The sequence below is a fragment of the Agrococcus beijingensis genome, from assembly GCF_030758955.1.
Classification (GTDB): domain Bacteria; phylum Actinomycetota; class Actinomycetes; order Actinomycetales; family Microbacteriaceae; genus Agrococcus; species Agrococcus beijingensis.
In genome coordinates, this window is the sequence record NZ_CP132360.1 from 359,086 (window position 1) to 414,885 (window position 55,800).

Consider the following 55,800-nt stretch of genomic DNA (forward strand, 5'->3'; position numbering starts at 1 on the left):
CACGATCGCCGACGTGCCGGGTCTCATCGAGGGCGCCAGCGAGGGCAAGGGCCTGGGGCTCGAGTTCCTGCGGCACGTCGAGCGCTGCTCTGCCCTCCTGCACGTCATCGACTGCGCCACGCTCGAGCCGGGCCGCGACCCGGTGAGCGACCTGAAGGTCATCCTCGGCGAGCTCGCCGCCTACCCGGTGCCCGAGGGCCAGACGCCCCTGCTCGAGCGCCAGCAGCTCGTCGCGCTCAACAAGATCGACGTGCCCGAGGCGGCAGAGCTGGCCGACTTCGTGCGCCCGGAGCTCGAGGCGATGGGCTATCGCGTGTTCGAGATCTCGACCGTCGCCCACAGGGGCCTGCGCGAGCTGTCGTTCGCGCTGGCCGACATCGTCGAGGCCGACCGGCTGGCGAAGTCGGCTGAGCCGGTCGGCGAGCGCATCGTGCTGCGCCCGCGGGCGATCGACGACCAGGGCTTCAAGGTCAAGGTCGAGGGCTCGCACGCCGGCCCCATCTACCGCATCCTGGGCGCGAAGCCCGAGCGCTGGGTCGCGCAGACCGACTTCCGCAACGACGAGGCCGTCGGCTACCTCGCCGATCGCCTCGCGAAGCTCGGCACCGAGGATGCGCTGCTCAAGGCCGGCGCGGTCGCGGGCGCGACCGTCGTGATCGGTCCGGGCGCCGGCATCGTCTTCGACTGGGAGCCGACGATCGCGTCGGCCGCCGAGCTGGTCGGCAACCGCGGCACCGATCCGCGCCTCGACCGCAACGACCGGCGCACGACCACCGAGCGCCGCGAGGAGTACAAGCGCCTCATGGACGGCAAGCAGGCCGCGCGCGACGACCTCAAGGTCGAGCGCGACGCCGGCGTCTGGACCGACGACGAGGGGTTCGAGGTCCAGCGCTGGGACGACGAGGGATGACGAGCCTCGACCTCGCCGCCGGCGAGCGGGTCGTCGTCAAGGTCGGCTCGTCGTCGATCTCGGGCGAGCGGCGCGGCCAGATCGAGCCGCTGGTCGACGGTCTGGCGCGGCTGCACCGCGCCGGCGAGGTGATCCTCGTCTCCTCCGGCGCCATCTCCACCGGCATGCCCTACCTGGGCCTCGACGCCCGACCGGTCGACCTGCCCATGCAGCAGGCTGCCGCTGCGGTCGGACAGAACGTGCTGATGAACCGCTACCAGCGCAGCCTCTCGCGGCATGAGCTGGTGGCCGCGCAGATCCTGCTGACCGCCTCCGACATGGAGATGGATTCGCACCGGGTCAACGCGAAGAACGCGCTCGAGCGGCTGCTCGAGCTGCGCATGCTGCCGATCGTCAACGAGAACGACACGGTCGCCACGCACGAGATCCGCTTCGGCGACAACGACCGGCTCGCCGCGCTCGTCGCCCGGCTGGTGGGCGCCGACCGGCTCATCCTGCTCTCCGACATCGAGGCGCTGCGCACGGCACCGCCCGACGAGCCCGGCTCCGAGCCGATCGGGCGGGTCGCCTACGGGGATCCCCTCGAGGGCGTGCGCCTCGGCGCGAGCGGATCCCACATCGGCTCCGGCGGCGCGATGACCAAGGTCGACGCCGCCCGCCTCGCCGCCGACGCCGGCGTGCGGGTGACCGTGACGGCCACGCCGCTGCTCGACCGGCTCGTCTCGGGGGAGCGGCTCGGCACCGAGTTCGAGCCGAACCCCTCGCCGTAGCGCTGACGTGGCGGCGCTCCGGTCGTTGACGGCCGCCGACGCGGATGCGGCGGTCGCGCTATGGGAGGCCGCGGGGCTCACGCGGCCATGGAACCCGCCGCACACCGACTTCGACCGCGCGATCGCCGGCCCCGACTCGGCGGTGCTCGGCCTGCTCGACGCCGACGGCATGGTCGGCACGGTCATGGTCGGCCACGACGGCCATCGTGGCTGGATGTACTACCTCGCCGTCGCGCCGGAGTGCCGTAGGGAGGGTCTGGGCCGGATGCTCGTCGAGGCTGCGGAGGCGTGGATCGGCGAGCGCGGCATCGTCAAGGCGCAGCTGATGGTGCGCGCCGACAACGCCGACGCGGCCGGCTTCTACCGGGCGCTCGGCTACCAGCTGCAGGACGCCGCCGTGCTGGGCCGCAGGCTCGACGGCGCCGCCCGCCCGACTGGCTGACGCGACCCACCGCATCCGCCCAGGATCACGATCCGTCCTGTGCCGTCGTGACGCGACCAGCGCATCCGTCGCGGCCTAGGATCGAGGCATGGCCGATGACTTCGAGACGCTGCTGACCGAGTCGAAGCGCGCCTCGCGCGCCCTCGGCATCGCGCCTGCAGAGCGCCGCCACGCGGCCATCGAGGCGATCGCCGACGCGATCGAGGCGTCGGCCGATCGGATCCTGGAGGCCAACGCGGAGGACCTCGAGCGCGGTCGCGCCGCGGGTCTCGCGAGCGGCCTGCTCGACCGGTTGCTGCTCGACTCCGGCCGCATCACCGGATTGGCCGCCGCCGCTCGCGCGCTCGCCGCGCTGCCCGACCCGGTCGGCGAGCACCTGCGCGAGCGCACCCTGCCGAACGGCCTCGAGCTCACCGAGGTGCGCGTGCCGTTCGGCGTGATCGGCGTCATCTACGAGGCCCGCCCCAACGTGACCGTCGACCTCGCGTGCATCGCGCTCGGCTCCGGCAACGCGGTGGTGCTGCGCGGCGGCTCGGCGGCCGAGCGCACCAACGCCGTGCTCGTCGACGCCATGCAGGCGGCCATCGACGGGGCCGGCCTGCCGCGCGCCGCCGTGCAGACGATCGACCGTTTCGGCCGAGACGGCGCGGGCCGCCTCATGCGCGCGCGGGGGCTCGTCGACCTGCTCGTGCCGCGCGGCAGTGCCGCGCTCATCGAGCGGGTCGTCACCGAGTCGACCGTGCCCGTGATCGAGACCGGCGCCGGCGTCGTGCACGCCTTCGTCGACCGCGACGCGAGCCTGCCGATGGCGCTCGAGATCATCCTGAACGCCAAGACGCAGCGCACGAGCGTCTGCAACGCGCTCGAGACGGTGCTCGTGCACCGCGACATCGCCGACGCGGCCGTGCCAGCGCTCGCCGAGGCCCTGCGCGGCGCCGGCGTCACGATCCACGCCGACGGCCCGCTGCCGGGCGTCTCGGCCACCGAGCCGCTCGGCGAGGGCGGCTGGTCGACCGAGCACCTGTCGATGGATGTCGCCATCGGCGTGGTCGACGACCTCGACGCCGCGATCAACCACGTCAACACCTACGGCACGCACCACACCGACACGATCGTGACGGGTGACGCCGATGCGGCTGCGCGATTCCTCGCCGAGGTGGACTCCGCGGTCGTCATGCACAACGCATCCACCCGCTTCACCGACGGCGGCGAGTTCGGCTTCGGCGCCGAGGTCGGCATCTCGACGCAGAAGTCGCACGCGCGCGGCCCCATGGGCCTGCCGGAGCTGACGAGCACCAAGTGGATCGTGCGAGGCACGGGCCAGGTGCGCGCCTGACCTCCGCCCGCCGCGCTAGGCTGGAGTCGGATCGGAGGCACCCATGACCCACCTGCTCGTTGCTGCCGCAGAGGCCGGCGCGGCCGGCGAAGAGTTCGCGCCGTACATCGCCGGCGCCATCACGGCCGCCGTCTTCATCTTCGCCGCCGTCGTGCTGCGCTCCTTCCGCGACGTGGCACACCGCTCCACCAGGGGTGGCGACGCGCACGGGTCCGATCACGCCTGATCGCCCGGCGGTGCCGGCACGTCCGCGTCGCCTGGGCATCATGGGCGGCACGTTCGACCCGATCCATCACGGCCACCTGGTGGCCGCGAGCGAGGTCGCGCACCACTTCCAGCTCGACGAGGTCGTGTTCGTGCCGACCGGTCAGCCGTACCAGAAGCGCAAGGTGTCGCCCGGCGAGCACCGCTACCTGATGACCGTTGTCGCGACGGCGTCGAACCCGAGCTTCCGGGTCAGCCGCGTCGACATCGACCGCGACGGCCCGACGTACACGATCGACACGCTGCGCGACGTGCACCGGCTGCATCCCGACGCCGACCTCTTCTTCATCACGGGGGCGGATGCGTTCACCTCGATCGTGGAGTGGAAGGACGCGCAGGAGCTCTGGGACCTCGCGCACTTCGTGGCCGTCACCCGGCCGGGACATGAGCTCAACGTGTCGGGATTCCCGAAGGAGCGCGTCTCACTGCTGGAGATCCCCGCACTTGCGATATCCTCGACCGATTGCCGTGCGCGCGTTCGCGCCGGCTACCCGGTCTGGTATCTCGTGCCAGACGGAGTTGTCCAATACATCAGCAAGCACGACTTGTACCGGAGACTGACAGCATGACCGATGCGAACGAAGGGCGCCCCCTCACGCGGCGGCAGCTTCGCGAGCTGGAGCGCGCTGCAGAGCTGGCCCGCACCGGCGGGCTGCCGTCGGCGCCCGAGGCAGAGGCCGACGCCGAGCGCCTGATCGACGAGCCCGTGCACGAGGGTCGTCATTCGACGCCCAGCGTGCCTGCGGCTCCCGCCGACATCCAGCAGAGCGAGCCCGCCGCTGCGCCGGCCGACGAGGCGCCCAAGCCCACTGGCCGCTTCTTCGGCCGCAAGAAGCAGCGCGGCGACGCCCCGGCTCCCGAGCCCGCCATCGAGCTCACCGAGACCGTCGCGATGGATCGCGTCGAGCTCGACCAGGCCATGGGCCTCGACGTCATCGAGGCCGAGGTGACCACGCCCGACGAGCCCAGGGCCTCGGTGCCTGCGCCGTGGTCGGCGCGCCGCTCGACCGTGCAGGTCGATGACGTGCAGGGCCTCGACACCGTCAGCGATGACGAGATCGACAGCCTCGAGATCGACGAGGTCGTCGTCACGCAGCCGCGCGTCTCCGCGCACCGCGTCGCCGAGGCGACGCCGGCAGAGCTCGAGGATCGCCGCAGGGCGCTCGAGGCCGAGGAGGAGTCCGCGCCGACCGGCCCCAGCCGTGCCTCCGGTCGCCTGCCCGTGATCGTCAACGTCGTCTCCGACACGTCCGAGCACCACATCGCCGACCTGCGCGACCGCGGTGTCGCCGGCAGCGGCGGCTCGTCGTCGTCGTCGTTCACGGCGAACGCGCTCGTGCTGCCCGCCGGCACCGACAACCCCGACTTCCAGCTCGAGGGCGACGACGGACTGCTCGTCACCGGCTCGATCGACGTGCCCGAGGGCTTCGCGTCCTCCGGCCGCGGCAGCGCCTCGATCGACGGCAGCGACGTCGACTCCGACGTCGCCGACGGCGAGGTCTCGACCCCCGAGACGGCGCCCGTGCGGGCTTCGAAGGCCGTCTCGTCCTATGCCAATGCGCGCGTGCAGATCGCACCGCAGAAGCAGCGCACCAACTTCATGCCCGTCGCGATCGGCGCGGGTGCTGGCGTGTTCGTCGCCGGCGTCGCCGGCGTGATCATCTGGGCACTGACGAGCGGCGCGCTCTGAACACCGGAGGTGCGCGATGAGCGCCGATGCCCGAGCCATAGCGCTCGCACGAACCGCAGCGCTGGCTGCCGACAAGGCGCTGGCCACCGACCAGGTGGCGCTCGACGTCTCGGGGCAGCTGCCGTTGACCGACGTCTTCCTGATCGCCACCGGCCGCAACGAGCGGCAGGTCAGCGCGATCGCGCGCGAGATCGAGGATGCCCTGATCGTCGACGGCGCGAAGCCGGTGCGCCGTGAGGGCCGCGCCGACGGCCGCTGGGTGCTGCTGGACTTCAACGACATCGTCGTGCACATCTTCCACGAGGAGGAGCGCACCTACTACCAGCTCGAGCGGCTCTGGCGCGATGCCGCGGTCGTCGACCTGCAGCTGCCCGAGGCGCCCGCGCCGGCGCAAGCCGAGTAGGCCGCACCGCCACCCGAAGCCCCCGCGAATGCGGGGGCTTCGTCGCGTCCGGCACCCCCGCGCTCGCGCGGCCCAGTCGCCTGACTGGCGCCGTGCGTGCCTGACTGGCGCCTCGCGTGCCTGAGTGGCGCCTCGCGCACTTGAGTGGCGCCTCGCGTGCCTGAGTGGCGGCTTGCGCACTTGAGTGGCGCCATGCGTGCCTGAGTGGCGCCGTGCGTGCCTGAGTGGCGCCTCGCGCACTTGAGTGGCGCCGTGCGTGCCTGAGTGGCGGCTTGCGACGCCTGCGCTCGTCCGATGATCCGACTTGCTGGCATCCGTTCGTGTCCGTGCTCTGCTCGCCGTCGGCGTCAGCTGAACTGAGGAGACGGAGGCGAAGGGCTGCCACTTGCTCGCCGGAGCCGCCAGTCAGGCGCCGGAGCCGCCAGTCAGATGCGGGAGCCGCCAGTCAGATGCGGGAGGCGCCAGTCAGATGCGGGAGGCGCCAGTCAGATGCCGGAGCCGCCACTCGGCCGGGGGAGCGAGCGCTCCGTTGCAGGAGGCGGCGGCAGCGCAAAGCCCCCGCCGTGGCGGGGGCTTCGCTGCGCACGCCGCAGCTGCGCGGCGCGGGTCAGGCCGCGGCGGGCGTCAGCGTGATCGTGTTCGCCCAGGGGTCCTCGAAGCGGAGGCCGCGTCCGTCGTCGGCGACCGTGACGCCCGCGGACGCGAGGCGCTCGCGTGCCGCACCGAGCGCATCCGCATCGGGCACCTGGATCTCGACCCGACCGAGGCCGAGGGTGTCGGCGCGGCGGCCGGCGCCGCGCGAGTTCCAGACGTTCATGGCCATGTGGTGGTGGTAGCCGCCGGCGCTGACGAACAGCGCCGCGCTGCCGAGCTGGGTGGTCTGCTCGAAGCCGAGCGCGTCGACGTAGAACGACTTCGCGGTGGCGACGTCGCCGACCTGCAGGTGCACGTGGCCGATCTTCGCGTCGACGGGAGCCGTGGAGGAGATGCCGAACGAGCCGCGGTCGAGGTGCTCGTTGACGAAGCGGTTCGGGTCGATGAACTCGGTGGTCATGTAGACCTGGCCGTCCTGCCACACCCACTGGTCGCGGGGCCGGTCGACGTAGAGCTCGACGCCGTTGCCGTCGGGGTCGGCGAAGTAGAAGGCCTCGGAGACGTGGTGGTCGCCGGTGCCGGCGAACTGGATGTTGGGGATCTGCGTCATGCGCACGACGGCGGCGGCGAGCGCCGCATAGGTCGGGTAGAGCACCGCGGTGTGGAAGAGCCCGGCGTCGGCGGGGTTCGGGCCGCGCAGGTCGGGGGCCTCCTCGAGCACCAGGATCGTGCGGCCGCCCACGCCCAGCTCGACGACACCGGGTCGCTCGGCGACGTGCTCGAGGCCGACGCCGGCGGTGTACCAGTGCACGAGCCGCGCGAGCTTCGCGGTCTTGAGCATGACGGGGCCCATGCCGGTCTCGGCGGGCAGCAGATCGATCGTGGTGTTCATCAGTTCCTCCAGGGAATGGAACGCGCCCGCGAGGCTGGCATTCCGGGATCAGTGGCCGAGATCGCGCTCGAGCACCGGCGCCATGCGGAAGGGGATGAGCTCGCCCATCGACAGCCACGTCTCGGTGCGCTCCACGCCGTCGCAGGCGAGCACGAGCTTGTTGACGCGGTAGAGGTCCTCGGCATCGCGGCACACGGCGCGCACGAGCACGTCGGCCTGGCCCGAGAGGCCGAAGGCCTGCACCACCTCGGGGATCTGCCGCAGCTGCTCGACCACCTGGTCGATGCGCGGCTGGTCGACGTGCGTCGCCATGAACACGGTGAGGGGGTACCCGAGCGCTGCGGCGTGGAACCTGCGGTCGAAGCCCTGCAGCGCATCCGACGCCTCGAGCGCCGCGACGCGGGTCTGCACCGTGTTGCGGGCGAGCCCCAGCTGCTCGGCGATCGCGGCGTTCGTGATCCGCGGATGCCGTGTGAGCTCGAGCAGGATCCTCCGGTCGGTGTCATCCACGATGCGCATGGTGCGCAATCTAGCGCAGGGTGCGCCCACAGGGAATGGGCGTGCCGCGCAGGGCGCGTGTCGCTGATTGCGCGTTCTGCGTTCCGGCGATAGCGTCGACCCACGATCTGCGCGCACACCCGCGCGCTGATCCGACCGGCGCCCACGAAGCGCTTCGAACAAGGAGGTTCGATCGTGTCGATCACTGTCCCCGCCCCGCGACCCGAGCTCGCGGTGGGCCTCGACTGCCCCCTTCGCGTACTCGACCTCGATGGCTCCCGCCTGCCCGAGCCGCTGCTCGACGGGCACCTCGGCGACATCGACGAGCACGCCCTCACGAACCTCTACGTCGACATGGTGCGCGTGCGCCGGCTCGACGTCGAGGCCTTCGCCCTCACCCGCCAGGGCCACCTGGTGCTGTGGCCGCCGCTGCTGGGCCAGGAGGCCGCGCAGGTCGGTCCCGCCCGCGCGCTCGGCGACGACGACTGGGTGTTCGGCTCCTACCGCGAGCACGGCTTCGCGCTGCTGCGGGGCGCCGACATGGGCGAGTTCGCCCGCATCTGGAAGGCCTACGCCCACAGCGGCTGGGACCCCCAGGAGATCAAGATGGCGCCGTCGCAGATCATCATCGGCGCGCAGACGCTGCACGGCGTCGGCTACGCGATGGCGGCGAAGATGGATGGCGCGGCCGAGGTCGCGCTCACCTGCTTCGGCGACGGCGCGACCAGCGAGGGCGACGTCAGCGAGGCGATGGTGTGGGCGTCGGCCTTCCAGGCGCCCGTGGTCTTCCTCTGCCAGAACAACCAGTACGCCATCTCGGAGCCCGTCGCGGTGCAGTCGGGCGTGCCGCTGGCGCTGCGCCCTACCGGCTTCGGCATCCCCTCGATGCGCGTCGACGGCAACGACGTGCTCGCGATGCACGCGGCCGCCCGCATCGCGTTCGAGCGCGCCCGCTCCGGCGGCGGCCCGACCTTCATCGAGGCCGTCACCTACCGCCGCGGCCCGCACACGACCACCGACGACCCGAAGCGCTACCGCGACAAGGCCGAGGAGGAGCAGTGGCTCGCGAAGGACCCGATCGACCGGGTCGAGCGGGCGCTCGAGCGCATGGGCGCCAACATGGAGGCCGTGCGCGCCGAGGCGAAGATCCGCGCCGACCAGCTCGCCAAGGAGTTCCGCGCCGCCGCCGAGCACGCCGTGCCGCCGACCGCCGAGGCGATCTTCGACCACGTCTACGCGCAGCCGAGCCCGCGCCTCGAGCGTCAGCGCCTCGAGCACCGCGCCTTCACCAGCAGCATCGAGGCCAAGGCATGACCCCGCAGACCGCCCAGAACGCGAACACCGAGACCCTGACGCTCGCGAAGGCGGTCAACGCCGCCCTCGCCGACTCGCTCGAGGGCGACGACCGCGTGCTGCTCATGGGCGAGGACATCGGCAAGCTCGGCGGCGTCTTCCGCGTCACCGACGGCCTGCAGGATCGCTTCGGCCCGCAGCGCGTGATCGACTCGCCGCTGGCGGAGTCGGCCATCATCGGCACCGCGATCGGCATGAGCTACCGCGGCTTCCGGGTGGTCGCCGAGATCCAGTTCGACGGCTTCATCTACCCGGCGTTCGACCAGATCGTCGCGCAGGTGGCGAAGCTGCGCTACCGCTCGCAGGGTCGCGTCAGCATGCCGCTGACGATCCGCGTGCCCTTCGGCGGCGCGATCGGCTCGGTCGAGCACCACTCCGAGTCGCCGGAGTCGTACTTCGCGCACACCGCGGGCCTCCGCGTCGTCACCGCCTCGACGCCGCAGGAGGCCTACTCGACCCTGCGCGCCGCCATCCAGAGCGACGATCCGGTGCTGTTCTTCGAGCCGAAGGGCAAGTACTACACGAAGGGCGAGGTCGACCGGTCGATCGTGCGCGACCTCGAGACCGCCAACGTGGTCGCGTCGGGCCGCGACGTGACGATCGCCGCCTACGGGCCGACCGTCGACACGGCCCTGCGCGCCGCGATCGCCGCCGCCGACGAGGGCATCGAGATCGAGGTGATCGACCTGCGCTCCATCTCGCCGCTCGACGTCGACACCGTGGTCGAGTCGGTGCGCCGCACCGGCCGCCTCATCGTCACGCACGAGGCCCCGGCCGAGTCGTCGGTCTCGAGCGAGCTCATCGCCTCGGTCGCCGAGCGCGCCTTCCAGCACCTCGAGGCCGCGCCCGAGCGGGTCACCGGCTACGACAGCCCCTACCCGCCGTCGGCCGTCGAGCACGACTACCTGCCCAGCATCGACCGGCTGCTCGACGCCGTCGACCGCACCCTCGGCCGTCGCAACTCGCGCACCGGCCTCGACTACAGCGCCGTCACCCCCGCAACTGTCACCACAGGAGCCGCACGATGAAGACCTTCCTGCTGCCCGACCTGGGCGAGGGGCTCACCGAGAGCGAGGTGGTCGCCTGGCGCGTCGCCGAGGGCGACACCGTCGAGCTGAACCAGCCGCTCGCCGACATCGAGACCGCCAAGGCCGTCGTCGAGCTGCCGAGCCCCTACGAGGGCACCATCGCCAAGCTGCACGCCGCCGAGGGCGAGACCGTCAACGTGGGCGCGCCGCTGATCGACTTCGACCTGGCCGGCGACCAGGCGGCACCGGCCCAGCAGCAGTCCGCGCCCGCCCAGCAGTCGGCGCCCGCGCCGACGCAGACGACGGCGGATGCGCCCGGTCCGGTCGGGCAGGAGCCCGACGTCGTGACCGCGCCCGCCCAGGCGGCCGCCGCAGCGGCCGGCGAGACCAGCGTCGCCGCCGCGGCGGAGGCCGCCAGCTCCGACGACAAGCCCGAGAAGGTGTCGGTGCTCGTCGGCCACATCACCGTGCACGGCGGCAAGCCGACGCGCGCGAAGCGCACCTGGGACGTCGAGCCGTTCGATCGCGCTGCGCTCGAGCGCAGCGAGCAGCGAGGCCCGAACCGCGCCATGCCGCCGGTGCGCAAGCTCGCGAAGGAGCGCGGCATCGACCTGCAGTCGGTGCGCCCGAGCGGCGCGGATGGCCTCGTCACGCGCGCCGACCTCGAGAGCGCCGGGACGGCATCCGCCCCCTCTGTCCAGGAGCCGAAGCCCGCCTCGACGCGCGAGAAGGTCACGGGCCTGCGCAAGCACACGGCCGCCGCGATGAGCCAGTCGGCGCTGACGGTGCCGCACGCGGCCACCTTCCACCAGGTCGACGTCACCGAGACGCTGGCGCTGGCGAAGCGCGGCGACGCGTCGTTCCTGGCGCTCGCCAGCCGGGCGATCCTGCTCGCGGCGAAGCGCTGGCCCGACGTGACCTCGTCGTTCCACGCCGACACGAACGAGCTCGAGCGGTTCGCGCACGTCAACCTCGGCATCGCCGTCTCGACCGACCGCGGCCTGGTGGTCGCCTCAGTCGACCGGGCCGAGACGATGGATGCCGTCGAGCTGACCGCCCAGATCAAGGATCGCGCCGTGCGCGCCCGCGAGGGCAAGCTGTCGATGGAGGAGCTCACCTCGTCGAACATCACCATCTCGAACGTGGGCGTCTTCGGCGTCGACGGGGGCATCCCGATCCTCAACCCGGGGGAGTCGGCGATCATCGCGCTCGGCGCGATCCGCAGCCTGCCGTGGAACCACCGGGGCGAGATCGTGCTGCGCGACCTCTGCACCGTGACCATCTCGTTCGACCACCGGGTGCTCGACGGCCGCGAGGCGGCGGGCTTCCTGGCCGACATCGCCGCGGTGCTCGAGCAGCCCGCCCTGGCGCTGGCCCGCTGACGTGGCACGGTAGGGGCATGCATCCACTCACCAGCCGCGTCGACCCGGCCTCCGACGCGGCCAAGGTCAACCGCGCCGCGATGACCGCGCTCGTCGACGAGCTGCGCGAGCGGCTCGGCCGCGTCGCGCTCGGCGGCCCCGAGGCGTCGCGCGAGCGGCACGTCGCGCGCGGCAAGCTGCTCGCCCGCGACCGCATCGACGCGCTGCTCGACCCAGGCAGCCCGTTCCTCGAGGTCGCGCCGCTGGCCGCCTGGGAGGTCTACGGCAACGACGGCCACGACGCGCCCAGCGCCGGCATCGTCACGGGCATCGGGCTGGTGCACGGGCGCTGCGTGATGGTGATCGCCAACGACGCGACCGTCAAGGGCGGCACCTACTACCCGCTGACGGTCAAGAAGCACCTGCGCGCGCAGCAGATCGCGCGCGAGAACCGGCTGCCCTGCATCGCGCTCGTCGACTCGGGCGGCGCGTTCCTGCCGATGCAGGACGAGGTGTTCCCCGACCGCGAGCACTTCGGCCGCATCTTCTTCAACCAGGCGCAGCTCTCGGCCCAGGGCGTGCCGCAGCTCGCTGCCGTGATGGGCTCGTCGACCGCGGGCGGCGCCTACGTGCCGGCGATGAGCGACGAGACGGTGATCGTGCGCGAGCAGGGCACCATCTTCCTCGGCGGCCCGCCGCTCGTGAAGGCAGCGACCGGCGAGGTCGTCGATGCCGAGTCGCTCGGCGGCGGCCAGCTGCACGCCGAGGTCTCGGGGGTCGTCGACCACCTCGCCGACGACGACCAGCACGCGCTCGAGATCGTGCGCGACATGGTCGCATCGCTGCCCGACGAGGATCGCGCGCTCCCCGGCGCGCGGCCGACGCCGACGTCGACCTTCGCCTGGCTCAGCCACTCGCCGCTCGGCGACGACGACGGGCGTGCCCCCGCGGTGGATCCCTCGACGCTCTACGACGCCATCCCGCCCGACCTGCAGACGCCCTACGACGCCCGCGAGATCATCGCCCGGCTCGTCGACCGCAGCGAGTTCCACGAGTTCAAGGCCGGCTACGGCGAGACGCTCGTGACCGGCTTCGCCGAGCTGCACGGCCACAAGGTGGGCATCATCGCCAACAACGGCGTGCTCTTCTCCGAGTCGGCGATGAAGGGCGCGCACTTCATCGAGCTGTGCGACCAGCGCGGCGTGCCGCTCGTGTTCCTGCAGAACATCACCGGCTTCATGGTCGGCTCCGAGGCCGAGCGCGGCGGCATCGCCAAGCACGGCGCCAAGATGGTCACCGCCGTCGCCACGACCCGCGTGCCCAAGCTCACCGTCGTCGTCGGCGGCTCGTTCGGCGCCGGCACCTATTCGATGTGCGGCCGCGCCTACGACCCCCGGTTCCTGTGGCTGTGGCCGAACGCGCGCGTGAGCGTGATGGGCGGGCCGCAGGCGGCATCCGTGCTCTCCACCGTGAAGCGCGAGCAGATCGAGGCGGCCGGCGACGAGTGGTCGGCGGATGCGCAGCAAGACTTCGAGCGCCCGGTGCGCGAGCAGTACGAGCGGCAGGGCAACCCCTACTACGCCTCAGCCCGGCTCTGGGACGACGGCGTCATCGACCCCGCAGACACCCGCCGCGTGCTCGGCATGGCGCTCGACGTCGTGACCGCCGTGCCGCTGCCCGAACCGCGCTTCGGCGTCTTCAGGATGTGAGACGGATGCTCGACACGACTGGGCAGACCAGGTTCACCAAGGTGCTGGTCGCGAACCGCGGCGAGATCGCGATCCGCATCGCCCGCACCCTGCGCGACCAGGGCATCCGTTCGGTCGCCGTGCGCGCCGACGACGACCCCTCGCCCCACCCCGGCCATTTCGACGAGGTCGTCTCGCTCGGGTCGGGGCCGCTGCGCGACACCTACCTGTCGATCGAGCGCATCATCGCCGCGGCGGTCGAGACGGGAGCCGAGGCGATCCACCCGGGCTACGGCTTCCTGTCGGAGAACGCCGCGTTCGCGCATGCGTGCGCGGATGCCGGGGTCGTCTTCATCGGACCTCCCGCGACTGCGATCGAGACGATGGGCGACAAGATCAGCGCCCGCCACGCGGTCGAGTCGCGCGGCGTCGCGACCGTGCCGGGCATCGCCGAGCCCGGTCTCGATGACGCGGCGCTCATCGCCGGCGCCGAGCGGGTCGGGTTCCCGGTGCTCATCAAGCCGGCCGCCGGCGGCGGCGGCAAGGGCATGTACCGCGTCGACGAGCCGGCCGCGCTGCCGCAGGCGCTCGCCGCGGCCCGCCGCGAGGCGGCATCGTCGTTCGGCGACGACACGCTCTTCATCGAGCGCTTCGTCACCAGGCCGCGCCACATCGAGGTGCAGGTGCTCGCCGACAGCCACGGCACCGTGATCCACCTGGGGGAGCGCGAGTGCTCGCTTCAGCGCCGCCACCAGAAGGTGATCGAGGAGGCCCCCAGCGCCCTGCTGACCGAGGCGCAGCGTGCCGCGATCGGCGCGGCCGCCGTCGAGACGGCCCGCTCGGTCGGCTACGTCGGCGCCGGCACGGTGGAGTTCATCGTCGACGCCGACCGGCCCGACGAGCCGTTCTTCATGGAGATGAACACGCGCCTGCAGGTCGAGCACCCGGTGACCGAGATGGTCACCGGCGTCGACCTGGTCGCGCAGCAGCTGCGCATCGCGGCGGGGGAGCGGCTCACGATCGCCCAGGACGACGTGCGGCTCGAGGGCCACGCTGTCGAGGCGCGCATCTACGCCGAGGATCCCGCGGCGGGCTTCCTGCCCACGGGCGGCACGGTGCTCGCGCTCGACTGGCCGTGGAGCGAGACGGGCCCTGCGGGCATCGGCGTCAGCTCGGTGCGCATCGACGCCGGCGTCGAGTGGGGCACGGTCGTGGGCTCGAGCTACGACCCGATGATCGCGAAGGTGATCGTGCACGCCGCCAACCGCGCCGAGGCGATCGACGGGCTGCGCGACGCGCTCGCCCAGTCGAGCATCTTCGGCGTCACCACCAACCGCGGCTTCCTGCGGGCACTGCTCGACGAGCCCAGCGTGCGCGCGGGCGAGCTCGACACCGGCTTCATCGACCGCGAGGGCGAGCGGATCGCGCAGGTCTCGCACGGCAGCGAGGTCTTCGCGATGGCCGCGTCGCAGGAGCCGCTGCCGCGCCGCATGGGCGCCTGGCACCCCGACGGCTGGCGCATCGGCGGCGCGGTCGGCCGCCGCGTGCAGCTGCGCGACGGCGACGGCATCGCGACCGTGCAGGTGATCGACGAGCGCACGGTCGTCACGCGCGCCGACGGCACCGTCGACGAGCTGCCGACGCCCATCGACGCACCGATCCTCGCCACCCCCGAGGGCACCTGGGTGCGCACCGACGACGGCGACGTGCTCGTCGAGGCGCCCCCGCGCATCCGCCGTGGTCGTGGTCCGGCCGAGCCGAGCCTGGCCTCGCCGATGCCGGGCACGGTCGTCGCCGCCCACGCGGTCGACGGCGACGCGGTCGCCGAGGGTCAGGCGATCATCAGCGTCGAAGCCATGAAGATGGAGCACGTGCTGCGCGCACCCGTCGCCGGCACCGTGCACCTGCACGCCGCCGTCGGCGAGCAGGTCACGCGCGGGCAGGAGCTCGCGACCGTCACCCCGCACGAGGAGCAGGCCGCATGACCGCCGAACCGAACGCATCCGCCCGCCGTGTCACGCAGCGCGGCCTCTACTTCGACGAGCTCGAGGAGGGCGTGGTCTACGAGCACCGCCCCGGGCGCACGATGACCGAGGCCGACAACGTGCTGTTCACGACGCTGACGATGAACACGCAGCCGCTGCACCTCGACCGGCACTGGAGCGCATCGACCGAGTTCGGCGAGCCGCTGATGAACTCGATGCACACGCTCGCGACCATGGTTGGGCTGTCGGTCGGGCAGCTGACGCAGGGCACGATCGTCGCGAACCTCGGCTTCAGCGACATCAGCTTCCCGGCGCCGGTGAAGCAGGGCGACACGATCTACGTCGAGACGCGGGTGGTCGAGAAGCGCGCGTCGCAGTCGCGCCCCGGCCAGGGCATCGCCACCTTCGAGCACACCGCCCGCAACCAGCACGGCGACGTGGTGGCGAAGGCGGTGCGCAAGGTGCTCATGCAGGGCTCGCCGGCGGCTGCCGATGCTGCGGGGGCGGACGCATGACGCGGCTCGAGATGGGGCCGGCGCTGCTGTTCTGCCCCGGCGACCGCCCCGACCGCTTCGAGAAGGCGGCAGACAGGGCGGATGCGGTGATCCTCGACCTCGAGGACGCCGTCGGTGGCGACTCCAAGTCCGCCGCTCGCGACGCGATCCGCACGGCCACGCTCGACCCGCTGCGCACGATGGTGCGCGTGAGTGGCGCCGGCAGCGCCGGCTTCGACGACGACCTCGCCGCGGTCGCCGACTCGCCGTTCCGCACCGTGATGCTCGCGAAGGCCGAGAGCGTGCATGATGTCGACCGGGTGGTCGCGGCGGTGCGCGGCGTGCGGGTGGTGGTGCTGTGCGAGACGGCGCGGGGCGTGCTCGCCGCCGAGTCGCTCGCCGCGCACGCGCAGGTCGTCGGGCTCATGTGGGGCGCGGAGGATCTGGTCGCGTCGCTCGGCGGCACGTCGAGCCACGACGAGACCGGTGCCTACCGCGAGGTGGCGCGGCACGCGCGCAGCCGCATCCTGCTCGCCGCGGGCGCCTTCGGCCGCACGGCGATCGACGCGATCCGCACCGACATCGCCGACCTCGAAGGCGCCCACGCCGAGGCGCTCGACGCCGCGGCCTCGGGCTTCGGCGCGAAGGCGGCGATCCACCCGAACCACGTCGAGCCCTACCGCCGAGCGTTCGCGCCGAGCCCTGCGCAGCACGACGAGGCACGACGCATCCTGGCTGCGGCCGAGGCGACGCCGGGCGTCTTCTCGTTCGAGGGTCGCATGGTCGACGAGCCGATCCTGCGGCACGCGCGCAGCGTGGTCGAGCGGGCCGAGGCGCTGGGCGGCTGAGCCAGCCAGGCGCCACCCCACGCTCGCGCCTCAGGCGCGCTCGCGCGACTTCGCGGCCATCGTCGCGAACGCCTCGACCTTCCCGGTCGGCCCGTGCACGAGCAGCAGGTCGCCGCGCTCGAAGCGCAGCTCGATCGTCGACAGGATCCAGCTGCCCTCGCGCTTGACCGCGCCGATGCCGACACCGTGCTTCACCTGCAGGCCCAGCTCGCGCAGCGGCACCCCGAGCAGGTCGAGCGGCGCCTCGAGCAGCACCGCTGCGTAGCCGGGCTCGACCTCGATGAACTCGGCCAGCGCGCCGCGCACCATGTGGGCGACGCGGCGACCCATGTCGGCCTCGGGTCGCACGACGTGCTGCACGCCCAGCTGCTGCAGGATCAGCGCATGCCGCTCATCGACGGCCTTCGCCCACACCTGCTTGACGCCCACACGCAGCAGCTGGCTGGTGGTGAGGATGCTGGCGGTCACGTCGGAGCCGATCGCGACGACCACCCGGTCGAAGTCGGCGAGCCCGAGCTGCTCGATGAGCTCGGGCTTCGTCGCATCGCCCGCGACGACGGCCGTGAGCCGCCCGTTCAGGTCTTGCACCGCATCCGCGTCGCTGTCGATGCCGAGCACCTCGGTGCCGTGCGCCATCAGCTCGAGGGCGAGCGCGGTGCCGAAGCGGCCGAGGCCGATGACCGCGACAGAGGTGGCCGAGCCGACGGTCGCCGGGTCGAAGGGGCTGCGGAGCCTAGCCAATGATGGGCCTTTCCTTGGGCAGCTCGTACACGAGCCTGCGGGGGCGGAGGGCGAGCGTCGTGGCGACCGTGATGGGGCCGACGCGGCCGATGAACATGAGCAGGATCAGGATCAGCTGGCTCGGGGTGCCGACGGATGCGGTGATGCCGGTCGAGAGCCCCACGGTGCCGAAGGCGCTGATCACCTCGAAGAGCACGCGGTCGTGGTCGATGTCGGTGAGCAGCATGATCGCGAGGGTCGCGGCGAGGCAGAGGGCGACCGACAGCAGCGCGACGGTGATCGCCTCGCGGTGCACGGCGCGCGAGAGGCGCTTGCCGAACATCGTCACGGTCGGGTCGCCGCGCACCTCGGCGAGGATGATCGCGAGCAGCACCCCGAAGGTGGTGATCTTGATGCCGCCGGCGGTGCCGGCCGGGCCGCCGCCGATGAACATCAGCACGTCCATCACGAGCAGGGTCTCGGGGCGGAACTGCCCGATGTCGAGGGCGTTGAAGCCGGCGGTGCGGGTCTGCACGGAGTGGAAGAACGACTCAAGGATGCGCGTGCCGGTCGGGTGGGTGCCGAGCGACCCCGGGTTGTTCCACTCGAGCGCCGCGATCGAGAGCGTGCCCACCAGCAGCAGCACGCCGGTGCCGATGAGCACGAGCCAGGTGTGCATCGAGAAGCGGCGCGGATGCGGTGCGTGCTTCAGGATCTGCATGAGCACAGGGAAGCCGAGGCCGCCGATGATGGTCGAGAAGGCGAGCGGCAGTAGGATCCACGGGTCGTCGACGAAGCCCATCAGGTTGTCGCTGAAGAGCGCGAAGCCGGCGTTGTTGTAGCTGGAGACGGCGTGGAAGACGCCCAGCCAGAGCGCGTGCAGCGGGTCTTCGCCGCGGCCGAGCCAGAGGCGCAGCCAGAGCACCAGCGCGACGCCGCCTTCGACGACGAGGGCGATCTTGGCGATGCTGACGATGAGCCGGCCGACCGAGCCGATGCTCTCGGCGTGCGCCTCCTGCGCCGTGGTGAGGCGGGAGCCGAGCGTGAGGCGGCGGAGCACCAGGATGCCGATGAGGCTCGCGAAGACCATCACGCCGAGGCCGCCGAGCTGGATGAGCACAAGGATCACGACCTGGCCGAAGGGCGTCCAGTGCGCGGCGGTGTCGACGATCGTCAGCCCGGTCACGCAGGCGGCGGAGACGGCGGTGAAGAGCGCCTCGATCCAGCTCGCGCCTCCCGGGCCCTGCTTCGCCACCGGCAGCATGAGCAGGCCCCAGCCGACGAGGTTGAGGCCGACGAACGCGAAGAAGATGCGCCGAGCGGGATGCTGCTGCTTCCAGAGCTCGAGGAGCCCCGAGCGGGGCCGTGTGGCTTGCACGAGCGATGAGCATACGCCCGTCGATGTGACTTCAAGCCCAAACTTGTTGTACAGTTATCTGGTTGCTCCGAGAGCAGCTGAGGGTCTGTGGCGCAGCTGGTAGCGCACCTGCATGGCATGCAGGGGGTCGGGAGTTCGAGTCTCCCCAGATCCACCAAAACCCCCGTCTGACCGGGGGTTTTTCGGTAGGGCGTCCGGTTCCACTTGCGCGTGGCAGCGCGAACCGGCCAAGTTACTCGGGTCCGCCGCGGCGGGGTGTCTGGCGTGTCCCGGTGTGCCCCGTCTGCCCCCTGCGACTCCCGAGCACTCCCAAGGTTGGCCGGATCGGCCCGTTTCGCACCGCCTATGTCGTTAGCGTGACGATGAACGACATCCCAGTCAGCGGAGCCGACCCCGTGCGAACCGACCTCTTCGGGTATCCGCCCGGCGTCCTGCTCACCGAGCGGGAGCTCGCCGCGGCGATCCACATGAGCAGCAAGACCCTGCAGCACTGGCGCTACACCCAGCAGGGGCCGCCATTCGTCCGGCTCGGCCGGCACGTGCGGTACCGCGTCAGCGACGTCACCGAGTGGATCGAGCGCAACCGTGGCTAGGCCGCCGCTGCCGCCCGGTTCCTGGGGCGCCGTGCGCTACTACCCGCAGCCGAACGGCCGGGTGCTCGCCCGTAGCCGCTACCGCGATCACGCGGGCAACTACCACCCGCTCCGCGCCACCGCGGAGACGGCGGAGGCGGCCGAGCGGCTGCTGAAGTCCCGCGCCGCGGTCGGCGTGCGCGACGGCGCCTGGATCACGCTCGACTCCCGGGTGACGCAGCTGGCCAAGTGGTGGCTCGCGGGGCTCGAACTCGCCGGCCGCCTGCAGCCCGGCACGCTGGAGAACTACGCGTTGGACGCCCGGCACACCGCGGACGTCTTCGGGAATCTGCGGCTGCGCGAGCTGACCGTGCTGGTGGTCGACTCGGTGCTGCTCGAGCTGGCGGGCACCGATCCGCGGCTCGCGTACCGCGTCCACGGCACCCTGCGGCGCATGTGCGCAGACGCGGCGCGCGTGGGCGTGCTCACGTCGAACCCGGTCGAGCACGTCCCCGCCCCCCAGGTGCCGACGTCGACGCCGTACACGCTCAACCCGGAGCAGGCGGAGTACCTGCGGCTCTTCCTCGCCCGCTGGCTGGCCGAGCGCGCCAAGCCCGGCCCCCGCCCGGACGCGCGGATCGTGCCGATGGTGGACATCCTGCTCGCTACCGGCATCCGGATCGGCGAGCTGCTCGCGCTGCGCCAGCGGGACATCGACCTGGAAGGCAGGCCGCCGACGCTGCTGGTCGGCGCGACGCTGATCGAGGACGCCCGGGGCGGGCCGCAGTGGCAGGACCACCCCAAGGCGAAGGGCCAGCGGCGGCGCCTCGTCCTCCCGGCGCTGGCCGTCGACGCGCTGGCGCCGCTGCTGACCCCTGAGGACCCCGACCGACCGGTCTTCCCGAACCGCAAGGGTGCCTGGACCCGCCCGAACCACGTCGAACGCATCCTCCGGTCCTTCGCGGCCGAGTCGGGCGGCCGGCTCCGGTCGATGGGCATCGACCCCGACGAGGTGACCCCGCACCTCTTCCGTCGCACGCTCGCCACCATGATTGCCAACGAGGCGAACGTCGACCGCGCCAAGGAGCAGCTCGGGCACGCGTCCCGATCGACCACCGAGCGCCACTACATCACCCCGCCCGACGTGGTGGGAGCCTCCGCGGCGCAGATCGTCGATCGCCACTTCGGTGCCAATCGCCGCTGATGGCGCGCCCGGGCACGCTGGCTCGACTACGCGTCGGCGAGGAACCCGGCCAGGCATGGGATCGACAGCGCGTGATGGAGGTCGTTGTCGGTGAACCGCCGGCGATGCGGCAGCTCCGCGTCTCGCAGGCCGGTCAAGGCGTCGTAGCGGCCCTCTCCCACGTCCCCGGCGCGAATCTCCCGGACGGCAGCGCTCGCCGCTTCCTTCCGTTTCGCGAGCAGCAGGCGCCGAAGGAGGGCACCACAGTCGCCGCTGCGGTAGCGGCGGGTGCCGTCCTCCAACAGCACGAGGCCGCACATCGCCCGGGCGCCGGCGTCGCGATCGCCCCCGAGCAGCAGCCGGAAGGCGGCCGGCACGCGGCTGACCACCCATTGCACGGGGACGGCATCCAGCTCCGCGCCGCCGGCCAGGACCGGCAGCGCCTCAGCGAATGCCCGCGCATGCTCCGGCAGCATCGCCGCGTCGTAGAGCGCCAGCAGATCGCCCGGATGCGCGGCGGCCATACCTTCCAGCCGCTCCGACCAGGCCAGCCCGACCGCGCCCCACAAGTACTCACGCTCCCCGAACTCCTCGGCACGTCCGAGCTGCAGCAGGTGCCCGGCGGCGTCCCTCCCGCGCGTGATCAGCGAACGCGTGGCAGTGGTCACATCGGTGCCCGCCGCGACGTCCTCCAGCCACGTCGGCAGTCCCGACTGCTCGAGGTTGAGCGTCTCGCGGCGGAGCCGGATAGACGCCCCGGACCGGGCCTGGACGTCTTCGGCGAGATCCAGGAGTTCGCGGTAGTGGGCGCGAGGCCCTGCGCCCGTTCGGCCGGCGCGCAATCAGGCGGCGACTGCCGCGATCGCCATGCTGCGATCGCCGATCTGCATATTCGTGATCACGGCGGCCGCGCTCGCGTGTCGGCTGGCTTGCACCTGGCGCCAAGGCCCTTCAAGCGCCAAGCGGTCTTCCGGCTCGAGGTCCCGACGGTCCAGGCCGAAATCGACCCGCCGCAGGGGGTCCAACGGTCGTTCGCCGAGAGCGACCCGGATACTCGTCAGGGCAACCGCGTCGCGTTCAGTTTCGAGCCAGCGTGCCGCGTGGACGTACCTGCCGATGCGCCCCTGCGGCTCGCAGTGCGGGCGCGGCGGCAGATGTGCTGTGGCAAACGCGCCGCTAGCCGGTTGCTCGAAGTGTTCGATCGAGAGTTGCGACCTGCGAAGCGTCGGACAGGTCGGGTCGCCGTGCAGGGTGTACCCGTGCGCGGAGCGATAGAACGGCACCTTCGTGCCGGCGAGGGGACCCAGCGGGATCTCGACTTCTGGCGCGGGCATGGCTCGAACATACTGGCCTCCGATGCGACCACAAGTGCGAATCCGAGCGGACCATCAGAGCGCCTTGACGCGGAGGAGAAGCGCAGAGAGCAACCCGGAGCACTGCCTTCGCCAACGACCGCGCGTTGGCGTCGATTCAAGAAATGAACACCGACTAATCTGAGCACATGACTGCGGTGGCGCAATGACGGCTCTTGACCGGCTCCGGAGAGCGCTCGCGCGTGGAGAAGTCGTGATTGTGACGGGGACAGGTGTCAGCATGGCTGTCAGCCCGGATCGGCCGGAGCTCAGCTGGATAGGGTTGCTAACCGACGGCGTGCAACGGATTGCGGAGCGAAACGCGCCGCGCGCGAATCTGCTGCGCCAGGAGCTTGAAATGGCTTCTTCGGCCGAAGACCTTGCGACAGTGGCCGCGGCCGTCAAGCGGCATCTCGCAGCTGACTTCCCCCGCTGGATCTCACAGTCCTTAGGTGACATTGAGCCGGTGCACACGCGTTTGGCCAAGGCGATCGCAGGTCTTGATTCACCCATACTCACGACGAACTATGACACTCTGCTGGAGACGTCCCTGGGGCGGGATTCGGTGAGCTGGGCAAACCCCACGCTCATGCGGGACGTGGTGCGCAATGCCCGGAAGAGCATCGGACATCTCCATGGTGTCTGGTCGGATTCCACGTCCCTGGTGTTCTCCACCGAGGACTACGACGCGCTCTTGCGGCAAGACGGCGCCCAGGACATCCAGTCGAGCGCTTTCAACATGAAGACCTTCCTGTTCGTTGGCGTGGGTGCAGGCGTGGAGGATCCCAATTTCAGCCCGATGGTCGAGGCATTCGGGAGGCACTTCCACTCGAGCGACGGCGCGCACTTCCGTCTATGCCGCGACTCAGAAGTTGACAGTGCCACCGAGCTCTCGGTGGTCGCGGACGTCGGCTATGGCGCGGACCACGGCGACCTGGCGGGCTTCCTTGAGAGTCTTGCAGCTAGTGTCGTCCCTGATCGCTCAAGCGAGATTCAGGCGCGGGCACGCGACGTCTTGCTGGACCAGCTGCGCGACAACTCTGCCCTCTGGCGCGACAACGAGGCCATACTCGCTGGTGGGCTTGCTGACCTGGTGGTTGAGCCGATCTTCCTCCCCGCGCCACACGACCAGTTTGTCAACGACTCGGCGCTCGACGACTCTGCTGGGGCATTGTCGGAGCCGTTTGAGGCAGACGAACTCATCGATCAGGGTGGGATTCTGCTGGTTGCTGGCGAAACGAGTTCGGGCGTAACCACGGCGTTGATCTGGTTGCTCGATCGGGCGTCCGACCGGTTGCAGCATCCGCCGATTCTCGTGGACAAGCCCCACGCGGCGGGGCACCACCCGGTCAAGCGGGTTGTTGACCGCTCCCTCAAGGGCTGGGACGCCGAGGGGGACTCGTCCAGCCCTGTGATCCTGGGCGTCGACAACCTGCGGCGCGAGCCCGCAAGAACCTATGAGCGTGCTCTCAGCGATATCCAGCAGCTCGACGCCCCGCTGAAAGTGATCGGGGTGCAGCAAGAGGATGCCTTAGAGATTGCAGCGGCGCTCCAGGCAACAGACGATGGCGTCGAGATTCGCATCGCGTTTCTCGGACGATTCAGCGATCGCGAAGCACGAGCGATTGCGCTCCGCATCGCTCCCGCGAAGGGGGAAGCGATCGCGCAAGCCGCTATGGAAATGGTGCGCACTAGGAACCTGCCCCGAACCCCGGTAACGATCACCCTGGTCGTCGAACTGCTTGCGGCCGGGATCGCGATCGAGGAGGGCGATACCGACAGCTGGGTGCTGAGCAAGTATCTGGACCTCCTGCTTGACAAGCACCTGCCGTCCTCGTCGCCTCAGACTCCGATGCTGATCCGGAACAAGCGCGTCGCAATGGAGGATATTGCGGCAGGGTTCGTAGAGAAGCGAACGGACTCGGCGAGCCGGGAGCTGCTGTTCAAGAGGCTAGAAGGCCTGTTTGCCAGATTAGGCTGGAACTACGATCCAGGCGACCTGCTGGACGAACTGATCGCACGCCACGTCCTGAAGCGTCTCCCGGATGGCAACATCAGTTTCCAGCGTTCGGCCTATCTGGAACTTTCCGCAGGGATGGCAGCCCGAAAGAACGACGCCTTGCGTCAAGCCATGCTGCAGCACCCCATCGAGATGGCGTCCATCGTCCGAAGCTACGTCGCGATGACTCGCAGTGACGAGGCGATGCTGGAAGTGATGGAGCGGGAACTGGACAGGATCTTCAACGAGAAGTTGACGGGTCGGATCTTCGCAAGCGTGAAACAGCAGCCGGGGCGCAAGGAGTTGTTCGCCGACCGAGGGGAGCCAGAGGACAGGGAGCAAGAAGACCGGGAGTTTCCGCGCGAAGGACTCATGTACGACGCCTCCGATGATTCTGACACCCCCGCGTTCCTGCAGGGCCACCTCGATGAGTTGTCAGGGGGTCGGCTTGCAATGCTGGTGGTCGATCTCGCGTCGCGAGTCCTGCGTGACTCGGATGAGGTGCCGAATCAAGAGTTGAAACAACGGGTCCTGACCAAGCTGCTCCACTGCTGGGCCGTATTCACCGACCTTTATGAAGCCGACTTGCGCGAGCTGCCAAACCTCGACGAGACAGTTGCCAGGTTGCACCCCAAGGATGATCCGACGACCGAGCAGATCGAGGACCTGAAGACGGCGCTCGTCAGCATCGTGCCGGCTTTCTTGACTCTCTCGGGCATGCGCGCGTGCCTAGCAGCTGCGAGCCTCCACCTCGCGCTGGAGGATGCGGAACTCGATCCGGGATCGACGGCCGAGCTGATGCGGGTGCTCGCGCTCTACTCAAGCTCCAGTCCTCGTTGGACCGCTGCTTTAAACGGGCTGGACGACCAAGCGGCCCGCACCTTCTTCGGCGCCTCATTCCTCGCGAGCCTGGCTCGCCACACCTTCATGGCAGATGAAGCCGTCACCGATCAGCAGCGGGATGACATCCGCGCTTTTCTGCGGCGAGTGGTTCTTCTGCGATACCGCTTCGACGGCGTAAGAGAGCGCAACGAGGCTTTGAACCGGTTCGAGCAGCGGCTCCGGCGCGACCGCTTGACGCGCAACAGGGCTCTCGCGATCGAGATGTAGTTCTGCCGGCTCTCCTCTCTCGACCTCTTGAGCCTTGACGCACCCTGGTCGGTCCGCGGTTGGACTGCAAGCGCTTGTCCGCTCTGGGGTGCCGGGCGGCGAATTGCGAGTTATCCTTCGATGACGCGAGTGCACCGCTGCACGCGAACCGCACGGAGGGCCATGGACCACACTGCCCCGCCCAATCCGCCCCCTGGTTGGTATCCGTACCCGGATGAAGCGGCCTCTGTCCGATGGTGGGACGGTGCCGCCTGGTCGAACTCTTGGAGACCCGCTCCAATTGCTCACCATCTGAGCGAGCCAGTGCAACCGCCGACACCCGGCATTCTCTACACTCCGGGGTCGCGCGAGGGTGGGTTACGCCCGCGCGACAGATCGTCTTCGGACCGGATCGCAGGCGCACTCGCGGCGGCTGGGCCGCAGTGGTATTGGACAAACCTGGTTCGCATCCGCTTTTGGTGGTTCCTCGCCACGGGTCCGCTCTTCCTCGCGATTGTTGCGGGATTCATCAGCCCGGTCCTGATCTACGTCGTATGGCCGATCGCAGCGCTGCTGATGGCCTTCGTCTTCCTCCGTACGCAGATGTCGTGTCGCCAGTGCGGGTCACTCTTGGCAGCGAACAAGCTCGGGGGTAACCCGAACGCCTGCCCGAAGTGCCAAACGCCCACCGACGCGGCACTCGCCGGGGCTCTTCGCTCGCCGTAGCACCGATCCGCGTGGGAGTCATTGGCCGTGCCGGGAACGGCACGCGCGCTGCGCAGCGGGAACGGACACGACGCATGCCCGAATCTCGGACGGCGCTGTCGTCGCGGGCGGCGCGACCTATACCGGGGACGCGTGCGCGTCTGGGAGGGATCGAGCAAGTCGATCTAGCTTCATGACGACGAGGCTGTCTCCGGCGCGGCAGGGGGCCAACGCTCGCTCGAGCCGGGGCGACTCCGATTGGCGCCCGTGAGTGCGTGATCGACGAAGATCTGTTCGACTTGAACGCCGAGCGCCCGGACCGCTTCGCATTGCGCGGCGAGGTCTTGCCCGACGGTTAGACGCGCGCATAGCTGATGAGCATGCTTCGGAGCGTAGGGATAGGGCCCCACAACGAGAAAGGCCGCGGGCAGATCTTGCGGGACGGCAGGAGGGGCGGATCTACGTGCGGCCGGACGTCCGAGAGTCCGTCCCGGTCCAGGATCCTCCTGCGGACAGGGGACGCCGGCGCTCCGTGCCTGCTTTGGCGCGGACCACTGGAGAGCGCAGCGCCGCGCTCGGTTACGCATCAGCCATTCGTCGAGTGGGAGTGGCGGAGCCGCAACTCAGTGTTAAGCGCGAGGTCTGCTCCGTGGAGATAGAGGAGACATGATTAGGGTCATGGCTGGCGACGATGACGAATACCGCTTCTACCTAGCGGTTGGTGCGGCGCGAAAAATAGTGAGTCAGTGCCGCGCGCACGTGGAGAGCGCAACCTCCAAACTTTCCTCACGTGTCGAACGCGCAGCATCCGCGACCCCACATGGGCGGGATCTAGCAGCCGCGTCAGATGGCGACCATTCCCTTGCCTACCGGCAGCGCATCGCGCACGTGGAGTCGATGTGCAACGCGCTCCTCTCGCACCTTCGTGGGCTTGAAGTCCTGCTGCTGCACGACACGTTCTACCCGCTACCAGCCATTCCCGTCGTTCGTTCGATCGCGGAAGTTGCCGCCTCATGCTCCTGGATCCTTGACTCCAACATCGGTCCCGATGAGCGTGCCGCTCGCGCATACGCATCGCTCTTCCGGTCTCTCGAAACCACCATCTCCGCGACGCTACCCGCCGATGCAGCTATGGCCACGATGCTTCGGGAAAGTTTGATCCAGGAGCTCCGCGGCCGTGGCGTGAGGGTCGTTCGCAGGGTCAGAAATGAAGTACAGACGGACGAGGTGTCGCAGGTGCACGTTGGGCGCTCGCAGGCGAAGACTAACTATCAATATTCGCTGCGCGTCGCTACTGAGATACCGCTGATCGCGGGCACCTACTCCGGCATGTCGGGTATCACCCACGGCGAGTACACCCACCTTTCGAGCTCGTGGGACAGCCCAGACACCCACGCGCGCTTGATCGGGCTGGTCTCGCAGAGATCGGTCGAGGCATGGTCGCGCGCAGTTCACACGTGGGTGGGCGTTGAACCTGGTCCCTTCATCAATCCAAACGACCAGAAGAATCTCATCCGCTCGATGCCACGAGCGCTCCTCGCAGAGTTCGGCGGTACGCAGGCTGGGTAGCACGGCTGCGACGCTCCCTCGACCGCGCCCTTCGATGGAGGCCGTCAGGCGTTGTGTGGGCTTTATCCCGCCCGGCGCCGCGCACGGCGCACGACCAAATCCGGCGCTCGGTGCCGCCCCAGGAACGGGGTCTTGCTGGTCGGCATGAGCTCTGTTGAACGAGCGGAGCGCCGCAGACAGTAGGCGCCCCGGTGCGTAATCGAAGGGGACATCCCGATCCGACGCACAACGCGCTCGAGCAGTTCGAGGTTCGCAGGCGCGCTGGTGCCCTAGAGCGTCGGCTTCACCAAGGGCACCTCATCGGCAAGCGTGAGTCCTCGACCGGCAGAGGCGTCCGCGAAGTTGTCTCGCGCGGCTCGCGGCGCTACCGACTGTCGACGCGGCTTGCAGCGCATCCTCAATCTCGGCTCCGCGCCCGGCGTCGACGGCGGCCGCCACGCCGCCTGACAGTCCTCACGACAGCGCCCCGCATCTTGGAAGGTGGCGGAGCGACTTTGGTCTTGTGCGGCGTTCGAGTCGGTTGAGGACATCGTCACGTGCCCTTGCCCTCGCGCGTTAAAGCAGTCGCTGCCGCCTCTGGCTCTCTCGGCGCTGTGGTGTCTCGCCGGGCCTCCGCCACGGCGGCGGCCTGGGCTTGCGCGCTCGCCCGCTCGGCCGCTTCCTCGGCCTCGTACTCCTGATCCCGAGCCTTCTCAGCGCGCTTCACGTCGCACAGCAGGTGACGAATGACGGTTAGGGGCTGGCCCGGTAGTGGGTCGCCGCGCATGTGAGCCTGCAGCACGTTGATGCCGCCCTCCATCACTTGTCGCTGTCGCACGTACGGCCAAGCGTCGCTCGACCACGTGCCTTCTGCGATGGCGCGCCACGCATGGAAGACGCCGTAGAGGGCATCGCGCACGGGCTCTCGGACCTCGGTATCGCGGATCTTCGCGACCGCCCGCCCGGCGGCGTGGTACAGCTCCGGATCGAGTGCGAGCGTCCCGGATGACGACGTCGGATGTGTGTCGCGCACCGGGTTCCACAACGCGTCGACTCGCTCCAAGGCAGCCTCGGCGGCAGCCGAGCTTGCCGCACTCTTGTCTGCTTCGGCTTGGCGACGAGCGGCGGCCTCGTCTCGGTCGGTGGCCCGTTGATGTTCCGCGGCAGCGGACTTGCGAGTGAAGAAGGCGCCCACCCAGGCTGCCAAGAGCACGGCGGCCAGCGGTGCGACGATCTGCAGCACCTCCAGCATGATCTGCGCATCGACGGGGATTGCTGCGGGATCCTCGGGCATGGGTGCATGCTACGTGCAGCTGCTGCTGCCGCCGAGCTCAGGCTCGACTCGAGTGCTTCGCCGGCCGAGCCGGGCGGCCCGGGTCGTGCTTCCTGGGTGGTGCCTGCTGCGGCACGAGCGGCCGCGCCTGCGGTCTGTCGCCGCCGGAGAGGGATATGCGCCTGAGGTGCTCGCCGAGCAAGAGTATGCCGTCGTGTGCGTGCTCGAGCCAGCCCCAGTAGCCGATGAGACGCAGCTGCGTTCGGGCGGGTTCGGGCGAGACGGCGCAATAGTAGGGCTCGCGGCCGGGTCCGAGAGTGAGCAGGCGGACGACGGCGAGGGGTCCGCCGTCGAGAGGTGCAGCACACTCCGCTCGTACGACCTGATCGTCACGGCATCGAAGATACGTTCGAAAGAATCGCGTGCCAGCGGCTCACGCGTCGCCGCCCTCAGGCGATCGGATCGGGCATAACGGTAACGTGCTTGGCAAACTCGTGGAGCTGCTCCGGACTGGCGCACATCCCGATGCCGTCGAACTTGCAAGCGTCGAAGACGCAGTTTTTGACTCCGATGCCGCCGACGACACCCGGGCGATGGGGCTCGTAGTCCCAGAAGATCGCTTCGGTGCCCAGTCCGCCGGTGGCCCAGGCGCCGCCATTGATCCAGGTGACGTCGCCGAGCATGACCATGATGCCGGGTCCCGTCAGCGTCACGTTCTCGAACTCGTAGCCCTCAAGCATGTAACTGCTGTCGATCAGGTCAATGATGCGGTACTTTCCCCCGCTGATCTTTTTCATGGACGCAACCTACCGCCACGGCCCGACCGCGGGCAGGTGGTCGGGGCGGTGCGGCGGCAGCGGCCCTTGAGAGTCTCTGGCCGCCACCCGCAAGACGGGCAGGCGCCGTCGTGCATGATTTCACCGACCTGCGCGAAGGTGGGAAGCCAGCTTGCTCCCGAAGACTTCGCCGTGCTTGAACTCGCTGCAGGACCATGCCGCAGCCGAGGGTGGATGGACCGCAAGATCCGCAGCCCCCAGCGGCTTGACCGGCTCGCGCGTACCCGCGCTGCGATCAAGCACGACCCGGTCACCTGCCGGGGCGTGTTTGAGTTGATTCTCCTGCCTTGGGGGCGCGGGTCGACTCTGTACAAGACGTCTGAGTCGGGCGGAGCCTGCATCGACGTCTGCGTCACAGACGATCGTTCAAGACGTTCAAGACGGCTGTATCACTTGGACCTGTCGGGGGCGGCGGATGCCCCTCACAACCCTGAAGCGAGATCCACGAGTCAGAACAGGCCGTGAGCGACGGGTTGCGCGGCGTTCGCGGCGGCGTGCTCTGTTGCTACGCGTGCGGCGACCCTCCGCACCTCGTCACCGCGTGGTCTCCACGGCGGGCGAGGCGGCGAACCGGTTGCGCTCCGGCGCACTCGGGCGGTCGAGCGCAAGACGCGGTACTGCTGCTCGCTACGCGACGATCGCCCGCCGTACGATGCGCCTGTAGGCATGTGCGGGCTCAGCCGGTTCGCGAAGGGGGAATCCATGTGGATCGATGAGCTGGGCGACAACGAGGTGTTCGTCTTCGGATCCAACGCCCTCGGGCATCACAGAGGTGGCGCGGCGAAGACAGCGCGCGAGCGCTTCGGTGCAGTCCGGGGTCAGGCTCACGGGCTCCAGGGGCGCTCATACGCCATCAACAGCATGAGCGGACTCGATGCACTGCGCGAAGAGGTCAGGAAGTTCTACGCGTTCGCGGCGGCGCGCTCCGACCTGCGATTCCTCGTCACCGCGATCGGCACCGGTATCGCTGGCCACGCGGCGGCGGATGTCGCCCCGCTTTTTGCCCATCCGCCCGCCAATGTGCGGCTTCCGCGTGATTTCGCGGAACTGCTCGACCCGCCCCTCATTAGGCACGACCGCTTGCCGGAACTGCTCGGCGTGAGGGCACCCGACTACGTCGACGAGTTCGGCAACGAGATTCTGCCGGGACTCATGCTCGGTGGACCTTTCGACGGACGGGTCTTCGGCATGCCCGCCTTCGGCGAAGGAGCGCCACTGAGTGCGGGGCATCCGGTGCCGTGGGTCGACCAGCAAGATGTCGTCGCGTGGTACGAATTGCGCTCGCAGAGTCCGATCGCCGAGCGCCACATCTACGAATTCGTCGGCTTCCGCGACGGCGAAGGTGGCAGCGTCGAGATCCAGAGCGGAGCTGTCTATGCGCCGATTCCATCCGACCCGCTCCTCGACGAGGCAGCCGAAGCCGAGGCAGCGAACAACACCCTTGCCGCAGTCCGGCGCCAGGTCGACGAATTGCAGGCACTGTCAACCAGCGAACGCGAGCAGCTGAGGGGGCTCAGCGCCAACTTCTATTCCGGACCTCATCACGAGGAACTGTGGAACATCGACAATCCCCTGCGAACTGAGGCGCGCGCGCTCCGCGCTCTCGCGGATGCATTTGCGAGCTTTACCGACAGGGCAGGCTCGGCGCGGCCGTCAGCGGAGCACTGCTTGAATCAATACCTCTCCCGCGCTCGCTACGCCCAGGGACGGTGGGACCTCGCTTCGCACAGTGTCGAGATGGGCGACTACTGGTGGGCGGTGCAGCTGATGCATCTGATCCGCGCCCGCGACGCGCTCGCCCGGCAAGCCCTTGATGAGGCCCTTAGCGCACTAAACGTTGTCGTCGGCAGCTTCTGGAATGGCGGCGGCGACTTCGACTACGTGCTCGAAGGGCTCACGGAACTCGCGTTCCTCGGCGATCTGGGCCGCGGCTACCCCTCCTCTTCCGAGTGGGCTGCGGTCGCGGTAGCGATGGGGCGAGGGTTTCCCGGGTGGGGACCGGGCGTTTGGTTTACCGCCGCACATCGCGAGCGACTCCAGCACATTGCGACGAACGCGAGATAGGCCTTGCGCGCAGCGAGCCTCCGCCAGCGCGTCGACGCCGCGATATTCGGGTGGTCGACGCGCGTAGGCGGACGGCCGGTCGTGGCGTCGCGATCCGACGCAGCGCGCGCATTGGTGCCTGAACGCGGCGTTCACCGAGGGGCCGCAGGCGCCACACGCGGATGGCGCTTTCGGACCTGGCTGGGTGATCGAGTCGATTCAGGCTGGAGACCTTGCACGAAAGCGGCCTGTCGACACGTTCGACGCGGACGGCGCGCTCGTGGAGTGCTGGCACGGTCGACACTATGAAGCGATCGACTGTAGTTGCGAGTGCCGCTGCTGCCGATCCGGCCACGTGCCGTCGCCACCGCTGGCCGGCGCGGAAGGCTGGTGGGTCGTCACCACCCAGTCCGGGCCGCGCTACTTCATCCTCGACGGTGGCCGCAAAGCCGTCCGCCACTCGTCGCGGGACGACTCTCAGATCGTGTTCCTCAGCGCGCGGATCAAGCCGGTGGCGCTTGAGGTTGGCGGTGGGTCCTGGCGGCTCGACACGATCGATCGATGGATGCAGCCGACCGGCGTGCGCAGCGTCCGGCGCGCGACCGTCGACAAACTGTGCGCTCTCGGCCCGGAGCCATGGCGACCGTATGCAGGCGCGACGGTGAATGTGATGACCCGCGGGGCGAGCGCTAAAGGGACCTCCGGGCGGCCATGTGGACCCGCTGGAGCTCCGGGCGACTACCCCCGCACGCCGGGGAGCGCGTCGCCCCCTGCTGGGCGCTGCACGTGCGGCACCTCCCGGACGTACCCGCAACCGCGGCAGCGACTCTCCTGCAGCACCGTCCCGCAACGGGGGCATGTATCGATCGGAATCGTGTCCAGCGGGTCGCCCATGGCGACAGGGTAAACGGTGGCAACTCGGAGCGCCCACTTCGATCCGCAAGAGCTGGTTCTGGTGCGGCGCTCAGCCTCGAGTGCGGTGTCGACCTGCGTTTGAACGCTGTCGGGGCGCCGAAGTATCTGGCGTGACTGATGCCGTTGCGACGGTGATCAGTGCGCTGTCATGAACCACGGCCAAGCCTGGCGTTTCAGGGACCGACGATCCGTCACGACCCTCGCGCCAGTACGAGTCGCGGCTGGGTACGAGCCCGCCGTCATCCAGATTCGAGGAAGTTGCGCGCCACGGCCATCACCGCGGGAGCGCGGTCCAGGGCGATCGCTTCGGCGGGGGAGAGATCGTCGAGTTGGTCTTTCATGCCCATCCACCATGCTCGGGTCGTTTCTGGCGACTCCACTGATACGACGAGTTGCCACGCTGCGTGTGCTTCGCGCAGGCGGCGCTCGTGCACCGGCGTCGGCTCGCTTTCCTTCGTCCCCCAGCGCTTCACTTCGTCTGGCTTGGCGTCGACCGTGAGTGCAACCAGCTGCGGGCCGAGGAACTCCACGAGCTGTCGCGCAATCTGGTCTGTCGGTAGCCGCGCGGGTTGAGTCACTCGTCGTAGCGAACGACGGGATGGGTACGGCGACGCGTCCCCTTGAGCAGTAGGGGCGTCCGACGTGCGAGCTTCTTCTCGCCGCGCCATCCGAAGCGCCGCGTAGCGAACGAACTCCTCCGGAGAGCTGTCGAGGCGTTCGGCCGCACGCGCGATCACTTCGAGATCGCCTTCACTGAGTTCGAGTGCCATGCGGATCGTTCTGGCGCGCATGCGCAGAGTTTACGTGCGCGGGCGAAGCCTCGGTCTAGTAGTTGGCGGCGACGTATCCGTAGGCGCGCTCGAAGAGTCCAGGCTCACCGAGCAGAAGGTGGCGCTTCAGCACTTCCCGGATGGCGGCCCGGACTTGCTGGTCGCCCTTGCGGGTTTCGACCCAGCCGGTGAAGCGGGTCTGCCGGACGATGTCGTCGATGTCGAGCACTACGCGCTCGATCATGTCTGGCGCTTGCTGGGGTGCTGCTTCTCGGAAGATCGCGGTGAGGGCTCCGATGCGAGGGTCCGGGAGAAGGCTCAGGCCAGCTGCGCCTGCCTCGTCCTCTGCGCGCTCGGCTTCGGTGACGTCCTTCGCAAGCTCGAACGCTGCGCGCAGCCAGTCGATCGATGCCTGGGCAGCTTCGAGCGCTCGCGCCCGCAACTGGTCGAGTCGTTCGGCGAGCGACCGGTACACGGGGTGATCCCCATTCGCGCCCTGCAGTCGCTTCTTGAGACGCGCGGCGATGCTGTCGATGATCTCATCGACGGTCCGGTCTTCGACTCCCTCGAGGTCGGCGGGACCGCTCTCGATGAGGTCGCGGATGGTGTCGACGTCGGCGATCACCACGTCAGCCTCAGAAGTGACGCGTACGTCGCGCATGTGCTCGTAGACGAGCTCGAGCGTCTTCGCGCCAAGCCGTTGCCAGAGCAGGTTGTCGCCGGTGTCGGAAGGCGTCATGTTCCGGTACAGCTGCGCTATAAAGCGGTAGGCGGGCTTGTGCGGGTAGAGGCGCGCGTCGGGAGCGAGGGTCTCCCAGATCCCTTCGAGCATCAGGTACGCGGCGGCGAACTCATCGCGGTCAGCAGGCTTCGGCATGCGCTGCTGCGCATCGATCAGCGTGTGTGCGGTCGGGTGCGCGTAGTCGAGGCCCGCGAAGCGCAGCATGGCGACGTGCAGCTGCTGCTCGAACGTCTGAAGCAGCGCGTCCTCGTCGATGTCGGGCCCGTCCTGACCGGCCTGCGCGGGCTTCATAGCTTCGGCGAACTCGTCGCCGAGCCCGACGTAGTCGACGATCGTGCCGTAGCGCTTGTCCTTGCCGGTCTCTGGGTTCCGCCAGGTGCGGTTCGCCCGGGTGATCGTCTGGAAGAGCGTGTGGCGCTTGAGCGGCTTGTCGAGGTACATGACGCCCTCGATCGGGGCGTTGAAGCCGGTGCCGAGCTTCGAAGTGCAGACCAGGAACTTCAGCGGATCTCCGTAGGTGCGGAAGCGCGAGAGCACGCGCTCCTCTTCCTGCTCGGTGAGCTTGTACTTCGCCCAGGTGCCGTCGTCGCCCTTGGCCTCCTCGACGGTCATCACGACCTCGACCTCGTCGCCGGTGCCGCGCTCCTCGAGCAGGCGCCGGAGCTCCTCGGTGTAGGCGACGCAGGCGGCGCGGTCGTAGACGACGACCTGCGCCTTCATGCCGGACGGGTCGACGTGCGAGTAGAAGTGGTCGACGACGTCGGCGCACACCTGCCGGACGCGGTCGGGGTTGCCGAAGAAGGTGCTTACGCGCGAGGCGCGGCGGGCGAGCACGTCGGCGTCTGCCTCGTCGAGGCCCTCGGCGGTGCGGAGCGCGTCGAACGCCTCGTCGAGCGCCTCCTTGTCGAGTCGGAACTCGACCTTGCGGGGGCTCACGTGCAGCGGCACTGTCATGCCGTCGCGGATCGACTGGCCCGCGTCGTAGGAGTGGAGGACGCGGCCCTCGTCGGACTCGTCGCCGAAGGTGCGGAACGTGCTGCGGTCGAGCTCGGCGATCGGGGTGCCGGTGAAGCCGAACATGGAAGCGTTCGGCAGCGACGCGCGCATGGTCGTGCCGAGATCACCCTCCTGCGTGCGGTGCGCCTCATCAGCCATGAGGACGATGTTGCTGCGCTGGTTGAGCACGCCGGCGCCTGCGAACTTCTGCACGGTGGCGAAGATCATGCCGCGCCGGTCCTGCTGGCCGAGCGCGCTCCGCAGCGCCGCGGCGCTCTGCGGGACGACGAGCCGCGGCATGCTCGCGGTGCGGAACTGATCCCATAGCTGTCGCACGAGCTGCAGCCGGTCGGCGACGAGCACGATCGTCGGGTTCTGCATCGCCGGTTCGCGCAGCAGCCGGGCGGCGGCGAAGACCATCGCGAGCGTCTTGCCGGAGCCTTGCGTGTGGTAGATCAGCCCGCGGTTGCGCTCCGGATCGAGGGCGCGGGCAGTGATGAGTTCGACGGACTGGACCTGCGTGTAGCGGGCGACCAGCTTCACGAGCTCCGCCGAGGCATTGTCCTCGGGGGTCTCGAAGAGGGTGAAGTCGCGCAGGAACGACAGCACTCGCGCGGGCGAGAGCAGGTCGGAGGCGGCGTCGAGCACGCGCTGCAGCGGGTACGGCTCGTCGAAGTCGCCCCACGGGCTCCACGCCTCGACCGGCGCGCCAACGCCGGCGTAGTGCAGTTCGCGGCCGTCGCACGCGGCAACGAGCACGTTCGGCACGAAGAACTCCGGCCACCCCGGCTGGTAATCCCGGACGAGCTCGGTGGCGCCGTTCGCCCAGGTGATCTGGTGCTTCACCGGCGACTTGAGCTCGAGGACCGCCAGCGGGAGGCCGTTCACCCACAGCACGAGGTCGAAGCGCGCCGTGTGCCCGGGCACGCCGAAAGAGACCTCCTCGGAGACGATGAGGCTGTTCGCCGCTGGGTCCTCAAAGTCGATGAGCCTGACGGGCGCGTCGTGCGGGGCGCCCAGGAAACGCACGGATTGGGAGCCGCGGAGCCACTCGGCCATGTCGCGATTCGCGACGACCAGACCCGCCTCGCGAGCGGAGAGCAATGCCGCACGCAGCGGCCGCAGCACCTCCTCAGCGCGCTCCGGCGCCTCCGCGACGAGCGGGTTCAGGCGCTCGAGCGCGCTGGTCAACTCGCGCTCGATGAGCGGCGACTCGAGCTCGCGCTCGAGCCGGTGGGCAGGGACGTGCTTCCAACCGACCGCGACCAGCGCGGCCACGAGAGGCTGTCGCACGCTCAGGTGCTCGCCGAGCCCGGTCATGCGTCTCTCGTCTCGTCGTCGTCGAGTACCCAGACCTGGCGAAGAGGAATCTGCTCCTTGGTGGCCGCCGGCAGATGCTCGTACGTCTCGAACAGCTTCTCGAGGAGCGCTTCAGCGTCCCACACTCGCAGCCAGGTGAGCTTCTTGAACTCCGAAGCCGCGGGCTTTGTGAGTCCACCCCACGCCACGAGCAGGCCTTGTTGAGCCTGGTGTTGCATCCAAGCGGAGTGGAGGCCGCGAACGACCGAGGCTCCGATCGGCGACGGCTCCGACTTCACTTCGACGACGATCCGCGAGTCGAGCCCGAGAGGGCCTCGGCCGGCCAGGATGTCGACCCCGCCGTCCGGGCCGGGAGGGGATACCTCGCAGTGGTAGCCGAGAACGGTGAGGATGTCCGCGACCAGTCCGGTGAGTCGGTGCTCACGGAACGACGCAGCGACATGCGAGCGAACCCGATCACGAATCGTCTCGAGCGTAGGCACTAGCTCAGGGTCGGTGACATCTGCGGAGTCTTCGCTCTCGGCTGTCCTCGGGGCGGGCTCAGGAACCGCGCTTGCACCTAGCCCCGGATCGCTGCCAGTCTCAGCGATCGCTTCCAGTCGCTCGGCGGCGTTGTTGCGCGATGGACTGAAGACGGTGAGGTACGCGCCCAGGATCAGCAGGAGGTCCTCGTCGATCACGGCCCGCGCCACAGGCTCGCCGAGCCACTCGACCGGGCGGAAGTGGCGCCTCGTCGGTTCAGGCTCAGTTGCGTCGAACGCGTAGTCGCCGGTGACTCGTCCAAACTGGATGTAACCGGGCTTCGTCTTCAGCGGTAGCAGCATCAGGTCGCCGGGCTGGATCATGTCCCGGAATGCCCACAACTGGCCGGTGAAGTTGCCGAGCTGCTTTTGCGTCATGCCCGGCCAGATCACCTCGAGCCTTGCCCGCACGTCCTCGCGCGATCGGCAGCGCGACAGTTCGCCAGTGTCCGCCCACCCGACCGTCACACGGCCTCGCTGGAGGTTGTGCTGCTCATTCTCGCCGTGCTTGCCCGCACGCACGACCCATGCTGTCACGCCGCTACCTCCATCACTTCGTCGTACTCGTCCGGGACCGCGTGCTCGCCTGAGAGGAGGGCGGGGAGCGCCTTCGCGCGGAGGTCGCGGAGCGTGGCGATGCCGGTCAGGTGCTGACGCACAGTGGAGCTCGCCACCTCGAGCGACTCCAGGAAGGATTCGTCGGTCGTGCTGGGCACTTGGAGTTCGAGAAGCTTCTTAGCAGCCAGGTTCTTTAGACCCGTGCTTCCCGAGGTCATCCCGGTTAGCGCGCGCTGAGCTGCCGGTGACGACAGAGCATGGAAAATCAGCGCAGCGTTGGCCTCGGACTTTGGGCGCAAACCGAGGTGGAAGGCGGAGAACGGACGGCCCTCAAGTGCCTCGGCAGAGTAGACGTTTCCGATCCGTTCGGCGTTGCCATTGGTTCGCACGACCAGAAGATCGCTCTTTCGCAGGCGATGGACACCCGCAGGCAGGCCCGCGACGTACTTCATCTTGCTGAAGTCGAGCCCAGCAGCGCCGGTTACACCGATGCCGACCACCTCCTCATAACCATCCTCCGCGGACCCGGCTTCGTCGGCCTTACTCCAGTTCGCACCGGGCACGGTCTCAGCGAGGTCGCCGAGACGGGACGCCGGGGGACTGCGGAAGAGGCGGTCGGCCAGCGATCGGTATACGTCGCCTGCCGCAGCCGCGCTCGCCTCGGCCTTCTCGATCGCATCGTCGACCGCGCCGATCAGGTCGACAATGCGGCGCTGCTCGGCGAGGGGCGGGAGGGGCAGTTGGAATGCGAGTAGTTGATGCTCCTTCCACCGCAGTCGGCTCTTCGTCGTGCCGGTGGACTGCTCCGTGACGCGTGCCCAGACAGACGGCTGCTGAAAGAAGAGATCGAGGTACGCGGGCACGAGCCGGCGGTCGTCGACGTCAAACAGCGGGAACTCGTTGGACACGACGCCGTCGGAATGCTGGTCTCGCACGAGACCGAATGACCCCATGCCGGCGAAGAGGCGGTTGTAGGTGAACTGTCCGGCGCGCACGCGGTAGAGCCGGCTCCCCTTGATGTCCGCTCCGCGCTTCGACTCTCGGGCGAACACGCCTTCCCCGTACCAGCGAACGCCGAGGTTGACGTACTCCGCAGCCCGGTCGACCTGAAACGGGTCACTGGCCTGCGAGAGAACGTCACCGAGTGCGGTCGGCGCCCACCCCTCACGCATCGAAGCCTGCCGCGGCGAGCTTGGCGTCGAGGGTGCGCTCCGCCTCGCGGAGCGCGGCGCGCGCGTCGCGGTACGACGCGAGCGCTGCTTCGACGTCGACTTCGGCGTGCTCGGTGACGGAGAGGTAGCGGCCGATGTTGAGGTCGTAGCCGGTGGCGGCGATCTCCTCGTGGTCGACGAGGCGGAGGTGGAGACCGCCCTCGCCGTCGATGTCCTCGCCGCGCGTGTAGGCGGCGTGGATCGCGTCGACGTCGGCGTCGTCCATCGTGTTCTGGTTCTTGCCGGGCTTGAATCGCGCGGAGGCGTCGATGAAGAGCACCTTGCCCTGGCGCTCGGCGGGCTTGCGCTTGCGGAGGATCAGGATCGCGACCGGGATGGAGGTCGAGTAGAAGAGGTTCGTTGGCAGGCCGATGACGGCCTCGATGAGGTCCTGCTCTGCGATGAGGCACTGCCTGATCGCGCCTTCCTTGCCGCCGCGGAAGAGCACACCGTGCGGCATGACCACGCCGACGCGGCCCGTCTCCTCGTCCATGGCGGCGGCCATGTGCTGAATCCAGGCGTAGTCGGCGTTCTTGGCCGGCGGGAGGCCGCAGGCGCTGCGGCCGTAGGGGTCGTTCGACCACTCGGCGGCGCCCCAGTTCTGCAGGCTGAATGGGGGATTGGCGATGACGACGTCGAACTTGTCGAGCTTGCCGCGCGTGACGTGCTTTGGGTCGCGGAGCGTGTCGCCGCGGCGCACGTCGAAGTCGCGGAGCCCGTGCAGGTAGAGGTTCATCTTGGCGATCGCGCTCGTAGTGAGGTTGATCTCCTGCCCGTGCAGCTTCAGCGTGCGCGGGTCGCCGCCGGAGGCAACGACGGCGTTTACCGTCTCGACGAGCATCCCGGCGGAGCCGCACGACGGGTCGATGATCTTCTCCTCGGGCTTCGGCTCGAGGAGCTTGACGAGCAGGTGCACGACGTGACGGGGCGTGAAGAACTCGCCCGCCTTCTTGCCGCTCGCCTCCGCGAACTCGCGCAGCAGGTACTCGTAGGCGGCGCCCAGCATGTCGCCCTCGACGTGGTCGGGATCGAGCTTGACCGGGTGGAACGTGTCGAGCAGCGTCGCCAGGGCGTTCTCGGGCAGGCGGTCCTTGTTGCCCCAGTTCACGTCGCCGAAGACGCCGGCGAGGTCCGGGTTCGCGAGCTCGATGCGCTGCAGCGTGTGGCCGAGCTTCGCGCCGATGTTGAACGTCGTGCCGTAGACGTCGTCCCAGTGGCAGCCGGCCGGGATCGCGAAGGGCTGATAGTCCGCCTCGATCTCGTCATCGAGGTCGTCGCCGTAGATCGCGACCGCCTTCTCGTGCTGGAAGTCCCAGTTGTCGCTGATCCACTTGAAGAACATCACCGGGAAGACGTAGGCCTTGAAGTCGCCCGGGTCAACTGGGCCGCGCAGCGCGTTGGCGGCGGCCCAGAGGGTGGACTCCAACTGCTGCTGGGTCATTCGAGTCGATGGTGTGAAGTCGAGCGTCATTGCTTCCCTGCTGATCAGTCGATGGACGGTGCCCACGCCATTCTGACTGGTTTTTCAGATGCAGGCTCTCGAGGCCCGGTGTGGCGCTGTGCCTGCACTTCAGGGCAGGTCGAAATGCTTGCGGCTCGCTCCAGGTGACCTAACGAATCATCAGACCGACGCCTCCGTCCGCTGCCATCTGTTGATGGCGCGAGCGCTCCAATCGCTCAGTGTTAGCGGACACTCGACTACGAGACCAACCGGATATCATCTCGCGATGCCCGTTGAGCAAGCAGCTGTTCTCGCGCTGACGGTTGTCGGCTTCCTTATAACAGCGTTCGGCTTGTGGCGAATATTCATCGACGCCCGGACAGAGGCTGAGATGGCGCGGAAGCGACTCGAGCTGATGCCTCAGCTCTCTGAAGAGGAGCGAGCCTCGGACGCGAGATTGAGGGCGCGCTTCGAAGCCGAGGGGTTATCACCCTCCAGCATCGACGCCGGGCTTAATGCGACGCGACCATACTGGGATGCTGTGTATGCGAGGCACGACGTTGTGCGCCCGTCCTACGGCAACTTGACGCAGCTGGCGGCACGCGAATCCGAGCGGCTACTAGACGCGGTGCTGAGGGCGACGCGGGGCGACGTGTTGATCGCACTCACAGGTCTGTTGCTGTCGACCGCCGGCAGCGTGTGGTCGCTCTTCCTCGACACATGAAAACGCATTGGTGCCACGCGGACGTGGCGGACTCGGCCGGTCCTTCCGGCCTTGCGGTGTCGAGACGCCCTGAGCACCCGCCAGATCTCTCGACGAGGCCGGGGAGCTCTGGCTGCAGCAGGGTCGTTCAGCGCATGCGCTCGACCAGCAGGTCGAAGAACTCGGCGAGCATTTCGTCTGCTCCGGGCTTCATCAGCTCCGCCCCTCCGAATCGGTAGACTTCGTAACCGGAGAGCCGGAGCCGGCGGTCCTCGGCGACCATCTCGCTGTACAGCTTCGGGCTCGCTGTGTCGCCGTTCGCGTAGTGCTGCTTTCCGTCTACCTCGAGGACCACGCGATGCCTGTCGGAGAACAGGATTAGGAAGTCCATCCGCTGCCGAGCCAGCGGGCTGCCGCTCTGCCCGGCGGTTCGCCGCGCCAGATTGGTTGCTGGATCGAAGTGCAGGTATACCTGCGGAATCAGCGCCGGGGTGCCGAAGCCGTGCTGTTTGTAGCGCGACGCATAGGCGTCGAAGACGCGAAGCTCGACCGGGTTATCGCCGAGAGATGACCGCAACCGGATGTGCAGATCCAGCCCGACGTCCCTCTGCGGCACATCGTCAGCGAAGCCCTGCCGTTCCCGCCACCAGTCGATGAGCTTGCCGTAGCTCAGGCCATCCGCCGGGATCGGCTGGTCGAAGACCAGGCAGAACTGACCATTGCGGACGATCTCGATGTCGTTGTTCACGGCATCGCGCAGCACTAACTCGGGCTTGGGGCCGTTCGCAGCGAAGATCAGGTTCTTGGCGGGCGTGCCGACACCGCCCCCGCGGTCGTACTCGGCGAGCAACGCGGTCAGGTCGTCGAGCAACGTGCCGGTCACCTCCAGTTCGACGACCATGCGGCGCGCAAGTGCCACGAGGCGGGGGAAATCCCAGCCGCCGGTGTATCCCTTGACGACGTCGCGCTTGGTGAATTGGTCGTCGGTGGGCTGCTGATCCGTGCTTGGCCACGGCAGCTCGAGCTCCTCGGCCAGCACGGTTTCAAGGTCTTGGCGGGTGTAGGTGTGGATGAGCGCTTCCTCGATTGCGCTCCGAAACGAGCGCGACGACACCTTGACCGGGACGTTCGCCGCATCCGCCAGGAACGTGTCGAAGAACTTGGAACTGCTCACCGCACCATTGTCCCTGCCGGCGCCCACTGGTCCGAGCGGGCCACCTCGTCGCGCGCGCAACTATGCAGCCCGGCGGCCAGAGGCTGCAGTCGCGCCGACTTCCGTGAACTTCCTGTGGGTTCCGCACCGCGTTTCGGGTACGGAGTTGGGTACGGAGTGTGCGTGGAACGTGGTGCAAGATGGTGCAAGGTGATGCAACGAGATCCAATCGAGCGACGGCAAGAAAGCCCGGAAATCAGCGGAAAGGGTAACCTGCATGGCGGGCAGGGGGCATGCCATGCACATCGTGGCACAAAACGAACCGGTTCCTCGAGCCAGGAATCGCGCTGGCCAGACGGTTTCCGAACCCGTCGCTCCGCGCTGACGATCGCGATCGCATCGCGTCGTGGACGTCGCGGGCGAGCATCCGCGACGAGGGCGTGTCGACAGCGCTAGGCCCACCAGCGCCTTCTGGCCGGCGGCGGTTGCGGCAGCGGTTAGTGCGGGAAACACAGGGATGCGGTAGGACTGTGAGGGAGCACAAGCGCTTCGTTATTGCCCGAAACACAAGGGAGTTGACAATGGACTTGACGGCAGGGGGTCGGGAGTTCGAGTCCCCCCAGATCCACCAAAAAACCGCGCAACTGCGCGGTTTTTCTCATTTCAGCACCCGACTTGTTCCCGCCTGCTGCCCGTCTTGCTAGCCGCGCTACGAGCGGGTGGGAGTGCTTGCGCTCAGCGTGGGTGCGTCGCCGCGGCGTCGCGTACTGTGGCCGCCAACGACCGAAGGAGTCGCCATGTGTCCTCGCGACGAGCACGCCCCTCAGCATCACGTCCCCAGTCCGGGGGAGCCGAGCATTCCTGAGCTGGAGGCCGATCAAACCATCGCACCGCGGCCCGAGGAGGAGATTGCCGACATCCTTCGAGCGGAACCCGATGTTGAGGATCACACCCAGCATCGTGGGTGACCGCGCCGGCGGTGCCGCCCGCTCCCGTTGACTCGGCTCGCTGCCCTACCGCTCGCGGTTCGACGGCTCCACCACCCGCTCGACCTGGATCGCTCGTGCGCCAACGTGTATCGCCGACTCCGGTCAGTCCGTCTTGATCGCGGATGCGTCGACGCAGACGACGCCCTGATTGCCGTCCTGGTCGGCGACCACCGTGAGCCAGGGCGACTTGCTGTCGTCGACGAGGGTGCCACCGGCGGCGAGGGCGGCGGCGATCCGCTCATCTGCCACCTCGGGCGCTACGTAGACCTCCAGGTGGAACCGCTGCTGGGGGTCCTCTCCCGCGTCGCCGAACCAGAGGTTCGGCACTCGGCCGGTGGCGTCGCGGATCTCGTCGCTGGGGGAGCCGTGCCCCTGGGCGTCGCCGCTGCCGGTGAGCAGGGCCGCCCACACCGGGGCGATGGTCGCAGACCGCGCGGTGTCGAGGCCGAGCTCAATGACGCTGACCGCGCCCGGGTCGGCGTCGAGCCGATGGTCGGCGGCGATCTCGCTGATCCGCCGCGCCAGGTCGACATCTCGCTGGGTGACCCACTCGACCACATGCTCGGTGCCCTCGCCGTCGCGGTAGACGGCGTGGTCACTGATGAGCTTCAGGTCGACATAGCCTGCGCCGATCGACGCGATCGGGTGATGCCCGAGCGCGTCGCCCGCTTCGCCCAGTTCCACGAGGAAGCGTGCGCCGGCGCGGAAGTCGTCGATGAGGAACCGGGCGTGCAGTCCCTGGGCGAGCTTGCGCCAGTCGGTCAGGTCTGAGGTGGCGATCTGCTCCCCGGTGAGCATTTCCATGGCCGGCGAGCCTATCCGTGATGCGCGCGCGACGGTCAGGGAATCTGCCAGACGGCATCGCCGCATCCGCTCGCCTTCCGTCATCCGTAGACCGCGCCGCAGGGCGCGTCTACGATCAGCGGCATGGCGACGGACGACTACTCGATCCAGCCGCTGACCGCGCAGACCTGGAACGCGTTCGCCGCCATGGTTGAGCGGCACAACGGGATCTTCGGCGGGTGCTGGTGCACCTACTTCCACGACCAGTCGCTCGAGCGCGGGCCGGGGTATGACGGCAGCCGTGCGCTGAAGCAGCGGCTGGTCGAGGGCGGAGTGGCGCACGCGGCGCTCGTGATGCTCGGCGACGAGGCGATCGCGTGGGCCGAGTTCGGCACACCGGATGAGCTGCCGAACATCCACCACCGCAAGCAGTACCTCGCCGAGGTCGACGTGCTGCCCGACTACCGCGTCACCTGCATCTTCGTCGACAAGCGCTACCGCAAGCACGGCTACGCGAAGGTGGCGCTCGACGGCGCGCTCGCCATGATCGCGGCGCGAGGCGGCGGGGTGGTGGAGGGCTACCCGCACGAGGTCGGCGAGCAGCGCATGAACAACTCGTTCGTCTACAACGGCACCCGCGCGATGTACGAGCAGGCCGGCTTCGCCTTCGTGCGCGCCAAGGGGTTGAAGAACACGGTCATGCGCCGCACGGTGCAGCCGGCCTGAGGCACGAGAGCGCCGACCTCGCGCCGGGGGACACGGCATCGGGGGACAGTGAAGTCAGATAACGCCGCGTTCACCTGAAGCACCCCTGCGGGTCGCCTGCGCGACAGTTGCGGTTCAGCGCGGCCGGACAACCTCGGCGTGTGCCCGCCCCCTCTCCGCATCGCCGTCGCCAGCGGCGCCGTGATGCGCTGGTGTTCTTCGCCTTCGCCGGGCCGAACCTGCTGCTCATCGCGACGTTCATCTACTTCCCGCTGCTGAGCAACGTCTACTACTCGACCCTCAACTGGCGCATGGGCGCCACGAGCGCGACGAGCGCAGGCCTCGACAACTACGTGCGGCTCTTCACCTCGGCGCAGGGCGCGGAGATGTGGCGCGTGACGATCACGTTCACCGTCGTCACCGTGGTCGCCTCGATGGTGCTCGGGCTGCTCGTCGCGCTCGCGCTCAACCGCAAGATCCCCGGCATCACCGCGAGCCGCACGGCGGTCTTCTCGCCCTACGTGCTCTCCGGCGTCGGCGTGGGCATGGTGTGGAACTTCATCTTCGACCCGCAGCTGGGGGTGCTCGGCCACGTGTTCCGCGCCTTCGGCGCGAGCTCGCCCGAGTGGTACCTCGACGGCGACCTCGCGCTCGGCATGGTGATGATGGTCTACGTCTGGAAGAACCTCGGGTTCTGCGCCGTCGTGTTCCTCGCCGGGCTGCAGTCGATCCCGAGCGACCTGATCGAGGCCGCGCGCATCGACCGCGCCGGGGCGCTCACGCGCTTCTTCAAGCTCACGCTGCCGCTGCTGTCGCCGACGGTGTTCTTCCTGACCGTCACGACCATCCTCAGCTCGATGCAGGCGTTCGACATCCTGAAGATCATGACGCCCTCGGGCAACGGCACGAACACGATCGTCTTCGAGCTCTACCTGCAGGGCTTCGGGCCCTACCAGAACGCCGGCTACGCGGCCGCGATCTCGGTGGTGCTCTTCGTCGTGCTGTTCGCCATCACCGCCTTCCAGATGCGGTTCGTCGAGAAGCGGGTGCACTACGCATGAGCTCCACCCACCTCGCCGACTGGCGCCAGGCCTTCTCGCGGCGCAACATCGTCGCGACCGTGCTCGGCGGCTACCTGCCGATCCTGCTCGCGCTCGCCGTCATCGTGCTGCCCCTGCTCTGGATGGCGATCGCCTCGTTCAAGCCCGCGGGCGAGATCATCACGATGCAGCCCACGCTCCTGCCGCAGGAGCCGACGCTCGACAACTACCGCCACGTCGCCGACACGGTGCCGCTGCTGACGGTGCTGGGCAACAGCCTGATCGTCACCGTCGTGGGATCGGCGATCAAGGTGCTGCTCGCCGTCACCACGGCCTACGCACTCGTCTTCGTCGACTTCCGGTTCAAGAACGTCGTCTTCATCGCGATCCTGGTGGCGCTCATGGTGCCGCCCGAGGCCGCGCTGCTGCCGAACTACATGACGATCTCGGCCATGGGCGGGCGCAACACGCTCTGGGGCATCATCCTCCCCGGGCTCGGCACCGCCTTCGGCACCTTCCTGCTGCGGCAGCAGTTCAAGACGCTGCCGAAGGATCTGCTCGAGGCCGCCAAGCTCGACGGCGCCGGCCACCTGAAGCGGCTCTGGCGCATCGTCGCGCCCGTCTCGGCGCCCACCATCGCGACGGTCGCGCTCGTCACGATCGTCGGTGAGTGGAACAACTTCATGTGGCCGCTCATCATCACCGACTCCGTCGACACGATGACCCTGCCGGTGGGCCTCAACCTGCTCCAGACCATCGAGGGGCAGACCGGCAGCTACGGCTACCTGATGGCCGGCGCCGTGCTCGTGATCCTGCCCGTGCTCATCGTGTTCGCCGCGATGCAGCGCTTCATCGTCAGCGGCCTCACGCAAGGCGCTGTCAAGTGAGCCACCAGACCAACCGTCACCCCGCATCCATCTCACCGAGGAGCACCATGTCCCACCGCATCCCCTCGACGCGCGCCAAGCGCGTCACCACCACCTTCGCGGCGCTCGGCGTCGCGGCGCTCGGGCTCACCGCCTGCGGCCCGGCCGTCGGCGCGACCGACGCGGGTGCCGCCGCCGAGGTCGACTGGGCCTCGATCGAGCCGGCCGAGTCGATCAGCTTCTGGACGAACCACCCGGGCGGCTCGCAGGAGATCGAGCAGCAGCTCGTCGAGGCGTTCACCGAGGAGACCGGCATCGAGGTCGAGATCGTCACCGCCGGCGCCAACTACGAGGAGGTCTCGCAGCGCTTCCAGACCGCGCAGACCTCTGGCGACGTGGGCGACCTCGTCGTGATGTCTGACGCGACCTGGTTCACGAACTACGTCAACGACTCGCTGCTCGCGCTCGACGACACGTTCGCCGCGGCCGGGGGAGACACCTCCACCTACAACGAGACGCTCTTCGACGACTACCTCTACGAGGACGCGCACTTCGCCGTGCCGTACGCGCGCTCGACGACCATCTACTACTACAACAAGGACCACTACGCGCAGGCCGGCCTCACCGCCGCGCCCACCACGTGGGATGAGGTGCAGGCCAACTCGCAGGCGCTCATCGAGGCCGGCGTCACCGAGACCGCCTTCACCTTCCCGCCCGCGGCCGACTACCCCGCCTGGATGATGAACAACCTGGTCTGGGGCTACGGCGGCGGCTGGTCTGACGAGTGGGATGCAAGCGCGATGACCAGCGACGGCACCGTGCAGGCCGTGCAGTTCGCGCAGGACGCCGTGCAGGCCGGCTGGGCGAACGTCTCCAGCAACTCGCCCGCCGACGACTTCGCGGCCGGTGCGACGAGCCAGTTCATCGGCTCGACCGGCTCGCTCGGCGGCGTCACCGAGACCGCAGCCTTCGAGGTCGGTGTGGCGTTCCTCCCGGGCGGCCCCGTCGAGCAGGAGCTCGTCGTGCCCACGGGCGGCGCCGGCATCGCCATCTCGGCGGCCTCGACGCCCGAGGAGCAGCTCGCCGCGGCGATGCTCGCCGACCACCTGACGAGCGCCGAGAACACCGTCGCCTTCTCGTCGCAGACGGGCTACATGCCGGTGCGCTCCGACGCCGACGCCAGCTCGCTCTACGCCGAGAACCCGAACTTCGAGGTGGCGGTCGACCAGCTCGAGAGCCGCACGCGCACGCAGGACTTCATGCGCGTCTTCCTGCCGGGCGGCGACCTGACGCTCGCGACCGGCCTGCAGCAGATCCTCACCTCCGACGTCGATGTGGCGGAGGCGCTCGGCGCGATGCAGGCCGAGCTCGAGGGCCTGTACGAGAACGACCTGAAGCCCCAGCTCGAGGGCTGACCCGACCCCTTCCGAAGGAATCCACACCATGGTCAACGTCTCGCTGCATGACGTCACGCTCACCTACCCCGGAGCCTCGAGGCCCTCGATCGACGCGATCGACCTCGAGATCCAGCACGGAGAGCTGCTCGTGCTCGTCGGCCCCTCGGGGTGCGGCAAGTCGACGACGCTGCGCGCGCTCGCGGGCCTCGAGTTCCCCGAGGCAGGCAGCATCGCGTTCGGCGACCGCGACGTCACGGGCGTCGACGGCAGTCAGCGAGACGTTGCCATGGTGTTCCAGAGCTATGCGCTCTACCCGCACATGACGGTGGCCGGCAACATCGAGTTCTCGCTGAAGAACGCGAAGGTGCCGGCCGCCGAGCGCAAGCGGCTGATCGCCGACGCCGCCGAGCTGCTCGAGCTCGACGAGCTGCTCGACCGCAAGCCCCGCGAGCTCTCGGGCGGCCAGCGGCAGCGCGTGGCGATGGGCCGCGCCATCGTGCGCCGCCCGGCGGTCTTCCTGATGGACGAGCCGCTCTCGAACCTCGACGCGAAGCTGCGCGTGCAGACCCGCGGCCAGATCGCCGCCCTGCAGCGCAAGCTCGACGTCACCACCGTCTACGTCACGCACGACCAGACCGAGGCGATGACGATGGGCGACCGCGTGGTCGTCATGAACCAGGGCCGCATCGAGCAGGTCGGCACGCCCCGCGAGCTCTACGACGAGCCCGAGACGCTGTTCGTCGCCGGCTTCATCGGCTCACCGCAGATGAACCTCGTCGAAGGCACGTGGTCGGATGCGTCGGGTGCGCAGGTGGGCGATCTCGCCTTGCCGTTCCGGGCCGCAACGGGACATTCCGGCACCCGACTGACCTACGGCATCCGCCCCGAGGACCTCACGGTCGTGGCGGAGCCGGGGGACCATGCGGCGCTCGTGCGCATCACCGTCGAGCTGGTGGAGGAGCTCGGCTCCGACACCTACGTCTACGGCACCGGTCACGGCGTGCGCTGGACCGCGCGGCTGCCGAAGGGCGCGCACCCGGCGATCGGCGCCGAGCTCGCGTTCTCGGTGGGGGCGGGGAGCATCATCGCCTTCGACCCGACGACCGGGCACCGCATCCACTAGACCGCTCGCGCAGTCTTCGCGGCGCGGGAACTCCGCCAGGATGGTGGGGTCAGGAATGCCGAGGACTCCCGGGACGGCGGGGATCATCGCTGTCGCAGGGCCGTCGGGAGCATCGTGACCGCACGTTCGCATCGCCTCGCCCTGCTGCAGACGGCGCTCGTGTCGGCCGCGTTCGCTATGCAGCTGGTGGTCTCGAACGCCATCAACCCGCTGCTGCCCGTCTACCGCGAGCAGCTCGACCTCAGCGCTCTCGTGCTGTCGCTGACCTTCGTGCTCTACGTCGGCGCGCTCGTGGCGGTGCTGTCGCTGCTCGCGAACCCGCGCTTCGCCCGCCACGCGCCCTGGCTGCTGCTGGTCAGCCTCGTCGTGCTCATCGCCTCCGACCTGTTCGCCGTGCACCCCGAGCCGTGGTCGATCCTCGCCTCCCGGGTGCTCGTGGGCGTGGCGGGCGGCCTCGGCACGGGCGCGGCTTCGGCGCTCGTCGTGGGCACGATCGGCGCCGCCGGCCGCGCGATCACGTCGACCGGCAACATCGCGGGCGCCGTCGTGGGCACGGTGGGGGCGCAGCTGCTCGTCTCGCTGCTCGGCGCGGCGGCCCCGGCACCGGTGTTCCTGGGGCACGCGGCCATCGCGGCGGTGCTCGCCGTGGTGCTCGCGGTGGTGCTCTGGGTGCGTCGGCGCCCCAATGCGCGGGCGCTCGAGCACCAGACGGGCGCGCTGCAGGTCGGAACACGGCAGCGGATGCCGTTGCCCGCTCGTGCGGTGCCGCTGCTGCTGGCGGGCGGCATCACCTGGGCGGCGCTCAGCATCAGCGTCGTCTTCAGCGCGACGATCTTCGCGGAGCTCGGGCAGACGGCCGTGCAGGCGCTCGGGCCCGCGCTGCTGCTGGTCGCGAGCGGTGCGCTGCAGCTCGCGAGCCCGGCGCTCGCGCGCGTCGCACCGTGGCTGAGCGGCATGCTGCTGCTCGCGCTCGGCGCCGCCTCGGTCGCTGTCGCCGTGGTCTGGGCGCAGCCGATCGCTGGTGTCGTGGGGCTGGTGGCGATCGGCGCCGGCGCCGGCATCGCCTACCGGGCCGCGCTCGTCGTCTTCACCCTCGGCGCGCGCAGCTCCCAGCAGGGCGCCCTCGCCTCGGTCTACGCGGCGGTGACGTACGCGGAGGCCGCCGTCGCGGCGCTCGGCGTCGGCCGGCTGAGCGACCTCGTGGGCTTCGGCCCTGCCGCGGTCGGCACGTTCGGCGCGCTCGCCGTGCTCGCCGCGGCGGCGCTGCTGTGGGCGCCGCGGCTGCGCGACACGGTCGAGCCGGGCGCTGCGCCCGCCTGAGCAGCGCGCGCCCGCAGGCTCACCGGATCGTCGTCGTCTCGAGCCCGGACGCGCGGTAGCGCTCCGCCGAGTGGCGTGACGGGGAGACCAGGACGACGGATGCTGCGGCTCGGGCAGTGGGGAAGTCGTCGAACGAGTCGGTCCAGAAGCGCCGACGCTCGATGTCGACGCCGGCATCGCGGAGCGCCGCGAGCTTGCCATCGCCACGGATGTGCCGGTCGAAGACCGGGCCGCTCGGCGTCCACCGCAGTGTGGAGGCGAGCAGCAGGTCGTGCTCGACGCCGGCCGCGGCCAGGAACGCCGCGGCGAGCCGGTGCTCGGACCCGGTGGCGACGACGATGTGGGCGCCTGCATCGCGGGCTCGGGCGGCGACCTCGACCATCGAAGGGCGCGCCGCGACCCTGCCCAACCGGCTGCCGACGTCGAGCGCGAGCGCGTCGTAGGTCGGTTCCGTCACGCCTCGCAGGAGTGCTCGAGCCACTTCGCGCGTGGCAGCGGCGTGCCGCGGCACGTCGTGGCCCGCGCGAACCCAGCGCACGAGCTCGGAGGTGCTGCGGATGCCGGTGAGCGGCGCACGGCGCGCGGCGGCGACGAGCAGCGACGCGAACGTGTCGCGCGTCGACAGCACGCCGTCGAGGTCGAGCACCACGTCGGTCACTGGATCAGGCGCCGTTCTTCTTGCTGCGGACGCGCAGGCCTCCGGCTGGTCGTGGTTCGACGACGAACAGCTCTGTTGCCCGCACCAGGTCCGACAGCTTGATGTAGCCCCAGTTGCGCGAGTCGAAGTCGGGATGCTGCTTGCGCATCAGCTGCCCGACCGCGCCGAGATCCGCCCAGCCATCCTCGCCTGACGCCGTTGTGATGCTCAGGCGCAACCCTGAGACGAGCTTGGTGTCGCCGCGCAGCTTGGGGGAGGGCACTCGCGTTGGCGCAGTCGAGCTGTCCTCGACCTCAGGCTCGTCGATGACGTCGAGGTAGGTGAACCGATCGCATGCGTTCCGGAAGGCCTCAGGCGTCTGCCGCTCGCCGAAGCCGTACACGGTCACGCCCTCTTCGCGGATGCGGGAGGCGAGCCGGGTGAAATCGCTGTCGGAGGACACGATGCAGAAGCCCTGGAAGCGACGCGTGTAGAGAAGATCCATCGCATCGATGATCAGCGCGCTGTCGGTCGCGTTCTTGCCCACCGTGTTGGCGAATTGCTGGATCGGCTGGATCACGTGCTCCTGCGACGGCGCCTTCCAGCTCTTGAGCTTGGTGTCGGTCCAGTCGCCATAGACGCGCTTGACGGATGCCGTGCCGAAGCGTGCCACCTCTGTCAGCACCGCGCCGATCTTGGCGGCAGAGACGTTGTCGGCATCGACGAGGACAGCGAGGAGGTCGTTGGGCTGGGCCATGCGCTCAGCATGGCAGTCGCCGAGGGCCTCATCCGTCCTCGTGCGACCGCTCGGCGAGGCGCTGCACCTGCCACCGATGCACGTCGGGCAGCCACTCGAGCGGAGCCGCCGGGCCGACCCGCGGGTCGTCGGGCTCGCTGCCGGCCTGCAGTGCCTGCACGTAGGCGCGATCCTGGGCGATGCGCGCTCTCAGGTCGTCTGCGCTGCCGACCGATCCGTGCCCGGGGACCACGACATCCGCCCCCTCGGCGACGCTCTCGAGCAGCTGCAGCGCGGCGAGGTAGTCGTCGATCTGATGCTCCGCCTGCAGATCGAGGAAGGGCATCAGGATGTCGGAGAGCATGTCGCCGGCGACGAGCACCCGGCGCTGCTCGAGCAGCAGCGCCGCGTGACCCTCGGCGTGCGCGCGGTGCTCGAGGATGCGCACCACCGGGCCCTCCCACGGGATGCGGTCGGAACCGGCGGGCAGCCCGGTGATGAGGCCGAGCAGCTCCATCGGGATCTCGTGCGCGTGCTCCGGCGGCAGCCCTTCGGCGACCTCATCCTGCCAGGCGGGGTGCGTCAGCACCTCGCGGATCGCCGCGGCTCCACGAGCGGTGCCGTAGCGTGGCGCATCGCCCAGCGCGGGATGCCAGAGCACGTGATCCCAGTCGGGATGCGTCGAGAAGCCGGCCACGACCGACTGGCCGAGCTCGCGGATGTCCTCCGCGAGCCCCGCCAGCTCGTCGACGGTGATGCCCGGGTCGATGACGAGCACGCCGGTGCGGCCCTGCACGACCACGGCGTTGCTCTGGAGGAACTCGCTCTCGTGCACGAAGACGCCCTCGGCGATCTGCCGCAGCATGGCGGGCTCCTCAACGCTCGGCGGCCAGCATGGCGTCGAGCTGTCGATAGCCCTCCTCCATGCCGTCGGTCATGCCCGCCTGCAGCATCGCGTGCAGGTTCTCGATCGAGGGGAAGACGCTGCGCGCGACGATGCGCGAGCGGCCGCCGGGCAGATCCTCGAAGCGGATGATGTCGAGGCTGACCTCATCGGGCGCGCCCTCCCACTCGAACGTCTGGATCAGCATCTCGCCGGGCCGCGCGGTGTGGATGGCGCCACGGAAGCCGTGCTCCCGGTCGTCCCCGGCATCCGACTGCACGAACCGGTAGGCGCCGCCCGAGCGGTGCTCCCACTCGGTGACGCGCGTCGTGTACTTCGCGGGGCCGACCCACTGCACGTACAGCTCGGGGTCGGCGTGCGCGGCGTAGACGGCCGCGGCGGGGGCGTCGAACTCTCGCGTGAAGTCGATGAGCGGCTGGTTCGGCAGCGTCTCGACGGCGAGTGCGTTGCTCATGGTTCCTGCTCCTTCATTCGTTCGGTGCGGATGCTGCGCTCGCGTCTGCGAGGACGGCGTCGAGACGGCGGTACGCCGCCTCCGCCCGCAGCCGGTAGTGGTCGATCCAGGCGGTGAGCCGCTCGAGCGCGGCGGCGTCGAGATGCACGGGACGGCGCTGCGCGTCGCGCGATCGCGTCACGAGGCCCGCCTTCTCGAGCACGGCGATGTGCTTCGACACCGCCTGCTTCGTGATCGCGAACGGCTCGGCGAGCTCGTTGACGGTCGCGGAGCCCGTGCTGAGCCGCGCGACGATCGCGCGGCGCACGGGATCGGCGAGGGCCAGGAAGGCTTCGTCGAGCCGGTCGTCGTCGTCCACTGGGCAACTCATCTCTTGATCAACCGATTGATTGATCACGGTACGCCCAGGCCGACCGATGGTCAAGAGCCCGGCGGCGACCGGGCACAATCAGAGGGTGAACGATGATCCCTCGCCCCATCGCGATGCGCGCTGGGCCGGGTCGTACGCGCTCGCGGCCGGGTTCGCGTCGGTGGTCTGCACGCTGCTGCCCGCGGTCAGCGAGGTGGTGGCGGGGCCGCTCGCGCTCATCGCGATCGTGCTCGGGCTGGTGGGCATCCGGCTGCACAGCGTCAAGCGCGCGGCGCGGGTCGCTCCCGCGATCATCGGGCTGATGCTGGGTGCGGTGGCCCTGTTCATCGTCGTGCTGATGCTCGCGGCCTCGCTCTGACGCGAGCCGTCGCGTGCTCTGCCGCGCGGTTCACTCGCCGAGCAGCGAGAGCCCGGCGGCGACGGCGAAGCCCACCACGGTCGCCAGCCCCGCGATGTCGCCGGCCTTCTTGCGTGCCTCGGGGATCATCGCGTCGATGAGCATCACCAGGAGCGCCCCCGCCGCGATGCCGTCGATGGTCGCGACGACGGGCGGCGCAGCCACTTCCGCCAGGATCCGACCACCGATGGCGGCCAGCGTGCAGAGCACGGCAACGCCGAGCCACAGGAGCATCACGAACCGCTTCGAGCGGCCGTCGGCTCGCATGTCTGCCGAGGCACCGATCGACTCGGGCAGGTTCGAGACGAAGATCGAGACGAGCAGGGCCAGGCTCACACCGTTGCCCGCGACGAGCCCGATGCCGAGCACGGCCTGCTCGGGGATGCCGTCGAGCAGCGCGCCCAGCACGAGCGGAAAGCCCGTCGCGCCGCCGCCGCGCCGTCCCGATCGCCGCTCGACGGCCCGGTCGGCGGCGAAGTAGGCGACCGCCCCGATCGCGAGGCCGATGCCCATGCCGATCGGGCCCCCCAGCTCGAGACCGGCCTCGGCGAGCTCGAACGCCACCGCGGCGATGAGCGCGCCGGCGCCGAACGCCAGCACGATGCCGACCGTGCGGTCGGACCACGACCGCACGACGGCGAGCAGCGCCCCGACCACGAGCGACGAGGCGGCGATGCCGCCCCAGAGCAGCGCTTCGAGCACCGGAGGCGGGTCAGCTGGCCGGGTCGAACCCGAACCGCCGCAGCTCCTGCGGGCAGCGGCACGCCGTCGCGATCCTCGCCGCCCACTCCTCGGCCTGCTCGCGCGACTCGAGCTTGAGCACCGTGTAGCCGCCCTCGAGGCGGGCGGTGTGCGGCGATGAGGCACCCTCGGTCACCGTCCCGTCGGCCGCGACCGTCACCGGCGGCACCTCCTCGTCGATGCCGCCGCCGAAGACGTAGACACCGGCGGCCTTCGCCTCCTCGATCACCGCGTGCGAGTCGTCGACGACCTGCTGGAACTCGCCTTCCGGGATCTGCATCGCTCCGCTGGGGAACGAGATCAGGTAGTGGTTCATGCCGCACCTCTTCTGCTCGGGCGAGCGACCGCATCCGCTCACCGTCTGATCCTGCAGCAGGATCGTGGCGACCGGAACAGGCGATCGAGCGGGCAGTCAGCCGACCTTGTGCGCCCGGATGCGCTCGACGGTGCCGGCCTTGCGGCGCTCGGTCTCGTCGACGACGAAGCCGGCCCGCTCGACGAGCGGCAGCGAGCGCCTGGTGAAGTGCTCACCGGCAGAGCGGATCGTCACCTGCTCGAGGGCCCGCTGCGCCCAGCGGATCGGCGGCCACGTGCTGCCGATGTGGTCGAGCAGCAGCAATCGGCCGCCCGGCACCAGCGCCCGCTGCATCTCGCCGACCGCACGCTCGGAATCGGGGATGCAGCACAGCGCCAGCGCGCACACGACCGTGTCGAACGACGCATCCGGGAAGGGCAGTCGCTCGGCGTCACCCTCGTGCAGGGCGACCTCGCGGCCGAGCGAAGCCGCCCGCTGCCCGGCGACGGCGAGCATGCCGGCGCTGATGTCGATGCCGGTCACCGTCGCCTCGGCGGGGTAGTGCGGGAGCGTCAGCCCTGTGCCGATCGCCACCTCGAGCACGCGGCCGCAAGCGCGGCTGCCGAGCCACGAGCGGCTGTCGACGCCGAACCAGACCCGCTCGAGCGTGCCCATCGCGCGGTCGTAGACGCCCGCGCCCTCGTCGTAGATGCGTCGCTGACGGTCGCTGGGCGATTCAGGCATCGCTCGACTCCCGCGCTCGTCGGCGCTCGAGCCCGGCGAGGATCAGCTCGACCGAGAAGTCGAACTCCTCCTGGTCGTCGCAGCCGCCGAGCGCGCCGTCGTGGGTCTGCGTGGCGCCGGCCGCCGCCATCTCGGCGATGCGGGGAAGCGCGGCCATCATCGCCGCCTGCATCGCGGCGGCCTCGGGCGGGGGCGGCGACGATGCGGCGCTGTCGTCGAAGAGGTCGTCGCTGAAGCCGAGCACGCGGCTGCCGAGCACGTGCAGCGCGTGATGCGTCAGATCGAGGCTGAGGCCGCCGCTGCGCAGGATGTCGAGCAGCCGATCGAGGTGTACGAGGGCCGCCGGGGTGGGCGTCGCGCGGCCCTTGATGAGCGGAGTCGTCCAGGGGTGGGCCAGCAGCGTCGACCGCGCGGCGCGCATGAGCGCGTGCGCGTCGGCGACCCAGTCGCCCGAGCGCGGGGGCGGCGCGATCTGGGTGACCACCGCATCCGCCATCTTCTCGAGCAGGCCGTGCTTCGTGCCCACGTGACGGTAGAGCGACATCGCGTCGACGCCGAGCTCCTGCGCGACGCGGCGCATGCTGACGGCGTCGATGCCGTGCGCGTCGGCGAGCGCGATCGCCGCGTCGACGACGCCCGCGGTGGTCAGGCCGGCGGGTGCCGTGCTGCTCGTTCGGGTCGCCATGGAAGGAGTCTATGGCGTGTCGGGCGAGTT

At 69.5% G+C, this 55,800-nt stretch carries 53 protein-coding genes, 1 tRNA gene and 1 pseudogene (1 of these 55 only partly in view); 30 read left to right on the plus strand and 25 right to left on the minus strand.

The annotated features are described in order from the left end of the window. The 8 genes from obgE to rsfS form a co-directional block, all read left to right on the plus strand. Nucleotides 1-910 carry the 3' portion of a GTPase ObgE gene (gene obgE / locus Q9250_RS01610; protein WP_306232830.1) on the plus strand. 623 nt of this gene lie to the left of the window's left edge, so 910 of the gene's 1,533 nt are visible here — the last part of the coding sequence; its start codon lies beyond the left edge, outside the window; the stop codon is at nt 908-910. After that, a complete protein-coding gene (proB, locus tag Q9250_RS01615; RefSeq protein WP_306232831.1) occupies nt 907-1,680 on the plus strand; it encodes a glutamate 5-kinase in 774 nt (257 codons plus the stop codon). The genes obgE and proB overlap by 4 nt, the downstream gene beginning before the upstream one ends. Before the next feature lie 7 nt (nt 1,681-1,687). Next, nucleotides 1,688-2,122 carry a GNAT family acetyltransferase gene (locus Q9250_RS01620; RefSeq protein WP_306232832.1) on the plus strand — a complete coding sequence of 145 codons (435 nt, stop codon included), beginning with the start codon at nt 1,688-1,690 and terminating at the stop codon, nt 2,120-2,122. An 88-nt stretch (nt 2,123-2,210) separates the two neighbouring features. After that, nucleotides 2,211-3,458, plus strand: a complete 1,248-nt coding sequence (locus tag Q9250_RS01625) for a glutamate-5-semialdehyde dehydrogenase (protein WP_306232833.1) — start codon at nt 2,211-2,213, stop codon at nt 3,456-3,458. Nucleotides 3,459-3,501: 43 nt separating this feature from the next. Then, nucleotides 3,502-3,684, plus strand: coding sequence for a hypothetical protein (locus Q9250_RS01630; RefSeq protein ID WP_306232834.1), 183 nt, complete (start codon nt 3,502-3,504; stop codon nt 3,682-3,684). Nucleotides 3,685-3,694: 10 nt separating this feature from the next. Then, a complete protein-coding gene (nadD, locus tag Q9250_RS01635) occupies nt 3,695-4,291 on the plus strand; it encodes a nicotinate-nucleotide adenylyltransferase (RefSeq protein WP_306232835.1) in 597 nt (198 codons plus the stop codon). Further along, a complete protein-coding gene (locus Q9250_RS01640) occupies nt 4,288-5,412 on the plus strand; it encodes a hypothetical protein (RefSeq protein WP_306232836.1) in 1,125 nt (374 codons plus the stop codon). The genes nadD and Q9250_RS01640 overlap by 4 nt, the downstream gene beginning before the upstream one ends. A gap of 16 nt (nt 5,413-5,428) precedes the next feature. Beyond that, a complete protein-coding gene (rsfS, locus tag Q9250_RS01645; protein WP_306232837.1) occupies nt 5,429-5,815 on the plus strand; it encodes a ribosome silencing factor in 387 nt (128 codons plus the stop codon). A gap of 607 nt (nt 5,816-6,422) precedes the next feature. Here rsfS and Q9250_RS01650 read toward each other — a convergent pair. Continuing rightward, nucleotides 6,423-7,301, minus strand: a complete 879-nt coding sequence (locus tag Q9250_RS01650; RefSeq protein WP_306232838.1) for a VOC family protein — start codon at nt 7,299-7,301, stop codon at nt 6,423-6,425. 48 nt (nt 7,302-7,349) lie between these two features. Then, entirely contained in the window at nt 7,350-7,820 is a 471-nt protein-coding gene (locus tag Q9250_RS01655; protein WP_306232839.1) for an Lrp/AsnC family transcriptional regulator, read from the minus strand. A 174-nt stretch (nt 7,821-7,994) separates the two neighbouring features. On the opposite strand from Q9250_RS01655, the gene Q9250_RS01660 reads away from it, so the two are divergent. From Q9250_RS01660 to Q9250_RS01690, 7 genes are read left to right on the plus strand one after another with little or no spacing between them, the layout of a single operon-like run. Further along, entirely contained in the window at nt 7,995-9,113 is a 1,119-nt protein-coding gene (locus tag Q9250_RS01660; protein ID WP_306232840.1) for a thiamine pyrophosphate-dependent dehydrogenase E1 component subunit alpha, read from the plus strand. Next, a complete protein-coding gene (locus Q9250_RS01665; protein WP_306232841.1) occupies nt 9,110-10,180 on the plus strand; it encodes an alpha-ketoacid dehydrogenase subunit beta in 1,071 nt (356 codons plus the stop codon). The genes Q9250_RS01660 and Q9250_RS01665 overlap by 4 nt, the downstream gene beginning before the upstream one ends. Further along, nucleotides 10,177-11,562: a dihydrolipoamide acetyltransferase family protein gene (locus tag Q9250_RS01670; protein WP_306232842.1), complete on the plus strand. Its 1,386-nt coding sequence runs from the start codon at nt 10,177-10,179 to the stop codon at nt 11,560-11,562. The genes Q9250_RS01665 and Q9250_RS01670 overlap by 4 nt, the downstream gene beginning before the upstream one ends. A 17-nt stretch (nt 11,563-11,579) precedes the next feature. Then, entirely contained in the window at nt 11,580-13,250 is a 1,671-nt protein-coding gene (locus Q9250_RS01675; protein ID WP_306232843.1) for a carboxyl transferase domain-containing protein, read from the plus strand. Between the two features lie 5 nt (nt 13,251-13,255). After that, nucleotides 13,256-15,214, plus strand: coding sequence for an acetyl/propionyl/methylcrotonyl-CoA carboxylase subunit alpha (locus tag Q9250_RS01680; RefSeq protein WP_306232844.1), 1,959 nt, complete (start codon nt 13,256-13,258; stop codon nt 15,212-15,214). Further along, nucleotides 15,211-15,729, plus strand: coding sequence for a MaoC family dehydratase (locus Q9250_RS01685; protein ID WP_306232845.1), 519 nt, complete (start codon nt 15,211-15,213; stop codon nt 15,727-15,729). The genes Q9250_RS01680 and Q9250_RS01685 overlap by 4 nt, the downstream gene beginning before the upstream one ends. After that, on the plus strand, nt 15,726-16,556 hold the full coding sequence (locus Q9250_RS01690) for an HpcH/HpaI aldolase/citrate lyase family protein (protein WP_306232846.1): 831 nt from the start codon (nt 15,726-15,728) through the stop codon (nt 16,554-16,556). Before Q9250_RS01685 ends, Q9250_RS01690 begins: the two co-directional genes overlap by 4 nt. Before the next feature lie 30 nt (nt 16,557-16,586). Here Q9250_RS01690 and Q9250_RS01695 read toward each other — a convergent pair whose 3' ends face one another. Together Q9250_RS01695 and Q9250_RS01700 are read right to left on the minus strand one after the other, a co-directional pair. Further along, complete coding sequence (locus Q9250_RS01695; protein WP_306232847.1) at nt 16,587-17,297, minus strand: potassium channel family protein; 711 nt, start codon at nt 17,295-17,297, stop codon at nt 16,587-16,589. Then, on the minus strand, nt 17,290-18,654 hold the full coding sequence (locus tag Q9250_RS01700; protein ID WP_306232848.1) for a TrkH family potassium uptake protein: 1,365 nt from the start codon (nt 18,652-18,654) through the stop codon (nt 17,290-17,292). Before Q9250_RS01700 ends, Q9250_RS01695 begins: the two co-directional genes overlap by 8 nt. A gap of 81 nt (nt 18,655-18,735) precedes the next feature. Between Q9250_RS01700 and Q9250_RS01705 the strand changes: the two genes are divergently transcribed. From Q9250_RS01705 to Q9250_RS01715, 3 genes are all read left to right on the plus strand, one after another. After that, nucleotides 18,736-18,811, plus strand: a tRNA-Ala gene (locus Q9250_RS01705). Between the two features lie 205 nt (nt 18,812-19,016). After that, nucleotides 19,017-19,247 (plus strand): helix-turn-helix transcriptional regulator, encoded by a 231-nt coding sequence (locus tag Q9250_RS01710; RefSeq protein WP_306232849.1) that lies wholly within the window; start codon nt 19,017-19,019, stop codon nt 19,245-19,247. After that, on the plus strand, nt 19,240-20,430 hold the full coding sequence (locus tag Q9250_RS01715; RefSeq protein WP_306232850.1) for a tyrosine-type recombinase/integrase: 1,191 nt from the start codon (nt 19,240-19,242) through the stop codon (nt 20,428-20,430). The genes Q9250_RS01710 and Q9250_RS01715 overlap by 8 nt, the downstream gene beginning before the upstream one ends. 26 nt (nt 20,431-20,456) lie before the next feature. Here Q9250_RS01715 and Q9250_RS01720 read toward each other — a convergent pair whose 3' ends face one another. Continuing rightward, nucleotides 20,457-21,251 (minus strand): hypothetical protein, encoded by a 795-nt coding sequence (locus Q9250_RS01720; RefSeq protein WP_306232851.1) that lies wholly within the window; start codon nt 21,249-21,251, stop codon nt 20,457-20,459. Beyond that, nucleotides 21,252-21,743 carry a hypothetical protein gene (locus Q9250_RS01725; protein ID WP_306232852.1) on the minus strand — a complete coding sequence of 164 codons (492 nt, stop codon included), beginning with the start codon at nt 21,741-21,743 and terminating at the stop codon, nt 21,252-21,254. It abuts the gene before it with no gap. A gap of 259 nt (nt 21,744-22,002) precedes the next feature. Here Q9250_RS01725 and Q9250_RS01730 point away from each other — a divergent pair, with 259 nt between their 5' ends. After that, nucleotides 22,003-24,870, plus strand: a complete 2,868-nt coding sequence (locus Q9250_RS01730) for an SIR2 family protein (RefSeq protein ID WP_306232853.1) — start codon at nt 22,003-22,005, stop codon at nt 24,868-24,870. 162 nt (nt 24,871-25,032) lie between these two features. Further along, complete coding sequence (locus Q9250_RS14160; protein ID WP_422665060.1) at nt 25,033-25,575, plus strand: DUF2510 domain-containing protein; 543 nt, start codon at nt 25,033-25,035, stop codon at nt 25,573-25,575. A gap of 135 nt (nt 25,576-25,710) precedes the next feature. Here the strand turns inward: Q9250_RS14160 and Q9250_RS01735 are convergent. Next, nucleotides 25,711-25,936, minus strand: a pseudogene (locus Q9250_RS01735) (recombinase family protein); the annotation flags it as partial. Nucleotides 25,937-26,232: 296 nt separating this feature from the next. Here Q9250_RS01735 and Q9250_RS01740 point away from each other — a divergent pair. Further along, nucleotides 26,233-27,123 (plus strand): hypothetical protein, encoded by an 891-nt coding sequence (locus Q9250_RS01740; RefSeq protein ID WP_306232855.1) that lies wholly within the window; start codon nt 26,233-26,235, stop codon nt 27,121-27,123. A 532-nt stretch (nt 27,124-27,655) separates the two neighbouring features. On the opposite strand, the gene Q9250_RS01745 is transcribed toward Q9250_RS01740, so the two are convergent. Beyond that, nucleotides 27,656-28,396 (minus strand): hypothetical protein, encoded by a 741-nt coding sequence (locus Q9250_RS01745; RefSeq protein ID WP_306232856.1) that lies wholly within the window; start codon nt 28,394-28,396, stop codon nt 27,656-27,658. A gap of 428 nt (nt 28,397-28,824) precedes the next feature. Next, nucleotides 28,825-29,172, minus strand: coding sequence for a hypothetical protein (locus tag Q9250_RS01750; protein WP_306232857.1), 348 nt, complete (start codon nt 29,170-29,172; stop codon nt 28,825-28,827). A 741-nt stretch (nt 29,173-29,913) separates the two neighbouring features. On the opposite strand from Q9250_RS01750, the gene Q9250_RS01755 reads away from it, so the two are divergent. Continuing rightward, nucleotides 29,914-31,275 carry an A1S_2505 family phage non-structural protein gene (locus tag Q9250_RS01755; protein WP_306232858.1) on the plus strand — a complete coding sequence of 454 codons (1,362 nt, stop codon included), beginning with the start codon at nt 29,914-29,916 and terminating at the stop codon, nt 31,273-31,275. A gap of 1,133 nt (nt 31,276-32,408) precedes the next feature. Here the strand turns inward: Q9250_RS01755 and Q9250_RS01760 are convergent. The 5 genes from Q9250_RS01760 to Q9250_RS01780 are packed head-to-tail and all read right to left on the minus strand — an operon-like array spanning nt 32,409 to nt 39,728. After that, on the minus strand, nt 32,409-32,960 hold the full coding sequence (locus tag Q9250_RS01760) for a hypothetical protein (RefSeq protein ID WP_306232859.1): 552 nt from the start codon (nt 32,958-32,960) through the stop codon (nt 32,409-32,411). A gap of 34 nt (nt 32,961-32,994) precedes the next feature. Next, nucleotides 32,995-35,997, minus strand: coding sequence for a type I restriction endonuclease subunit R (locus Q9250_RS01765; RefSeq protein WP_306232860.1), 3,003 nt, complete (start codon nt 35,995-35,997; stop codon nt 32,995-32,997). After that, the gene (locus Q9250_RS01770) at nt 35,994-37,055 is read right to left on the minus strand and encodes a restriction endonuclease (protein ID WP_306232861.1); all 1,062 of its coding nucleotides are present in this window, start codon (nt 37,053-37,055) and stop codon (nt 35,994-35,996) included. The genes Q9250_RS01765 and Q9250_RS01770 overlap by 4 nt, the downstream gene beginning before the upstream one ends. Further along, the gene (locus Q9250_RS01775) at nt 37,052-38,248 is read right to left on the minus strand and encodes a restriction endonuclease subunit S (RefSeq protein WP_306232862.1); all 1,197 of its coding nucleotides are present in this window, start codon (nt 38,246-38,248) and stop codon (nt 37,052-37,054) included. Before Q9250_RS01775 ends, Q9250_RS01770 begins: the two co-directional genes overlap by 4 nt. Continuing rightward, nucleotides 38,241-39,728 (minus strand): type I restriction-modification system subunit M, encoded by a 1,488-nt coding sequence (locus Q9250_RS01780; RefSeq protein ID WP_306232863.1) that lies wholly within the window; start codon nt 39,726-39,728, stop codon nt 38,241-38,243. Before Q9250_RS01780 ends, Q9250_RS01775 begins: the two co-directional genes overlap by 8 nt. 286 nt (nt 39,729-40,014) lie before the next feature. Between Q9250_RS01780 and Q9250_RS01785 the strand changes: the two genes are divergently transcribed. Then, nucleotides 40,015-40,452: a hypothetical protein gene (locus tag Q9250_RS01785; RefSeq protein WP_306232864.1), complete on the plus strand. Its 438-nt coding sequence runs from the start codon at nt 40,015-40,017 to the stop codon at nt 40,450-40,452. A 127-nt stretch (nt 40,453-40,579) separates the two neighbouring features. Here Q9250_RS01785 and Q9250_RS01790 read toward each other — a convergent pair whose 3' ends face one another. Together Q9250_RS01790 and Q9250_RS01795 are read right to left on the minus strand one after the other, a co-directional pair. Continuing rightward, entirely contained in the window at nt 40,580-41,605 is a 1,026-nt protein-coding gene (locus Q9250_RS01790; protein WP_306232865.1) for a hypothetical protein, read from the minus strand. Nucleotides 41,606-42,675: 1,070 nt separating this feature from the next. Further along, nucleotides 42,676-43,377, minus strand: coding sequence for a VOC family protein (locus tag Q9250_RS01795; RefSeq protein WP_306233880.1), 702 nt, complete (start codon nt 43,375-43,377; stop codon nt 42,676-42,678). Between the two features lie 123 nt (nt 43,378-43,500). Between Q9250_RS01795 and Q9250_RS01800 the strand changes: the two genes are divergently transcribed. From Q9250_RS01800 to Q9250_RS01825, 6 genes are all read left to right on the plus strand, one after another. Then, a complete protein-coding gene (locus Q9250_RS01800; RefSeq protein WP_306232866.1) occupies nt 43,501-44,082 on the plus strand; it encodes a GNAT family N-acetyltransferase in 582 nt (193 codons plus the stop codon). Between the two features lie 107 nt (nt 44,083-44,189). Further along, a complete protein-coding gene (locus Q9250_RS01805) occupies nt 44,190-45,122 on the plus strand; it encodes a carbohydrate ABC transporter permease (RefSeq protein ID WP_422665061.1) in 933 nt (310 codons plus the stop codon). Next, complete coding sequence (locus Q9250_RS01810) at nt 45,119-45,988, plus strand: carbohydrate ABC transporter permease (RefSeq protein ID WP_306232868.1); 870 nt, start codon at nt 45,119-45,121, stop codon at nt 45,986-45,988. Before Q9250_RS01805 ends, Q9250_RS01810 begins: the two co-directional genes overlap by 4 nt. A gap of 47 nt (nt 45,989-46,035) precedes the next feature. Continuing rightward, on the plus strand, nt 46,036-47,382 hold the full coding sequence (locus Q9250_RS01815) for an ABC transporter substrate-binding protein (protein ID WP_306232869.1): 1,347 nt from the start codon (nt 46,036-46,038) through the stop codon (nt 47,380-47,382). Between the two features lie 28 nt (nt 47,383-47,410). After that, nucleotides 47,411-48,487: an ABC transporter ATP-binding protein gene (locus tag Q9250_RS01820; RefSeq protein WP_306232870.1), complete on the plus strand. Its 1,077-nt coding sequence runs from the start codon at nt 47,411-47,413 to the stop codon at nt 48,485-48,487. A gap of 114 nt (nt 48,488-48,601) precedes the next feature. Then, on the plus strand, nt 48,602-49,807 hold the full coding sequence (locus Q9250_RS01825; RefSeq protein ID WP_306232871.1) for an MFS transporter: 1,206 nt from the start codon (nt 48,602-48,604) through the stop codon (nt 49,805-49,807). Nucleotides 49,808-49,826: 19 nt separating this feature from the next. Here the strand turns inward: Q9250_RS01825 and Q9250_RS01830 are convergent, their stop codons facing one another. From Q9250_RS01830 to Q9250_RS01850, 5 genes are read right to left on the minus strand one after another with little or no spacing between them, the layout of a single operon-like run. Further along, nucleotides 49,827-50,465 carry an HAD family hydrolase gene (locus tag Q9250_RS01830; RefSeq protein ID WP_306232872.1) on the minus strand — a complete coding sequence of 213 codons (639 nt, stop codon included), beginning with the start codon at nt 50,463-50,465 and terminating at the stop codon, nt 49,827-49,829. 4 nt (nt 50,466-50,469) lie between these two features. Next, on the minus strand, nt 50,470-51,201 hold the full coding sequence (locus Q9250_RS01835) for an NYN domain-containing protein (protein ID WP_306232873.1): 732 nt from the start codon (nt 51,199-51,201) through the stop codon (nt 50,470-50,472). 28 nt (nt 51,202-51,229) lie between these two features. After that, entirely contained in the window at nt 51,230-52,045 is an 816-nt protein-coding gene (locus Q9250_RS01840) for an MBL fold metallo-hydrolase (RefSeq protein WP_306232874.1), read from the minus strand. Between the two features lie 10 nt (nt 52,046-52,055). Next, nucleotides 52,056-52,538: an SRPBCC domain-containing protein gene (locus tag Q9250_RS01845; protein ID WP_306232875.1), complete on the minus strand. Its 483-nt coding sequence runs from the start codon at nt 52,536-52,538 to the stop codon at nt 52,056-52,058. A 13-nt stretch (nt 52,539-52,551) separates the two neighbouring features. Continuing rightward, nucleotides 52,552-52,908, minus strand: coding sequence for an ArsR/SmtB family transcription factor (locus Q9250_RS01850; protein ID WP_306232876.1), 357 nt, complete (start codon nt 52,906-52,908; stop codon nt 52,552-52,554). An 85-nt stretch (nt 52,909-52,993) separates the two neighbouring features. Between Q9250_RS01850 and Q9250_RS01855 the strand changes: the two genes are divergently transcribed. Further along, complete coding sequence (locus Q9250_RS01855; protein WP_306232877.1) at nt 52,994-53,266, plus strand: hypothetical protein; 273 nt, start codon at nt 52,994-52,996, stop codon at nt 53,264-53,266. A gap of 30 nt (nt 53,267-53,296) precedes the next feature. Here the strand turns inward: Q9250_RS01855 and Q9250_RS01860 are convergent, their stop codons facing one another. The 4 genes from Q9250_RS01860 to Q9250_RS01875 form a co-directional block, all read right to left on the minus strand. Continuing rightward, nucleotides 53,297-54,007, minus strand: a complete 711-nt coding sequence (locus Q9250_RS01860; protein ID WP_306232878.1) for a ZIP family metal transporter — start codon at nt 54,005-54,007, stop codon at nt 53,297-53,299. Between the two features lie 10 nt (nt 54,008-54,017). After that, nucleotides 54,018-54,362 carry a YciI family protein gene (locus tag Q9250_RS01865; RefSeq protein ID WP_306232879.1) on the minus strand — a complete coding sequence of 115 codons (345 nt, stop codon included), beginning with the start codon at nt 54,360-54,362 and terminating at the stop codon, nt 54,018-54,020. Between the two features lie 96 nt (nt 54,363-54,458). Further along, nucleotides 54,459-55,085: a class I SAM-dependent methyltransferase gene (locus Q9250_RS01870; RefSeq protein ID WP_306232880.1), complete on the minus strand. Its 627-nt coding sequence runs from the start codon at nt 55,083-55,085 to the stop codon at nt 54,459-54,461. Then, entirely contained in the window at nt 55,078-55,770 is a 693-nt protein-coding gene (locus Q9250_RS01875) for a TetR/AcrR family transcriptional regulator (protein WP_306232881.1), read from the minus strand. The genes Q9250_RS01870 and Q9250_RS01875 overlap by 8 nt, the downstream gene beginning before the upstream one ends. Between the last annotated feature and the right edge of the window lie 30 nt (nt 55,771-55,800).

Excerpts from the sequence above, each read along its gene's own strand:
- proB (WP_306232831.1), top strand. The coding sequence starts at position 907 with ATGACGAGCCTCGACCTCGCCGCCGGCGAGCGGGTCGTCGTCAAGGTC.
- Q9250_RS01625 (WP_306232833.1), top strand. The coding sequence starts at position 2,211 with ATGGCCGATGACTTCGAGACGCTGCTGACCGAGTCGAAGCGCGCCTCG.
- Q9250_RS01630 (WP_306232834.1), top strand. The coding sequence starts at position 3,502 with ATGACCCACCTGCTCGTTGCTGCCGCAGAGGCCGGCGCGGCCGGCGAA.
- Q9250_RS01640 (WP_306232836.1), top strand. The coding sequence starts at position 4,288 with ATGACCGATGCGAACGAAGGGCGCCCCCTCACGCGGCGGCAGCTTCGC.
- rsfS (WP_306232837.1), top strand. The coding sequence starts at position 5,429 with ATGAGCGCCGATGCCCGAGCCATAGCGCTCGCACGAACCGCAGCGCTG.
- Q9250_RS01650 (WP_306232838.1), bottom strand. The coding sequence starts at position 7,301 with ATGAACACCACGATCGATCTGCTGCCCGCCGAGACCGGCATGGGCCCC.
- Q9250_RS01655 (WP_306232839.1), bottom strand. The coding sequence starts at position 7,820 with ATGCGCATCGTGGATGACACCGACCGGAGGATCCTGCTCGAGCTCACA.
- Q9250_RS01665 (WP_306232841.1), top strand. The coding sequence starts at position 9,110 with ATGACCCCGCAGACCGCCCAGAACGCGAACACCGAGACCCTGACGCTC.
- Q9250_RS01670 (WP_306232842.1), top strand. The coding sequence starts at position 10,177 with ATGAAGACCTTCCTGCTGCCCGACCTGGGCGAGGGGCTCACCGAGAGC.
- Q9250_RS01675 (WP_306232843.1), top strand. The coding sequence starts at position 11,580 with ATGCATCCACTCACCAGCCGCGTCGACCCGGCCTCCGACGCGGCCAAG.
- Q9250_RS01680 (WP_306232844.1), top strand. The coding sequence starts at position 13,256 with ATGCTCGACACGACTGGGCAGACCAGGTTCACCAAGGTGCTGGTCGCG.
- Q9250_RS01685 (WP_306232845.1), top strand. The coding sequence starts at position 15,211 with ATGACCGCCGAACCGAACGCATCCGCCCGCCGTGTCACGCAGCGCGGC.
- Q9250_RS01690 (WP_306232846.1), top strand. The coding sequence starts at position 15,726 with ATGACGCGGCTCGAGATGGGGCCGGCGCTGCTGTTCTGCCCCGGCGAC.
- Q9250_RS01710 (WP_306232849.1), top strand. The coding sequence starts at position 19,017 with ATGAACGACATCCCAGTCAGCGGAGCCGACCCCGTGCGAACCGACCTC.
- Q9250_RS01725 (WP_306232852.1), bottom strand. The coding sequence starts at position 21,743 with ATGCCCGCGCCAGAAGTCGAGATCCCGCTGGGTCCCCTCGCCGGCACG.
- Q9250_RS01730 (WP_306232853.1), top strand. The coding sequence starts at position 22,003 with ATGGCTGTCAGCCCGGATCGGCCGGAGCTCAGCTGGATAGGGTTGCTA.
- Q9250_RS14160 (WP_422665060.1), top strand. The coding sequence starts at position 25,033 with ATGGACCACACTGCCCCGCCCAATCCGCCCCCTGGTTGGTATCCGTAC.
- Q9250_RS01740 (WP_306232855.1), top strand. The coding sequence starts at position 26,233 with ATGGCTGGCGACGATGACGAATACCGCTTCTACCTAGCGGTTGGTGCG.
- Q9250_RS01745 (WP_306232856.1), bottom strand. The coding sequence starts at position 28,396 with ATGCCCGAGGATCCCGCAGCAATCCCCGTCGATGCGCAGATCATGCTG.
- Q9250_RS01750 (WP_306232857.1), bottom strand. The coding sequence starts at position 29,172 with ATGAAAAAGATCAGCGGGGGAAAGTACCGCATCATTGACCTGATCGAC.
- Q9250_RS01755 (WP_306232858.1), top strand. The coding sequence starts at position 29,914 with ATGTGGATCGATGAGCTGGGCGACAACGAGGTGTTCGTCTTCGGATCC.
- Q9250_RS01760 (WP_306232859.1), bottom strand. The coding sequence starts at position 32,960 with ATGCGCGCCAGAACGATCCGCATGGCACTCGAACTCAGTGAAGGCGAT.
- Q9250_RS01765 (WP_306232860.1), bottom strand. The coding sequence starts at position 35,997 with ATGACCGGGCTCGGCGAGCACCTGAGCGTGCGACAGCCTCTCGTGGCC.
- Q9250_RS01775 (WP_306232862.1), bottom strand. The coding sequence starts at position 38,248 with ATGCGTGAGGGGTGGGCGCCGACCGCACTCGGTGACGTTCTCTCGCAG.
- Q9250_RS01780 (WP_306232863.1), bottom strand. The coding sequence starts at position 39,728 with ATGACCCAGCAGCAGTTGGAGTCCACCCTCTGGGCCGCCGCCAACGCG.
- Q9250_RS01785 (WP_306232864.1), top strand. The coding sequence starts at position 40,015 with ATGCCCGTTGAGCAAGCAGCTGTTCTCGCGCTGACGGTTGTCGGCTTC.
- Q9250_RS01795 (WP_306233880.1), bottom strand. The coding sequence starts at position 43,377 with ATGGAAATGCTCACCGGGGAGCAGATCGCCACCTCAGACCTGACCGAC.
- Q9250_RS01800 (WP_306232866.1), top strand. The coding sequence starts at position 43,501 with ATGGCGACGGACGACTACTCGATCCAGCCGCTGACCGCGCAGACCTGG.
- Q9250_RS01810 (WP_306232868.1), top strand. The coding sequence starts at position 45,119 with ATGAGCTCCACCCACCTCGCCGACTGGCGCCAGGCCTTCTCGCGGCGC.
- Q9250_RS01815 (WP_306232869.1), top strand. The coding sequence starts at position 46,036 with ATGTCCCACCGCATCCCCTCGACGCGCGCCAAGCGCGTCACCACCACC.
- Q9250_RS01820 (WP_306232870.1), top strand. The coding sequence starts at position 47,411 with ATGGTCAACGTCTCGCTGCATGACGTCACGCTCACCTACCCCGGAGCC.
- Q9250_RS01835 (WP_306232873.1), bottom strand. The coding sequence starts at position 51,201 with ATGGCCCAGCCCAACGACCTCCTCGCTGTCCTCGTCGATGCCGACAAC.
- Q9250_RS01840 (WP_306232874.1), bottom strand. The coding sequence starts at position 52,045 with ATGCTGCGGCAGATCGCCGAGGGCGTCTTCGTGCACGAGAGCGAGTTC.
- Q9250_RS01845 (WP_306232875.1), bottom strand. The coding sequence starts at position 52,538 with ATGAGCAACGCACTCGCCGTCGAGACGCTGCCGAACCAGCCGCTCATC.
- Q9250_RS01850 (WP_306232876.1), bottom strand. The coding sequence starts at position 52,908 with ATGAGTTGCCCAGTGGACGACGACGACCGGCTCGACGAAGCCTTCCTG.
- Q9250_RS01865 (WP_306232879.1), bottom strand. The coding sequence starts at position 54,362 with ATGAACCACTACCTGATCTCGTTCCCCAGCGGAGCGATGCAGATCCCG.
- Q9250_RS01870 (WP_306232880.1), bottom strand. The coding sequence starts at position 55,085 with ATGCCTGAATCGCCCAGCGACCGTCAGCGACGCATCTACGACGAGGGC.
- Q9250_RS01875 (WP_306232881.1), bottom strand. The coding sequence starts at position 55,770 with ATGGCGACCCGAACGAGCAGCACGGCACCCGCCGGCCTGACCACCGCG.